This is a genomic window from Vibrio sabulosilitoris, assembly GCF_055391395.1.
Map to the genome: position 1 here is coordinate 226244 of NZ_AP029599.1, position 57671 is coordinate 283914.

Consider the following 57671-nt stretch of genomic DNA (forward strand, 5'->3'; position numbering starts at 1 on the left):
CTCGTGGCTCTGAATGAGCCTTCTTGTGCCATGGCCTCATCAAGAATTAAGGCAAGATAACGCATCACCGGACTAGCAGAAAGATCGTCTGGAGTGCTGATTGTCACCCACTGTAATTGTCCAAAAGGCTCATAAAGCCAATTGGCCATTTGCGTTGGTGTCATGCCACAAAAGTCAGGATGACGTTGATTATTGCGCTCCTGAACTTCGTGTTGTAAAGCTGCGTTCAGTTCATCAAGACTTAAATTTGGGTTCATTACCAGCATGGCTTCGACATCATCGAAGACTTGGGCGTGTTGCTTGGAAGCGTTGCTCATACAACAACGTTTGAATTTTTTACCACTACCACAATGGCAAGGATCGTTTCGACCGAGTTTCATTGCAGCTTCTCCTTATTGTTGTAGAAAAAGCACAGCATTTTTTTGTTTGCGCTAATCCAGTGTTTTAGTTATCGCAGCTACTTTTGTTTTGCTGATCCCTTGTTGCTCTGCGAGATAAGTAAATAGGCTGATTGCTTGTGCTACTTAATCAATAACTAGCCTTGAATCATGCCAAACCCCATATCCAGCACATGCTGCTAGTTTTTGCGTTACCTTACGCGGCGGCGCTTTACCATAACCGCCAATTACGGTACCGTCTTTGTAAATTGGATGCGAATTATAACTGACATCAAAAAAAGGCGTGCACTGCCATTGGCCATCCTCCGCTAGAAAATGCCCTGTTTTTACTGTGATCGTCTTGGTTAGACGACAACAGGTTAAAAATCGCATAGAGAAGTTATAGCTGTCCGGCAGCTGGAGGTTTACTCAGCTGACGGCTAGCTTTGATTAAGTCAATGTAATCTAAACTTGGAGTTCTGAAGTCTGCATCCAGCTGCCCGAAGGTACTGTGCATATGCAAGTTACCTGAACAGGGCTTGTTGCCTAAATTGGTCTATTCAGTGGCATAATCAAAATATCTAATTGCAATCAGGCAGGCGCACCGCGTGTATTCGCTGCTTCAATGAGCTGCCAGATTGGTACTTTGCTCGTTCGGCAATTTGCAATGGCCAAATGGACACAGTTAAGTCTACAATAGCAAAAGAAACATGAGAATGGATTAACCTGATCAGTTAAGTTTCCAGATTGGTATTACCCAAATATGCGCAAGAGAATGGATTGACCTGATCAGCTAATTTTCCAGATTAGTATAATGCTTCCTTTCTCCCTTAAATCGAAAAAGCCCCACTACCTAGCGGGGCTTTTTAATCTCGAATAGTTGTTACTAAACTACTTGTCTAGCGACATTCCAATAGAATCTAAACGGTCTTTAAACTCTTCTAAGCTCTCACCCTTATATGTTGGGTTCCCCATGAAGTAACGTGGTTTTTCCGGCAACATCGCATTTTTAAGCTCTTTCTCCTGCTCCGGACTGTCATGATAAACCGTCACACGATGTGGAATTTCTTGCTTAATCTCAGGCATTTCTGACTCCTTGTTTAACAACGTACTAAATAAACCTAGTAGATAGAAATCAAGTTTCCATTGGTAGACGTTTTTTGGCTTAAAGGACTAGGGAAAGATCACAAAACAATGAAAGCAAAGAGGTGAAAGACAAAAACCGAGAAATGAATCAAAGAAAATGTAGATCATTCAGCTCAACAGGGAGGTGCATTGACCAATCGTATACTTGGTTTGCTCATTGAGAAGCCAAATCATACCAATCTGGAAAATTAACTAATCAGGCTAATCCATTCTCTCTTGCACATATTAGTTACCCTATCTGTACTGTCAAAGAATCGATTCCATGCCTTGCACACTTTCGACACGATATCGTGGTAATCGATGAAGCTCTGGTTGGCAAGGTAATGCTGTCTGAGCCAGCTCCACACTTGTTCTATTGGGTTTAGCTCCGGTGAATAGGGTGGCAGTTTGATGATGCTGATATTATTGAACTCTTGTGCAATATCATTGGTATGCCAACCGGCACCGTCCATGATGACCACCGCGTGACGACCTTTCTCAGTAACCGTTGAGATCTGCTTGAGATGTTCAATCATGATCTCTTTATTGACCCATGGAACAACCATAGCTTCTCCGATCCCTCTAGCGGGGCACACTGAGCCAAACAAATACGCATATTCAAATTGCTGCTGTTTTACCGCTCTCGGTCTCGAACCTCGCCGAGTCCAAAGGCGAGTTGTGGTATTTTGTTGACCAAACCTCGCTTCATCTTGAAACCAGACATCGACGCTATTGAGCCCCATATGGCCTGGGATCTTAAGGATCGTTTCAATTTGGAATTTTTTTAAAATCGTTTTGGACTTGTTGCGATTGACGAGGGTGTTTGGAGCGTGAAGTTATCCAAGAGAAGCCCATATGATTAAGCAAGTAGTAGATAGAATCGGGGTGGTAGTGTTTACCAAACTCTTTCACGATATAGGCATGTATATCAGCCCCTGTTAATCTACCGCCAGATGAGTCTTCTGCTCGAGATTTTATGAACTGACTTAACTGCTCTCGTTGTTGAGCGTTGAGAAAAGCGGGACGACCCGTTCTCGGTTTTTCTTGCAGTCCTTCAAGCCCTTCCTCAAGGAATGTTTGTACCCACTTGTTTACGCTGGTTCTACTGACTTTAAGAAACTTGGCGATTTGGGTACGAGAATGACCGTCTTTGAAATGGGCCAGTGCGAGTAATCGCATCTTCATCTGGATAGATTTTTGTTGGCTAGCGAGCTTTTTAAAATCAATATTATCGAGGCTGTCCATAGCATCCATTTTCACGTAAAAGTAACAGCCTCAATTAGATCATATTTTTACTTAGATTGGTATAAAAGATGAAAAAAGAGAACTGACTCAAAGAAAAAGTAGAGCATTGAGCTTGAGAGGGAGAAATATTGACCAATCGTAAACCTGGTTTGCTTATTGAGGAGCCAGTCAAACGAAAACTACTCGCACCTTGAAGCGCTAGCGTACTCGAACCCCGCCCCCTCGATTCTCGCCTCTCGCAACGCAGTGATCTCGCCTCTGAAATGCAAAAAAGCCTCAGACTTTCGACTGAGGCTTAATATAAATGGCGGAGTGGACGGGACTCGAACCCGCGACCCCCGGCGTGACAGGCCGGTATTCTAACCAACTGAACTACCACTCCGCAGTGGTCCATTTAAAGTCTTATCTCTAGAGCACTTTAAACAGATAATGTTCAAAGCCTGGCGATGTCCTACTCTCACATGGGGAAGCCCCACACTACCATCGGCGCTAATTCGTTTCACTTCTGAGTTCGGCATGGAAATCAGGTGGGTCCAAATCGCTATGGTCGCCAAGCAAATTCTTGCTTTGGTTTTCAGCTTTTTAAAAAAGCTAAAAGCCAAAATATTCGGAAAGCTGTTTGTGCTCTCTACACATTCATGTTCTTGTCTTGAGTCCATCAAAACCCTTTGGGTGTTGTATGGTTAAGCCTCACGGGCAATTAGTACAGGTTAGCTCAACGCCTCACAACGCTTACACACCCTGCCTATCAACGTTCTAGTCTCGAACAACCCTTAAGGATACTTAAAGTATCAGGGAAGACTCATCTCAGGGCTCGCTTCCCGCTTAGATGCTTTCAGCGGTTATCGATTCCGAACTTAGCTACCGGGCAATGCGTCTGGCGACACAACCCGAACACCAGAGGTTCGTCCACTCCGGTCCTCTCGTACTAGGAGCAGCCCCCTTCAATCTTCCAACGCCCACGGCAGATAGGGACCGAACTGTCTCACGACGTTCTAAACCCAGCTCGCGTACCACTTTAAATGGCGAACAGCCATACCCTTGGGACCGACTTCAGCCCCAGGATGTGATGAGCCGACATCGAGGTGCCAAACACCGCCGTCGATATGAACTCTTGGGCGGTATCAGCCTGTTATCCCCGGAGTACCTTTTATCCGTTGAGCGATGGCCCTTCCATACAGAACCACCGGATCACTATGACCTGCTTTCGCACCTGCTCGAATTGTCATTCTCGCAGTCAAGCGGGCTTATGCCATTGCACTAACCTCACGATGTCCAACCGTGATTAGCCCACCTTCGTGCTCCTCCGTTACTCTTTGGGAGGAGACCGCCCCAGTCAAACTACCCACCAGGCACTGTCCTCAACCCCGATTAGGGGTCTAAGTTAGAACATCAAACATACAAGGGTGGTATTTCAAGGATGGCTCCACTAATACTGGCGTACTAGTTTCAAAGCCTCCCACCTATCCTACACATGTAGGCTCAATGTTCAGTGCCAAGCTGTAGTAAAGGTTCACGGGGTCTTTCCGTCTAGCCGCGGGTACACTGCATCTTCACAGCGATTTCAATTTCACTGAGTCTCGGGTGGAGACAGCGTGGCCATCATTACGCCATTCGTGCAGGTCGGAACTTACCCGACAAGGAATTTCGCTACCTTAGGACCGTTATAGTTACGGCCGCCGTTTACCGGGGCTTCGATCAAGAGCTTCGACCTAAGTCTAACCCCATCAATTAACCTTCCGGCACCGGGCAGGCGTCACACCGTATACGTCATCTTACGATTTTGCACAGTGCTGTGTTTTTAATAAACAGTTGCAGCCACCTGGTATCTGCGACTCCCCATAGCTCCATCCGCAAGGGACTTCACCGCGAGGAGCGTACCTTCTCCCGAAGTTACGGTACCATTTTGCCTAGTTCCTTCACCCGAGTTCTCTCAAGCGCCTTGGTATTCTCTACCCGACCACCTGTGTCGGTTTGGGGTACGATTCCTTACAATCTGAAGCTTAGAGGCTTTTCCTGGAAGCATGGCATCAATGACTTCACTACCGTAGTAGCTCGACGTCGTGTCTCAGCCTTAAAAAGAGCCGGATTTACCTAACTCTTAAGCCTACGCACTTGAACCTGGACAACCATCGCCAGGCCCACCTAGCCTTCTCCGTCCCCCCATCGCAATTGTAAGAAGTACGGGAATATTAACCCGTTTCCCATCGACTACGCCTTTCGGCCTCGCCTTAGGGGTCGACTTACCCTGCCCCGATTAACGTTGGACAGGAACCCTTGGTCTTCCGGCGAGGAGGTTTTTCACCCCCTTTATCGTTACTCATGTCAGCATTCGCACTTCTGATACCTCCAGCAAGCCTTACAGCTCACCTTCAACGGCTTACAGAACGCTCCCCTACCCAATAACTAAAAGTTATTGCCGCAGCTTCGGTGTATAGCTTAGCCCCGTTACATCTTCCGCGCAGGCCGACTCGACTAGTGAGCTATTACGCTTTCTTTAAATGATGGCTGCTTCTAAGCCAACATCCTAGCTGTCTAAGCCTTCCCACATCGTTTCCCACTTAGCTATACTTTGGGACCTTAGCTGGCGGTCTGGGTTGTTTCCCTCTCCACGACGGACGTTAGCACCCGCCGTGTGTCTCCCGGATAGTACTTACTGGTATTCGGAGTTTGCAAAGGGTTGGTAAGTCGGGATGACCCCCTAGCCTTAACAGTGCTCTACCCCCAGTAGTATTCGTCCGAGGCTCTACCTAAATAGATTTCGGGGAGAACCAGCTATCTCCAGGTTTGATTGGCCTTTCACCCCTAGCCACAAGTCATCCGCTAATTTTTCAACATTAGTCGGTTCGGTCCTCCAGTTGATGTTACTCAACCTTCAACCTGCCCATGGCTAGATCACCTGGTTTCGGGTCTATATCCAGCAACTCGACGCCCAGTTAAGACTCGATTTCTCTACGGCTCCCCTAGATGGTTAACCTCGCTACTGAATATAAGTCGCTGACCCATTATACAAAAGGTACGCAGTCACACTTTGAGGTGCTCCTACTGCTTGTACGTACACGGTTTCAGGTTCTATTTCACTCCCCTCACAGGGGTTCTTTTCGCCTTTCCCTCACGGTACTGGTTCACTATCGGTCAGTCAGTAGTATTTAGCCTTGGAGGATGGTCCCCCCATATTCAGACAGGATATCACGTGTCCCGCCCTACTCGATTTCACTGATTATGATATGTCGGTTACGGGGCTATCACCCTGTATCGCGGAACTTTCCAGAACCTTCACCTGTATCATTAAAAGCTTAAGGGCTAATCCAATTTCGCTCGCCGCTACTTTCGGAATCTCGGTTGATTTCTTTTCCTCGGGGTACTTAGATGTTTCAGTTCCCCCGGTTCGCCTCACTAACCTATGTATTCAGTTAGTGATACTCTCTTATGAGAGTGGGTTTCCCCATTCAGAAATCCCAGACTCACAGGTTGTTACTACCTAATCTGGGCTTATCGCAAGTTACTACGTCTTTCATCGCCTCTGACTGCCAAGGCATCCACCGTGTACGCTTAGTCACTTAACCATACAACCCCAAAGAGTTTCAGATGAAACCATGAGATTGCTGTTAAACAACCAAAGTTGTCTGCAATTTTTATACATGATGCAGACTCGATTTTGCCGGACTCAAATATTAAGTAGCTTTCGCTACTTCCAAGAACACTTGAATGTGTGTTGGTACCTAAATCCTTTCTCTAACAAAAGAGTAAGACTTAGGGTTTGAGAACTTTTATTTGAATAACAACGCTTATCTAAAAGATAAGGGGATCGTTGTTATTCGTCAGCTTTCCAAATTTTTAAAGAGCATAATTTGCTTTCTACTTAAAGAAACAAACCATTTTTAAGAACACTAAATAAAGGAAATGTACTTAAAGATGGTGGAGCTATGCGGGATCGAACCGCAGACCTCCTCGCTGCCAGCGAGGCGCTCTCCCAGCTGAGCTATAGCCCCATCTGGTTGTAGCAAATTCCTTTTCTTGCTCTAACTAAAACCGTACCAATCTGTGTGAACACTCATCGCGACTTATTTGTCTTCACTTTAAAAAGTGAAAGCAAACTATCCGTTTCGTATAAGGAGGTGATCCAGCCCCAGGTTCCCCTAGGGCTACCTTGTTACGACTTCACCCCAGTCATGAACCACAAAGTGGTGAGCGTCCTCCCGAAGGTTAAACTACCCACTTCTTTTGCAGCCCACTCCCATGGTGTGACGGGCGGTGTGTACAAGGCCCGGGAACGTATTCACCGTAGCATTCTGATCTACGATTACTAGCGATTCCGACTTCATGGAGTCGAGTTGCAGACTCCAATCCGGACTACGACGCACTTTTTGGGATTCGCTCACTCTCGCAAGTTGGCTGCCCTCTGTATGCGCCATTGTAGCACGTGTGTAGCCCTACTCGTAAGGGCCATGATGACTTGACGTCGTCCCCACCTTCCTCCGGTTTATCACCGGCAGTCTCCCTGGAGTTCCCACCCGAAGTGCTGGCAAACAAGGATAAGGGTTGCGCTCGTTGCGGGACTTAACCCAACATTTCACAACACGAGCTGACGACAGCCATGCAGCACCTGTCTCTCAGTTCCCGAAGGCACAAGACTGTCTCCAGTCTCTTCTGAGGATGTCAAGAGTAGGTAAGGTTCTTCGCGTTGCATCGAATTAAACCACATGCTCCACCGCTTGTGCGGGCCCCCGTCAATTCATTTGAGTTTTAATCTTGCGACCGTACTCCCCAGGCGGTCTACTTAACGCGTTAGCTCCGAAAGCCACGGCTCAAGGCCACAACCTCCAAGTAGACATCGTTTACGGCGTGGACTACCAGGGTATCTAATCCTGTTTGCTCCCCACGCTTTCGCATCTGAGTGTCAGTATCTGTCCAGGGGGCCGCCTTCGCCACCGGTATTCCTTCAGATCTCTACGCATTTCACCGCTACACCTGAAATTCTACCCCCCTCTACAGTACTCTAGATGACCAGTTTCAAATGCTGTTCCGAGGTTGAGCCCCGGGCTTTCACATCTGACTTAATCATCCACCTGCATGCGCTTTACGCCCAGTAATTCCGATTAACGCTCGCACCCTCCGTATTACCGCGGCTGCTGGCACGGAGTTAGCCGGTGCTTCTTCTGTCGCTAACGTCAAATAATGCAGCTATTAACTACACTACCTTCCTCACGACTGAAAGTGCTTTACAACCCGAAGGCCTTCTTCACACACGCGGCATGGCTGCATCAGGCTTGCGCCCATTGTGCAATATTCCCCACTGCTGCCTCCCGTAGGAGTCTGGACCGTGTCTCAGTTCCAGTGTGGCTGATCATCCTCTCAGACCAGCTAGGGATCGTTGCCTTGGTGAGCCATTACCTCACCAACTAGCTAATCCCACCTGGGCTAATCTTGACGCGAGAGGCCTAAAAGGTCCCCCTCTTTGGCTCCTGTTCATTATAAACAAGGGCATTATGCGGTATTAGCTATCGTTTCCAATAGTTATCCCCCACATCAAGGCATATTCCCAGGCATTACTCACCCGTCCGCCGCTCGCCGCCCAGAAACGCACCCGAAGGATTGTATCTGTCGCTGCCGCTCGACTTGCATGTGTTAGGCCTGCCGCCAGCGTTCAATCTGAGCCATGATCAAACTCTTCAATTTAAGATTTTGTGACTCAACGAATACTGACTTCAAAACTCATTCCCACTCGAAAGTAAGAAGTAATTTTAAAGCTATTATCGTTCCAACAGAACGATAATGAATTGACTGTGCCAAATAACCGAAGTTATTTGTATTGGTCACTCAGTTCATTGAAATCAAATTTGATACCGAAGTATCTAATTGGATTATCATCAACGAGTGCCCACACAGATTGATAGGTTTATATTGTTAAAGAGCTTTCTCTAAAAAGAGAAGTGCTTTCAAGGCCTTAACCCCGAAGCGGATGCGTATAATACGCTATTGACTCTGTAAGTCAACATAAAACTCTAAGATATTTCTTAAAATTCTATGGTGACTAGTTTCTATACAGAAACTGGTCAAAATCAAGCCTGGCGATGTCCTACTCTCACATGGGGAAGCCCCACACTACCATCGGCGCTATTGTGTTTCACTTCTGAGTTCGGCATGGAATCAGGTGGGTCCACAATGCTATGGTCGCCAAGCAAATTTTTAAATTCGGAAAGCTGTAAGCTTAAAAACTCGTCTCTCGACTCTCGTTTCTCGCTTCTATTCTCTAACACATTCAAAGTTCTTGCTTTGAGTCCATCAAAACCCTTTGGGTGTTGTATGGTTAAGCCTCACGGGCAATTAGTACAGGTTAGCTCAACGCCTCACAACGCTTACACACCCTGCCTATCAACGTTCTAGTCTCGAACAACCCTTAAGGATACTTAAAGTATCAGGGAAGACTCATCTCAGGGCTCGCTTCCCGCTTAGATGCTTTCAGCGGTTATCGATTCCGAACTTAGCTACCGGGCAATGCGATTGGCATCACAACCCGAACACCAGAGGTTCGTCCACTCCGGTCCTCTCGTACTAGGAGCAGCCCCCTTCAATCTTCCAACGCCCACGGCAGATAGGGACCGAACTGTCTCACGACGTTCTAAACCCAGCTCGCGTACCACTTTAAATGGCGAACAGCCATACCCTTGGGACCGACTTCAGCCCCAGGATGTGATGAGCCGACATCGAGGTGCCAAACACCGCCGTCGATATGAACTCTTGGGCGGTATCAGCCTGTTATCCCCGGAGTACCTTTTATCCGTTGAGCGATGGCCCTTCCATACAGAACCACCGGATCACTATGACCTGCTTTCGCACCTGCTCGAATTGTCATTCTCGCAGTCAAGCGGGCTTATGCCATTGCACTAACCTCACGATGTCCAACCGTGATTAGCCCACCTTCGTGCTCCTCCGTTACTCTTTGGGAGGAGACCGCCCCAGTCAAACTACCCACCAGGCACTGTCCTCAACCCCGATAAGGGGTCTAAGTTAGAACATCAAACATACAAGGGTGGTATTTCAAGGATGGCTCCACAAATACTGGCGTACTTGCTTCAAAGCCTCCCACCTATCCTACACATGTAGGCTCAATGTTCAGTGCCAAGCTGTAGTAAAGGTTCACGGGGTCTTTCCGTCTAGCCGCGGGTACACTGCATCTTCACAGCGATTTCAATTTCACTGAGTCTCGGGTGGAGACAGCGTGGCCATCATTACGCCATTCGTGCAGGTCGGAACTTACCCGACAAGGAATTTCGCTACCTTAGGACCGTTATAGTTACGGCCGCCGTTTACCGGGGCTTCGATCAAGAGCTTCGACCTAAGTCTAACCCCATCAATTAACCTTCCGGCACCGGGCAGGCGTCACACCGTATACGTCATCTTACGATTTTGCACAGTGCTGTGTTTTTAATAAACAGTTGCAGCCACCTGGTATCTGCGACTCCCCATAGCTCCATCCGCAAGGGACTTCACCGCGAGGAGCGTACCTTCTCCCGAAGTTACGGTACCATTTTGCCTAGTTCCTTCACCCGAGTTCTCTCAAGCGCCTTGGTATTCTCTACCCGACCACCTGTGTCGGTTTGGGGTACGATTCCTTACAATCTGAAGCTTAGAGGCTTTTCCTGGAAGCATGGCATCAATGACTTCACATCCGTAGATGCTCGACGTCGTGTCTCAGCCTTAAAAAGAGCCGGATTTACCTAACTCTTAAGCCTACGCACTTGAACCTGGACAACCGTCGCCAGGCCCACCTAGCCTTCTCCGTCCCCCCATCGCAATTGTAAGAAGTACGGGAATATTAACCCGTTTCCCATCGACTACGCCTTTCGGCCTCGCCTTAGGGGTCGACTTACCCTGCCCCGATTAACGTTGGACAGGAACCCTTGGTCTTCCGGCGAGGAGGTTTTTCACCCCCTTTATCGTTACTCATGTCAGCATTCGCACTTCTGATACCTCCAGCAAGCCTTACAGCTCACCTTCAACGGCTTACAGAACGCTCCCCTACCCAATAACTAAAAGTTATTGCCGCAGCTTCGGTGTATAGCTTAGCCCCGTTACATCTTCCGCGCAGGCCGACTCGACTAGTGAGCTATTACGCTTTCTTTAAATGATGGCTGCTTCTAAGCCAACATCCTAGCTGTCTAAGCCTTCCCACATCGTTTCCCACTTAGCTATACTTTGGGACCTTAGCTGGCGGTCTGGGTTGTTTCCCTCTCCACGACGGACGTTAGCACCCGCCGTGTGTCTCCCGGATAGTACTTACTGGTATTCGGAGTTTGCAAAGGGTTGGTAAGTCGGGATGACCCCCTAGCCTTAACAGTGCTCTACCCCCAGTAGTATTCGTCCGAGGCTCTACCTAAATAGATTTCGGGGAGAACCAGCTATCTCCAGGTTTGATTGGCCTTTCACCCCTAGCCACAAGTCATCCGCTAATTTTTCAACATTAGTCGGTTCGGTCCTCCAGTTGATGTTACTCAACCTTCAACCTGCCCATGGCTAGATCACCTGGTTTCGGGTCTATATCCAGCAACTCGACGCCCAGTTAAGACTCGATTTCTCTACGGCTCCCCTAGATGGTTAACCTCGCTACTGAATATAAGTCGCTGACCCATTATACAAAAGGTACGCAGTCACACTTTGAGGTGCTCCTACTGCTTGTACGTACACGGTTTCAGGTTCTATTTCACTCCCCTCACAGGGGTTCTTTTCGCCTTTCCCTCACGGTACTGGTTCACTATCGGTCAGTCAGTAGTATTTAGCCTTGGAGGATGGTCCCCCCATATTCAGACAGGATATCACGTGTCCCGCCCTACTCGATTTCACTGATTATGATATGTCGGTTACGGGGCTATCACCCTGTATCGCGCCACTTTCCAGAGGCTTCACCTGTATCATTAAAAGCTTAAGGGCTAGTCCAATTTCGCTCGCCGCTACTTTCGGAATCTCGGTTGATTTCTTTTCCTCGGGGTACTTAGATGTTTCAGTTCCCCCGGTTCGCCTCACTAACCTATGTATTCAGTTAGTGATACTCTCTTATGAGAGTGGGTTTCCCCATTCAGAAATCCCAGACTCACAGGTTGTTACTACCTAATCTGGGCTTATCGCAAGTTACTACGTCTTTCATCGCCTCTGACTGCCAAGGCATCCACCGTGTACGCTTAGTCACTTAACCATACAACCCCAAAGAGTTTCGGAGTTGTCGTTTAAACAACCAAAGTTGTCTGCAATTTTTATACATGATGCAGACTCGATTTTGCCGGACTCAAATATTAAGTAGCTTTCGCTACTTCCAAGAACACTTGAATGTGTGTTGGTACCTAATCTCTTATGTTTCAAAGAATATTAGGATTTGAGAACTTTTATTGAATAACATTTAAATCAAAATGTTATTCGTCAGCTTTCCAAATTGTTAAAGAGCTATGTTTCTACTTAAAGAAGACATTTTCTAAAGACTTTCAGAGTCGAAGAATCCAACCACATACAAGTTACCGAAGTGGTTTGGGAATCCGAATCCAAAAATACTTAGAGAATGGTGGGCGATACCGGGCTCGAACCAGTGACCCCCTGCTTGTAAGGCAGGTGCTCTCCCAACTGAGCTAATCGCCCACGATAGTTTTGATTCCTTCGCGGAGAAAGAATGGTGGGTCGTGCAGGATTCGAACCTGCGACCAATTGATTAAAAGTCAACTGCTCTACCAACTGAGCTAACGACCCATTTCATTTCAAAAGAAATGGTATCCCGTAGGGGAGTCGAACCCCTGTTACCGCCGTGAAAGGGCGGTGTCCTAGGCCTCTAGACGAACGGGACACTGGTGCGAATATCTTGGGGGATATTCAATACTCTAAAACTTTATAAACCATCAATCTGTGTGAACACTCATCGCAATAATCATCGTATAAGGAGGTGATCCAGCCCCAGGTTCCCCTAGGGCTACCTTGTTACGACTTCACCCCAGTCATGAACCACAAAGTGGTGAGCGTCCTCCCGAAGGTTAAACTACCCACTTCTTTTGCAGCCCACTCCCATGGTGTGACGGGCGGTGTGTACAAGGCCCGGGAACGTATTCACCGTAGCATTCTGATCTACGATTACTAGCGATTCCGACTTCATGGAGTCGAGTTGCAGACTCCAATCCGGACTACGACGCACTTTTTGGGATTCGCTCACTCTCGCGAGTTGGCTGCCCTCTGTATGCGCCATTGTAGCACGTGTGTAGCCCTACTCGTAAGGGCCATGATGACTTGACGTCGTCCCCACCTTCCTCCGGTTTATCACCGGCAGTCTCCCTGGAGTTCCCACCCGAAGTGCTGGCAAACAAGGATAAGGGTTGCGCTCGTTGCGGGACTTAACCCAACATTTCACAACACGAGCTGACGACAGCCATGCAGCACCTGTCTCATAGTTCCCGAAGGCACCAAAGCATCTCTGCTAAGTTCTATGGATGTCAAGAGTAGGTAAGGTTCTTCGCGTTGCATCGAATTAAACCACATGCTCCACCGCTTGTGCGGGCCCCCGTCAATTCATTTGAGTTTTAATCTTGCGACCGTACTCCCCAGGCGGTCTACTTAACGCGTTAGCTCCGAAAGCCACGGCTCAAGGCCACAACCTCCAAGTAGACATCGTTTACGGCGTGGACTACCAGGGTATCTAATCCTGTTTGCTCCCCACGCTTTCGCATCTGAGTGTCAGTATCTGTCCAGGGGGCCGCCTTCGCCACCGGTATTCCTTCAGATCTCTACGCATTTCACCGCTACACCTGAAATTCTACCCCCCTCTACAGTACTCTAGATGACCAGTTTCAAATGCTGTTCCGAGGTTGAGCCCCGGGCTTTCACATCTGACTTAATCATCCACCTGCATGCGCTTTACGCCCAGTAATTCCGATTAACGCTCGCACCCTCCGTATTACCGCGGCTGCTGGCACGGAGTTAGCCGGTGCTTCTTCTGCAGCTAACGTCAAATACCGCAGCTATTAACTACGATACCTTCCTCACTGCTGAAAGTGCTTTACAACCCGAAGGCCTTCTTCACACACGCGGCATGGCTGCATCAGGCTTGCGCCCATTGTGCAATATTCCCCACTGCTGCCTCCCGTAGGAGTCTGGACCGTGTCTCAGTTCCAGTGTGGCTGATCATCCTCTCAGACCAGCTAGGGATCGTTGCCTTGGTGAGCCATTACCTCACCAACTAGCTAATCCCACCTGGGCTAATCTTGACGCGAGAGGCCTAAAAGGTCCCCCTCTTTGGCTCCTGTTCATTATAAACAAGGGCATTATGCGGTATTAGCTATCGTTTCCAATAGTTATCCCCCACATCAAGGCATATTCCCAGGCATTACTCACCCGTCCGCCGCTCGCCGCCCAGAAACGCACCCGAAGGATTGTATCTGTCGCTGCCGCTCGACTTGCATGTGTTAGGCCTGCCGCCAGCGTTCAATCTGAGCCATGATCAAACTCTTCAATTTAAGATTTTGTGACTCAACGAATACTGACTTCAAAACTCATTCCCACTCGAAAGTAAGAAGTAATTTTAAAGCTATTATCGTTCCAACAGAACGATAATGAATTGACTGTGCCAAATAACCGAAGTTATTTGTATTGGTCACTCAGTTCATTGAAATCAAATTTGATACCGAAGTATCTAATTGGATTATCATCAACGAGTGCCCACACAGATTGATAGGTTTATATTGTTAAAGAGCTTTCTCTAAAAAGAGAAGTGCTTTCAAGGCCTTAACCCCGAAGCGGATGCGTATAATACGCTATTGACTCTGTAAGTCAACATAAAACTCTAAGATATTTCTTAAAATTCTATGGTGACTAGTTTCTATACAGAAACTGGTCAAAATCAAGCCTGGCGATGTCCTACTCTCACATGGGGAAGCCCCACACTACCATCGGCGCTATTGTGTTTCACTTCTGAGTTCGGCATGGAATCAGGTGGGTCCACAATGCTATGGTCGCCAAGCAAATTTTTAAATTCGGAAAGCTGTAAGCTTAAAAACTCGTCTCTCGACTCTCGTTTCTCGCTTCTATTCTCTAACACATTCAAAGTTCTTGCTTTGAGTCCATCAAAACCCTTTGGGTGTTGTATGGTTAAGCCTCACGGGCAATTAGTACAGGTTAGCTCAACGCCTCACAACGCTTACACACCCTGCCTATCAACGTTCTAGTCTCGAACAACCCTTAAGGATACTTAAAGTATCAGGGAAGACTCATCTCAGGGCTCGCTTCCCGCTTAGATGCTTTCAGCGGTTATCGATTCCGAACTTAGCTACCGGGCAATGCGATTGGCATCACAACCCGAACACCAGAGGTTCGTCCACTCCGGTCCTCTCGTACTAGGAGCAGCCCCCTTCAATCTTCCAACGCCCACGGCAGATAGGGACCGAACTGTCTCACGACGTTCTAAACCCAGCTCGCGTACCACTTTAAATGGCGAACAGCCATACCCTTGGGACCGACTTCAGCCCCAGGATGTGATGAGCCGACATCGAGGTGCCAAACACCGCCGTCGATATGAACTCTTGGGCGGTATCAGCCTGTTATCCCCGGAGTACCTTTTATCCGTTGAGCGATGGCCCTTCCATACAGAACCACCGGATCACTATGACCTGCTTTCGCACCTGCTCGAATTGTCATTCTCGCAGTCAAGCGGGCTTATGCCATTGCACTAACCTCACGATGTCCAACCGTGATTAGCCCACCTTCGTGCTCCTCCGTTACTCTTTGGGAGGAGACCGCCCCAGTCAAACTACCCACCAGGCACTGTCCTCAACCCCGATAAGGGGTCTAAGTTAGAACATCAAACATACAAGGGTGGTATTTCAAGGATGGCTCCACAAATACTGGCGTACTTGCTTCAAAGCCTCCCACCTATCCTACACATGTAGGCTCAATGTTCAGTGCCAAGCTGTAGTAAAGGTTCACGGGGTCTTTCCGTCTAGCCGCGGGTACACTGCATCTTCACAGCGATTTCAATTTCACTGAGTCTCGGGTGGAGACAGCGTGGCCATCATTACGCCATTCGTGCAGGTCGGAACTTACCCGACAAGGAATTTCGCTACCTTAGGACCGTTATAGTTACGGCCGCCGTTTACCGGGGCTTCGATCAAGAGCTTCGACCTAAGTCTAACCCCATCAATTAACCTTCCGGCACCGGGCAGGCGTCACACCGTATACGTCATCTTACGATTTTGCACAGTGCTGTGTTTTTAATAAACAGTTGCAGCCACCTGGTATCTGCGACTCCCCATAGCTCCATCCGCAAGGGACTTCACCGCGAGGAGCGTACCTTCTCCCGAAGTTACGGTACCATTTTGCCTAGTTCCTTCACCCGAGTTCTCTCAAGCGCCTTGGTATTCTCTACCCGACCACCTGTGTCGGTTTGGGGTACGATTCCTTACAATCTGAAGCTTAGAGGCTTTTCCTGGAAGCATGGCATCAATGACTTCACATCCGTAGATGCTCGACGTCGTGTCTCAGCCTTAAAAAGAGCCGGATTTACCTAACTCTTAAGCCTACGCACTTGAACCTGGACAACCGTCGCCAGGCCCACCTAGCCTTCTCCGTCCCCCCATCGCAATTGTAAGAAGTACGGGAATATTAACCCGTTTCCCATCGACTACGCCTTTCGGCCTCGCCTTAGGGGTCGACTTACCCTGCCCCGATTAACGTTGGACAGGAACCCTTGGTCTTCCGGCGAGGAGGTTTTTCACCCCCTTTATCGTTACTCATGTCAGCATTCGCACTTCTGATACCTCCAGCAAGCCTTACAGCTCACCTTCAACGGCTTACAGAACGCTCCCCTACCCAATGACCTAAGTCATTGCCGCAGCTTCGGTGTATAGCTTAGCCCCGTTACATCTTCCGCGCAGGCCGACTCGACTAGTGAGCTATTACGCTTTCTTTAAATGATGGCTGCTTCTAAGCCAACATCCTAGCTGTCTAAGCCTTCCCACATCGTTTCCCACTTAGCTATACTTTGGGACCTTAGCTGGCGGTCTGGGTTGTTTCCCTCTCCACGACGGACGTTAGCACCCGCCGTGTGTCTCCCGGATAGTACTTACTGGTATTCGGAGTTTGCAAAGGGTTGGTAAGTCGGGATGACCCCCTAGCCTTAACAGTGCTCTACCCCCAGTAGTATTCGTCCGAGGCGCTACCTAAATAGCTTTCGGGGAGAACCAGCTATCTCCAGGTTTGATTGGCCTTTCACCCCTAGCCACAAGTCATCCGCTAATTTTTCAACATTAGTCGGTTCGGTCCTCCAGTTGATGTTACTCAACCTTCAACCTGCCCATGGCTAGATCACCTGGTTTCGGGTCTATATCCAGCAACTCGACGCCCAGTTAAGACTCGATTTCTCTACGGCTCCCCTAGATGGTTAACCTCGCTACTGAATATAAGTCGCTGACCCATTATACAAAAGGTACGCAGTCACACTTTGAGGTGCTCCTACTGCTTGTACGTACACGGTTTCAGGTTCTATTTCACTCCCCTCACAGGGGTTCTTTTCGCCTTTCCCTCACGGTACTGGTTCACTATCGGTCAGTCAGTAGTATTTAGCCTTGGAGGATGGTCCCCCCATATTCAGACAGGATATCACGTGTCCCGCCCTACTCGATTTCACTGATTATGATATGTCGGTTACGGGGCTATCACCCTGTATCGCCAAGCTTTCCAGCTTGTTCACCTGTATCATTAAAAGCTTAAGGGCTAATCCAATTTCGCTCGCCGCTACTTTCGGAATCTCGGTTGATTTCTTTTCCTCGGGGTACTTAGATGTTTCAGTTCCCCCGGTTCGCCTCACTAACCTATGTATTCAGTTAGTGATACTCTCTTATGAGAGTGGGTTTCCCCATTCAGAAATCCCAGACTCACAGGTTGTTACTACCTAATCTGGGCTTATCGCAAGTTACTACGTCTTTCATCGCCTCTGACTGCCAAGGCATCCACCGTGTACGCTTAGTCACTTAACCATACAACCCCAAAGAGTTTCGGAGTTGTCGTTTAAACAACCAAAGTTGTCTGCAATTTTTATACATGATGCAGACTCGATTTTGCCGGACTCAAATATTAAGTAGCTTTCGCTACTTCCAAGAACACTTGAATGTGTGTTGGTACCTAAATCTATAAAAGACTTAGGATTTGAGAACTTTTATTGAATATTGTTAATCAAACAATATTCGTCAGCTTTCCAAATTGTTAAAGAGCAGATTTTCTATCGAAAACCATTTTTAAAAGCACTCATCGAATGCGCTTAAAGATGGTGGAGCTAAGCAGGATCGAACTGCTGACCTCCTGCGTGCAAGGCAGGCGCTCTCCCAGCTGAGCTATAGCCCCATCAATAGGTTGATGTCTTTGCCAATTTCTTGGGAGGAAATTGGTGGGTCTGAGTGGACTTGAACCACCGACCTCTCGCTTATCAGGCGAACGCTCTAACCACCTGAGCTACAGACCCGACATCATCTCTTCAATTCTATAAACCATCAATCTGTGTGAACACTCATCGCGACTTATTTGTCTTCACTTTAAAAAAGTGAAAGCAAACTATCCGTTTCGTATAAGGAGGTGATCCAGCCCCAGGTTCCCCTAGGGCTACCTTGTTACGACTTCACCCCAGTCATGAACCACAAAGTGGTGAGCGTCCTCCCGAAGGTTAAACTACCCACTTCTTTTGCAGCCCACTCCCATGGTGTGACGGGCGGTGTGTACAAGGCCCGGGAACGTATTCACCGTAGCATTCTGATCTACGATTACTAGCGATTCCGACTTCATGGAGTCGAGTTGCAGACTCCAATCCGGACTACGACGCACTTTTTGGGATTCGCTCACTCTCGCAAGTTGGCTGCCCTCTGTATGCGCCATTGTAGCACGTGTGTAGCCCTACTCGTAAGGGCCATGATGACTTGACGTCGTCCCCACCTTCCTCCGGTTTATCACCGGCAGTCTCCCTGGAGTTCCCGACATTACTCGCTGGCAAACAAGGATAAGGGTTGCGCTCGTTGCGGGACTTAACCCAACATTTCACAACACGAGCTGACGACAGCCATGCAGCACCTGTCTCTCAGTTCCCGAAGGCACAAGACTGTCTCCAGTCTCTTCTGAGGATGTCAAGAGTAGGTAAGGTTCTTCGCGTTGCATCGAATTAAACCACATGCTCCACCGCTTGTGCGGGCCCCCGTCAATTCATTTGAGTTTTAATCTTGCGACCGTACTCCCCAGGCGGTCTACTTAACGCGTTAGCTCCGAAAGCCACGGCTCAAGGCCACAACCTCCAAGTAGACATCGTTTACGGCGTGGACTACCAGGGTATCTAATCCTGTTTGCTCCCCACGCTTTCGCATCTGAGTGTCAGTATCTGTCCAGGGGGCCGCCTTCGCCACCGGTATTCCTTCAGATCTCTACGCATTTCACCGCTACACCTGAAATTCTACCCCCCTCTACAGTACTCTAGATGACCAGTTTCAAATGCTGTTCCGAGGTTGAGCCCCGGGCTTTCACATCTGACTTAATCATCCACCTGCATGCGCTTTACGCCCAGTAATTCCGATTAACGCTCGCACCCTCCGTATTACCGCGGCTGCTGGCACGGAGTTAGCCGGTGCTTCTTCTGCAGCTAACGTCAAATACCGCAGCTATTAACTACGATACCTTCCTCACTGCTGAAAGTGCTTTACAACCCGAAGGCCTTCTTCACACACGCGGCATGGCTGCATCAGGCTTGCGCCCATTGTGCAATATTCCCCACTGCTGCCTCCCGTAGGAGTCTGGACCGTGTCTCAGTTCCAGTGTGGCTGATCATCCTCTCAGACCAGCTAGGGATCGTTGCCTTGGTGAGCCATTACCTCACCAACTAGCTAATCCCACCTGGGCTAATCTTGACGCGAGAGGCCCGAAGGTCCCCCTCTTTGGCCCGAAGGCATTATGCGGTATTAGCTATCGTTTCCAATAGTTATCCCCCACATCAAGGCATATTCCCAGGCATTACTCACCCGTCCGCCGCTCGCCGCCCAGAAACGCACCCGAAGGATTGTGACTGTCGCTGCCGCTCGACTTGCATGTGTTAGGCCTGCCGCCAGCGTTCAATCTGAGCCATGATCAAACTCTTCAATTTAAGATTTTGTCGGCTCAATGAATACTGAATTCATATCTAACGATATGTGAATTGACTGTGCTCGAATGATTGCTCATTCAAATTGGTCACTCAGTTCATTGAAACCTAATTTGAAACCCCTCTCTATAAAAGAGAAATTTCTAATTGGATTATCATCAACGAGTGCCCACACAGATTGATAGGTTTATATTTTTAAAGAGCTTTCCGACTCACGTTACGCTTAGCGTCACGCTGTCGGGGATGCGTATAATACGCTTTGTTTTTCCTGAGTCAAGAACTTTTTTCAAAGCTTTTACTCAGCCCCTTCATCGCTGTGTGACTTTCGTCTCACTCCGTGTCGGTGAGGCGGCATTATAGAGATCACTCGAAGGTTGGCAACCCCTTTTTTGAAGTTTTTTTGAATTAATCGCTTGAGCGTTCAAAAATGCGTCAAGCTGCACTTTTTTGGATAAAATTTCAACATTTGAGTCAAGTCACATCAATCGATTGGAAAATGGAACCATGAGAACGTAATATCGAAATGTTTCATTAATGTTTTATTTGTTTATTTTATTGACCGAAGTTAATCAATTATGAATTCAAATAAGTTTTATTTTTCTCTGATCGGTATCGCTGTGGTCGGTGGAGTATTGTGTAGTTGGATCTCTGTTACCCCCAGCATTGCATTTTTACTTGGTGTTTTCGTTACTGCCCTGTTGGCTAACTTCTTCTTGTCTTCTAAAGATGGGGAAGATGAAGAAGAGGATATCAACACCACTACCCTTTATGTTGGCAACCTGCCTTATAAAGCCAACGAAGGAAATGTCCGCGACTTGTTTGCAGAACATGGGTATGTAGAGAACGTTCGTTTAATGAAAGACAAGCGCACACGTAAGCGCAGAGGGTTTGGTTTTGTTGTCGTTGAAACCGCTGATGCGGAACATATGATTAGCAAGCTGAACGAGTACGTCTATATGGATCGCACTCTCAAGGTCAGAGTTGCGAATGAGCCTAAATCACAATCTGAGATTTCTGAATAGTTTTAAAGCCCCATCTTGTTAGCGTATTCTCTAGTGCCTCTTGCATCATCGGGGGCGCACTAGAGAATATCTGGCGCTTTCCTAGGTAATCATCTATCCGTTGAGCATTTAATAGCTGCTTTACCCTTCGTGCTATCGCAGCACCAGAATCCACCAGCACCACTTCGTCGCCCAGTACCTGCTGTATTTCATCTTTTAATAGTGGAAAGTGAGTACAACCTAGCACGGCCACATCCACCTCTCCAATAAGAGACTTGAGGATAATGGTTAGTTCACTGGTTTCTATTAACTGATTGCGTAATTTACGCTCTGCCATTTCTACAAGGCGAGTAGAACCAAGTAGCTTTACTGGTATATCTGGTGAGTAATTACGAATAAGATCTTGAGTATAGGAACGCTCGACAGTAGCAGGAGTGGCGATCAAGCCCACTGCCTTATTGGCCAACGCTGAAGCGGGTTTAATTGCCGGCACGACCCCAACAACCGGAACAGATAGCTTTTCTCTTAAGGTCGGGAGTACAACCGTGCTTGCGGTATTACACGCAATGACGACCAAATCAATCTGATGCGTAGCAACAAACTGGGTGATCAATGACGAGACTCTGCGTAATAGAGTGTCATGCTCTAGCTCGCCATAGGGGTAGGCTTCATTATCGAATAGATAATAGTAATTAAGTTGAGGTAATTGCTGCTGGATCTCATCAAACACAGAGAGACCGCCGACACCGGAGTCGAAGATCAAAACTGATGGTTGCGTATACTCTGTCACTGCCAATTACCCTAACTAAAAAACACGCTGATGATACTGGCTGACAAAAATTAAGCAATATACTTGTAGCACAGCGAATAGAAGCGACCATCGTTGACTATGGATTGTCGTTCAATGCGTAGCTTATTGCTAAAGCTCGGCGCATTTGTCACTAGGGTGTGAAACTCGCCATCTTCACCACAAGGGTCAACGCCACTTGGTAAGCTTGCGATCAAACTGTGGTCATAGTTCTTGCCGCAGTACTCTGGTGAGAGTTGTTGGCTGTCTACAGTAATTATCTCTGTCTCTATCCCTCGAGCGATTATCTCCTCTGCCAATATACTACTTGGCTGATTTAACAAAGGAAGGACACACTCCCACCCTGCAGGTTCAATGTAGCTTTTGCGATACTCGGCAATGCCATTGCAGAACATATCACCAAAAGCGACTGCATCGATTGGTAAGCCGCTGGCTCTTAGGGCCTTTAATATTGTAGCTTGATACTGTTCATTGGGCGGGAAGGCTTGTTCCAGCTCTATTAATATAAGAGGAACACCAATTGAGTTAGCCTGTGCTTGAACGACTTCAATTGGAGTCGCTTGAAACGGCACTATACCTTTTACATAAGTTGTGAAAAGCCCAACAACATTATAGTTATGGCTCTCGTTTAGTCGCTCTAATACGAGAGTGGCATCCTTCCCACTTGACCAACTGATAATAACGTTCTTTTTCATTCTGTTTTCCAAAGAGTAAAAAGCCACCCAAGGGTGGCTTTCGGCATTAAAACTGATAGTTCAATGTGGCTAGGATGTTTCGCTCTGCGCCTCGATAATATAGTTTCTCTCCAGTACCAAATACACTTGCTGCGGCCGTTTGATACTCTTCATCAAATAGGTTGTTAACTCTTAACCCCAGAGTTAACTGGTCTGTCGTATAAACGCCGACACCAAGGTCCACAGTTGTGTAAGCAGAGAGATATTCCCCTGTAGATGCAAACCTCTCCCCCACATACAACACTGCAAGTGAGGCATCCACTTTCTCGAAGCTCATCGTTGGCGTCCAACTAAACTTATGTTGAGGTCTACGAATCAGATCTTTATCCGATTTTTTGTCTTTTGCTGTCAACCACTCAGCTCCTATTTTATGGTTTACAACTCCAGTAGAGATCTCCAATCCAGCCTCAATACCCTCTATTTCAGCTTCAGCTATGTTCTGCGGTAGGTACGTTCCAGAATCCGACAACCCCCACTCGATCAAGTTTTTAAACTGTGAGTGATATGCAGCAAGGCTCCAATCAAACCATTGATGATAACCGTAAACGCCAATTTCCGTAGATTGAGACTCTTCTGCCTTGAGGTTTGGGTTTCCTTGCCCCGGCCAATACAGATCGTTGAAGGTAGGTGCATTAAACGCGGTACCTGAAGAGGCTACAAACTGAAACTGATCAGCCAATAAGTAACCTAGAGCAAGATTCCAGGTGTTGTGTCCACCAAAAGCACTATCATAATCGCGACGAATACTTGCCTCAGTGCTGAACCTGCCGAGCTCTCCAAATAGTGTCAAGAACGCAGCTTTGTTATCTCTATTTGTTTCTTCGTAGTCAGAGGTATTTGTTCCACCTCTACTGGCTCGTTCTGTGGCATAGTCAATACCTGTGTTAATGATAACAGGCTCAAAACCAACATAAGTTGTCACCCAACTAACGGAATCACGGTAGCCTGTTAACGTCGATTTAGCCAGCGTACCCGCTTTATCGCCATCTGCATTATGGTCTTTTGTAGAGCTAATCTGCACTTCAGATAAAAGGTCATTGGTACGATAATAAACAGCGCCCGTCAAACTGTAGAAATCACCCTCAGTTGAGTTACTGGGGGCATCAATGACAAATTGATTCGCATAATCAGCTTGAGAACTTTTGGTAAAGCCCGATAAAGAAAGGCCCCAACTATCTGATAAGTTATATTTCAAATTACCAAAAATAGTCTGACTGTCATAACCGTGAGTCTCGTTTTCAGGTGCTCCATCGTATATACGATAACCATCACTTTGTTCTTTATTGAAAACAAAAGCCCCAGTGGTATTGGCAGATATTGGCCCACTTGACTTCCACCCGAGCTGTCTCTGCCCTTGGTCACCAACACCGACCTGCAGTTCATGCGTACTTTCTTGGCCCTTGATAGTAGAAATACTAATCACTCCCCCCATAGCATCGGAGCCATAAACTGCGGCTCGAGGCCCGCGAATGATCTCAATGCTCTCTATCGCAAATGTTGGAATTAACCCAATTGACGCTTCTCCAGCGGTTGGTGAGTTAAGGCGCACACCATCTAGGATGACCAGAGCTTGCTTGGTCGCTGTTCCGCGAATGTATATGCCTGTTGCATTCCCTTTTGTACCTTGGGGATTAACTGTCACACCAGGCAGTGTTTTGATTAAGTCTAGAGCGGTTGTCGCTCGACTGACTTCAATATCGTCACGAGTAATCACGGATATCGAGGAGAGAGCCGACCGTTGAGATTGCTCAAAGCGATTAGCCGTTACCACCATAGTCTCATCAGTTTGATGATCTTGAGCAAAGGAAATCTGGGCGTGAGAAAGCAGCGGTGCTACGGCGACCGCAAGAAGAGATTTTTTCATTGTAAGTTCCTAAAACGCGTAAATCCTACTAGACATATCGTGACGCCTAGCTACTGGCAGGTATTCGGACTTAAGAGCTAAAGCCTACTTTCCCGACTTCCCACACTTATCCTAAAGTGCAGTGTCTTGATGGGATTTCGTTCTCTCATACCGCTGCGCGTCAGTTCTGGATTCTCACCAGATTCCCTTTCAAGGCTTCTATACTAGATACAAGCCACCAGCTCGGGGAGCATAGTATTGTGCAACCTATGGAATGTCCAGAACTTGGGCGTTATTTCATCGCGGGTGGACGATGTTCACTCCTGGCGCGAAAACATACGATTATTTTGCATCGAAACTGGACATCATCATTTGATTGAATAAAATCTGCGCTCTGTTTGAAAAACGCACCCTATAAGGTAACACCATGGCCTCTCTTGAAGTAAACCCACAAACCTACCAGCAGCAGCTAAGTGAAAAAGTAACTTGTCTCACCGAGATGTTTACTGAATTTGGCGCTCCAGAGCTGGAAGTGTTTGAGTCTCCTGAACAGCATTATCGTATGCGTGCAGAATTTCGAGTTTGGCATGAGGGTGAAGATCTTTACTACATCATGTTCAACCAGCAAACGCGTGAGAAATATCGTGTTGATCAGTTCCCAGCCGCGAGCCGACTGATCAATGATTTGATGCCAATGCTGATGGACGCGATGAAAGATAACGACACTCTGCGTCGTAAGCTATTCCAAGTAGACTTCCTTTCAACCCTGAGCGGCGAGGTCCTTGTATCACTTCTATATCATCGCCAGCTGGATGAGGCATGGATTGAGCAAGCCAAGACACTAAAACAGCGTTTGAATGATGAAGGCTTTAACCTCAATCTCATTGGTCGCGCGCGTAAGATGAAGATTGTCTTAGACCAAGACTTTGTGATTGAAAAGCTCAATGTCCACGGTGATAGTTACATCTACCAACAAGTTGAAAACAGCTTTACCCAGCCGAATGGTAAGGTTGCTGAAAAAATGCTTGAGTGGGCCGTTGATTGCACCCGCAATAGCCAAGGTGATCTGCTGGAGCTCTACTGTGGTAACGGCAACTTCTCACTAGCGCTAGCGCAAAACTTCGAGCGCGTATTGGCGACCGAGCTGGCAAAGCCATCGGTAGACTCAGCGCAGTACAACATTGCGGCGAATAACATCGACAACGTACAGATCATCCGTATGTCGGCAGAAGAGTTTACTCAAGCAATGGAAGGACAACGCGAGTTCCGCCGCTTAAAAGACGCCGGTGTTGATCTTAAGAGCTACAACTGCAATACCATCTTTGTTGACCCACCGCGTGCTGGTATGGATGAGGACACCTGTAAGATGGTACAAGGCTATGAGCGCATCCTGTATATCTCTTGTAACCCAGAGACCCTTAAGCAGAACCTTGAGATCTTAGGCGAGACCCATAAGATCACTCGCTTTGCGCTATTTGACCAATTCCCATATACCCACCACATGGAAGCGGGTGTGATGCTAGAGCGCAAGTAATTCCCTGAAAAATGAAAAAACCGCCACTAGGCGGTTTTTTTATATCCAAAGCTCAGTCAACTCTAGTGAGTACAGACATTATGCCAATGGTATAGGCTAAGCGCTTTCTTCTTCACTACTTTTCGTTGCGCCAATATAACCAAGCTTGCGCCCGAGCCAGAACAGCAGAGCCATTAGGATAATGATGGAAAAGAAGTTTGAGCCCGCCTCTGGGTATTGAGCCTTGATAAATGCGGAGTGACCAAAGCCTCCCACCAAGAAACACGCCAATCCAACAAGGGGTAGATCCTCGGAGATCGGTTTGTCTAAATAGTCTTGATACAGTGCTTGCACAGCCAGCACCATCGCAATCCATGGAAAGATTGAGAATGAGACTGCACTTATCGTCATCCAAGACAAAATCGCGTCACCACACAAACCTGCAATGAGGGCCAGGATCAGTGGTTTCTTTTCACAAGGCTGTGGGGATGGTGTTGTATTGTCCATTATTTATAATCACCTCTGTCTTTGTTTCGTTCACGCTCTTTGCGGTACCAGTGTGCTCCCTTGGCGACCATTCTGAGCTGAATGATCAGGCGCTCTGCTAACTCATCGCGCTCATCTTTGGTCTTATCCAGTGCCTCGGCACCGGAACTAAAGACTAGGATCACCGATGCTTCCGCTTGGGCAAATGCCTCTTCACGGGTCATCCCTGAGCCTATTAAGTACTCGGTTAACTCTGCCACAAAATGCTGGATCTCGCGCGCGACCGCCGCACGAAATTCACAAGAGGTGCCTGAGCGCTCGCGCAGAAGCAGGCGAAAAACGTTTGGGCTCGACTCGATAAACTCCATAAAGGTCTCGACCGAGGTGCGGATCACACTGCCCTCTTTGACGATTCGCTGGCGCGCTTGGCGCATTAATTGACGAAGAAGTAAACCTCCCTCATCAACCATCGTTAAACCCAGTTCATCCATATCCTTGAAGTGGCGGTAAAACGAGGTAGGAGCGATGCTGGCTTCCCGAGCGACCTCACGTAGACTCAAGTTGGAAAAACTTCGATCAGTACTCAACTGGCGGAACGCAGCATCAATCAATGAGCGGCGGGTTTTCTCTTTCTGCTGGGCACGGATCCCGTTAGGTTTCATATCTCTACATACCTTGTTTTCACTCTCGTCAACACTATACATGGATCTCAAGCTGAGCTTAAGTGCTCGACTTCGACTTTATGCGTGATCCTATCCAACCTGTCCAAGCCAATAACTGCAGTGAGTCGTAATCTGAGTTAATATTGCGCTATCAGAACGTTAACCGTACAAACAAGGATAGAGTATGGCACACAGCAACCATTTTGATGTAATTGTGATCGGTAGTGGCCCCGGCGGAGAGGGGGCAGCGATGGGCCTGACCAAGGCGGGGCTCAAGGTTGGGGTGATTGAGAAAGAAAGCAGTGTCGGTGGGGGCTGTACTCACTGGGGCACGATTCCCTCCAAGGCGCTGCGCCACGCAGTGAGCCGAATTATTGAGTTCAACAGCAACCCTCTGTTTTGTCACAACAATACTAGCCTGCACAGTACCTTTTCCAACATCCTCAACCATGCAAAGACCGTGGTCGACAAACAGACCCGCTTGCGCCAAGGTTTTTATGACCGCAACCAGTGTACGCTGATCTTTGGTACCGCCCGCTTCAATAGCAGTCATACCGTTGAAGTCGTCAAGCAAGATGGTAGCGTCGAGGAGTACAGTGCGGACCGATTTGTGATTGCGACAGGCTCACGCCCCTACCAACCAAATGGCGTTGACTTTAACCACCCACGTATTTATGACAGCGACTCGATCTTACGCCTAGAACATGACCCGCGGCATATTATTATCTATGGAGCTGGCGTTATCGGCTGTGAGTACGCTTCTATTTTCCGCGGACTGGGCGTAAAAACGGATCTCATCAATACCCGCGACCGATTGCTGGCATTTCTGGATAACGAAACCTCTGATGCGCTGTCTTACCACTTCTGGAATAGCGGCGTAGTGATCCGCAATGACGAGACATTCGACAAAATCGAGGGGACAGAAGACGGTGTCATCGTCCATCTCAAATCAGGAAAAAAAATGAAAGCAGACTGTATCCTCTACGCCAATGGGCGAACGGGCAATACGGACAAGCTTAACCTCGATCTGGTTGGGTTAACTCCAGACTCACGAGGACAACTGGCGGTAAATGGCAACTACCAAACCGAAGTCGGCCATGTTTATGCTGTCGGTGATGTGATTGGTTACCCTAGCCTTGCCAGTGCGGCTTATGACCAAGGGCGCTTTGTGGCTCAGGCGATCACAAAGGGACAGGCCGAGGGCAATCTGATAGAGGATATTCCAACCGGCATCTATACCATCCCGGAGATCAGTTCGGTCGGTAAAACCGAGCAAGAACTAACAGCGGCTAAAGTCCCGTATGAGGTGGGTCGCTCCTCATTCAAGCACCTCGCTCGGGCACAGATTGCCGGAAAGGACATTGGTAGCCTTAAGATCCTATTTCATCGCGAAACCAAGGAGATCTTGGGGATCCACTGCTTTGGCGAGCGTGCGGCAGAGATCATTCATATCGGCCAAGCGATCATGGAGCAAAAAGGCGAGGCCAATACGATCGAGTACTTTGTTAACACCACCTTCAACTACCCCACAATGGCAGAGGCTTATCGTGTCGCAGCACTCAACGGCTTAAATCGCTTGTTCTAACAAGGTTATTCTAGGCGGTTTTTTCTGGGTAAGTTATTATCGGCAAATGACAGGGAGCCGCTAGCCTCCCTGTTGCAAAGCTAAACTAAAAAGACCTTCCTACGCCATTGGTAGACGAATAGCCCGGCGAGCCCCAGTCCTCGCACAGCCATAAAGACCATCATAGATAGCCAAAGGGCATGGTTTTCTAAATGGCTTAGCGCAGCAAAGACCGCAAAGAAGCTCAATGTGGCTAGAAACATGCCGTTACGCATCTCACGCCCCTTAGTTGCACCAATAAATAGCCCATCGAACAGGTATGCCCATAAAGAAACCAGCGGCATAGCTACAAGCCACGGTAAATAGTGAGCGGCTTGTTGCTGCACTGCTTCAATATCCGTAATCAAAGCAATCAATTCCGCACCAAACAAAGCAAACACAAGACTAAGCAACGAGCAGATCACTAAGCCCCAAAAGAAGGTCACACCTATGGTTTGCTTTAAATTGGCCCGATCACGCGCGCCTACCGCTTTACCGACCATGGCTTCCATTGCATAGGCAAAACCATCCATACCATAGGAGATCAACATAACAAAGCTCATCAAAACTGCGTTGGCTGCTACGATATTGTCGCCATAGCTGGCGGCTTGAAAGGTCATAAAGCTCAGCGTGACTTGCAAGCACAGAGAGCGCAGAAAAATATCACGATTCAGACGCACAAAGCGCCCTAGGTTACTCGTCACTTCCGACAGCAACACTAACGGGCTAGGTAGCCCTTGTCTTCGCCAGCGTCGAGTCACGCACCATAAACCGAAGGCCATACCTGAATAGTCTGCTATCACTGAGGCCAGCGCTGCCCCCTCGACTTTCCAGCCAAGGCCAAGGACGAACAGAACATCCAACGCAATATTGACTAGGTTAGTAATGATCACCATCCACATTGGTGAGCGTGCATCTTGACTGCCGAGCAGCCAACCTAACAGGACATAGTTGACCAAGGCCGCCGGGGCACTCCAGGCACGGATGGTGAAGTACTGGGCTCCGTAATGCTTAATCGCATCGCTGGCGTCTGTAACAGCAAAAATCCACTCAGCTACCCAGCCATGAAGAATGAGAAAAAGCGTTGCAAATAGCATTGCCGTCGCGATCCCTTGGACAAAGGTCAGCGCCAATGCCCTTTTGTCTCCGGCACCAGCCGCTTGAGCGGTCAAGCCAGTTGTCGACATACGCAAAAAACCCAGCAACCAGAATGTCACGCTGATCATGGTACTGCCCAGCGCAACCCCACCAAGATACCAAGCATGCTCAAGGTGACCTATGACAGCGGCATCGATCAGGCCCAGCAGAGGTACGGTGATGTTAGAGATCACCATCGGCAGGGCAAGAGCAAGTACACGAGAATGAAGAGGGGCAGAAAAGAAAGAAGAGAGAGTCACGGTTACACCCAGCTGAGAAAACACTGAGTGTAACCAGTCAGTCTAGAAAACCAACTGTTTATTGAGGTAAGAGTTACATCCAGTCCGTGTTGCGGATAATCCCAACGGCAAGACCTTCAATTTCTAGACTTTGATAGGTTGGGTCAACGACGATTGGCTCAAACTCTTGGTTCTCCGCGTGCAAAAGAACGCGATCACCTTGGTGCTCTAGGCGCTTCACCGTCACGTCTTCATCGACGCGAGCGACAACGATCTGGCCATTGCGCACGTCTTGAGTCTTATGCACAGCAAGCAGGTCACCGTCCATAATACCGATGTCTTTCATACTTTCACCTTGCACTCGCAGCAAGAAGTCCGCTTGTGGCTTAAACATACCAGGGTCCACTTGGTAGTGGGTCTCGACATGCTCTTGAGCCAAAATAGGCTCACCGGCGGCGACTTGACCGATAAGAGGCAACCCCTCTTCTTCTGTTTCTAGCAGAATACGAATTCCGCGCGAGGCGCCGGGAATAATCTCAATCGCTTCTTTGCGAGCAAGGGCTTTAAGGTGCTCCTCTGCCGCATTGGCAGAGCGGAAGCCTAACTCACGAGCAATCTCTGCACGAGTTGGTGGCATCCCTGTCTCATCGATCTTACTTTTAATAAGATCGAATACTTGTTGTTGGCGTGGCGTCAAAGGCTTCATGATAGCTACCTGTCTTTTTATACAGTTAACTGTCAGTATATCCAGTAAAAAATAAAATGGAAAGGTGTGTTTACAAATTGTTCAGCAGATAAATTGGCTTCGCCTCAAAATATTGCCAACAAATTGCAACAATTTGGTTAATTTACCGTCAACATCGCCGTTTACCATTCAAAGGTTTGACCAGTTTCTGATATTCTTGCTGACCATTAATCTGGCTAACGTATTTCAAAAACTTGTCCATACTTAGTGGCAGTCAGTCCAAAGTGGCCCTAGGTGACTCTCTCCTCGACGAACTTATGGCCAATGCCCTGTGACAAGCACCTTGCCGTTAAGACAAGGTTGAGAGAACTGCCGCGATTGAGATCGCGATGAAGTACGTCGATTACACTAATTTGAGGCGATTGCACGATATGTCTTCAGGACAATCCTTATTCCAGGCAGCACTGAAGCTGCCACTCTCGGTTTTGGTCAAAGGAACCACTATTCCATCCAATCCCATTGAAGATCTTGACATAGACCTGTCTAAGCCGGTCATGTACGCATTGCCATTTCGCTCTGATGTCGACCTTCTGACATTACGCAGTCAAGCGCTTCAGTGGGGATTACCCGACCCGTTCTCACCAATTGAGATCAATGGCCAACAGTTCCCACGCTATGTCTTCACCTCAACCCGACCGACGGTGATGAAAAATGACTACGACGCGCCCGCGGAGTCGATTCAACTGTTCTCACAGTTGCTTAACCTGCATGAGGCCGATAGCGAGCTCGATATTCAACTGATCCCCGTCTCCGTGATGTGGGGCCGTAAGCCGGGTAAAGAAGAGAGAGTAAAACCACACCTTGAAGCACTCAATGGGCCACAAAAAGCGCTCGCGGTGCTAACATCGGGTCGCGACTGCATGGTACGAGTCAGCCCCGTTGTATCGCTGCGTTATATGGCCGATAAACACGGCACCGAGCCTGCAATTGCACAAAAACTCTCTCGCGTTGCTCGCATCCACTTCTCACGTCAAAAGCTTGCAGCTTCTGGCCCGAAACTGCCAAGCCGTCAAGTACTGGTTGATCGTCTAGTCCAGTCTCCAACGATCCAGAAGGCGATTGAAGAGGAGATGAGCAGCAAAGGGATCACCAAAGAGAAAGCGCAAAAAGAAGCAGAGAACATCATTGATGAGATCGCTGCTGACTTTTCTTATGGTCTGATCCGCAATGGGGATCGTGTTCTAGGCTGGCTATGGAACCGCCTCTATCAAGGGCTTAACATCAACAACGCCTCGACCGTTCGTCGCCTTGCGCAAGATGGTCACGAGATTGTTTATGTACCTTGTCACCGTAGCCACATGGACTATCTGTTGCTGTCATACGTTCTCTTTCATGAGGGTATGGTACCGCCACATATCGCAGCAGGCATTAACCTCAACTTCTTCCCTGCCGGACAAATCTTCCGCCGTGGCGGGGCTTTCTTTATCCGCCGTAGCTTTAAAGGCAATAAACTCTACTCGACTATCTTCCGTGAATACCTTGCTGAACTTTTTGCCAAGGGCTATTCGGTAGAGTACTTCAGTGAGGGGGGACGCTCACGTACCGGTCGCTTACTTCAAGCGAAAACTGGTATGCTTGCTATGACCGTTCAGGCCATGCTGAGGGGTCTGAATCGCCCGGTCACTCTAGTGCCGGTGTACATTGGCTACGAGCACGTCATGGAAGTGGGCACTTACGCCAAAGAGCTGCGCGGTAAACGCAAAGAAAAAGAGAACGCAGGTCTTGTGCTGAAAACCATTCGCAAGCTTCGCAACTTTGGTAAAGGCTATGTTAACTTTGGTGAGCCTATCCCACTCAATGGCTTTTTGAACGAGCATGCGCCAGAGTGGCATCAAGATATCGATCCTATGGGTGCGTCCAAGCCACAATGGATGACTCCTGTCGTGAATAAGCTTGCCAATAAGATGATGACCAACATCAATGACGCTGCAGCGACAAACGCCTTAACCCTGTGTGCAACGGCGCTACTTGCCTCGCGCCAGCGTGCATTGTCACGTGATAATCTCGTGCGTCAAATCGACTGTTACCTACAGTTGCTGCGTAATGTGAGTTACTCTTCAACCTACACGGTCCCTGCCGACAGCGCTGAAGAGCTCGTTGCTCATGCTGAGTCACTAGATAAGTTTGTCGTTGAAGAGGATTCGATGGGCAGCATCGTGTCGCTTGACCGTGAGCAGTCGATATTGATGACTTACTATCGCAACAACATCATTCACCTGTTTGCTCTGCCATCGCTGATTGCTCAGACACTTATCCGTCACAAAACTCGCAGCAAGCAGCAGATCATTGAGACCGTCAGTGCCATTTACCCGTTCCTCAAGCAAGAGCTGTTCTTGAGTGCTGAGATTGACGCAATACCTGAGCTAGTGACTCAGTATCTAGATGAGCTGGCTCGCCAAGAAGTGATCAATATTGATGGTCAGCATATCACCATCAATCAAGCTAATACTCAAATCTTGCTACTGCTTAGCGCGACTATCTCAGAAACGCTGCAGCGTTATGCTATTGCAATGAACCTTCTGGTTAATGACCCTGAGCTAGGTAAATCAGATCTTGAAAAGCGCAGCCAAGATATCGCCCAACGCTTGGGTCGACTCAACGGTATAAACGCACCAGAGTTCTTTGATAAAGGCGTCTTCAGCTCACTGTTTACCACTCTTAAGCAAGAGCAGTACCTTAACAATGATGGCGATTGCGATATTGAGAAGACCGAGCAACTGATGTTGATACTCAATGACTTGGTTCACCCTGAGGTGAAACTCACCATTGAAGAGAGCATCGCTCGCTCAGACCAAGAAGCGGAATAACAAAAAAGCCTCCCGAGCAAGGGAGGCTTTTTTATTGCTGTGTCCCGTCCTAAATAAGAGCGAAGAGTAGTCCCGTCGTTACCGCCATGCCCACATAGTTGTTATTAAGGAACGCTTGAAAACACGCATCTCTATCGCGTCCACGGATCAGCCATTGTTGATACACAAATAGCGCACCGACCACCAGTAAACACCAAAAGTAGCCACTGCCTAACTGATTCACGTTACCAAGCAACATCAGCAGCAGTAGAGTGATGAACTGCAGCAAGCCGACAATCATTTTATCACGACGGCCAAACAAGATAGCCGTAGACTTAATCCCAACCTTAAGGTCATCATCACGATCAACCATCGCATATTGAGTATCATAAGCGATGGTCCATAATCCATTAATCACAAACACCAGCCAAACCATACTCGGCAAAGAGTCGGCTTGTGCAGCCCAAGCCATTGGGATGGACCAGCTAAAAGCCAGAGCCAAGAAAAGCTGAGGAAGGTGCGTATAGCGCTTCATAAAAGGATAAATAAACGCTAGAGCAATACCGACAAATGACAACTTAATCGTTAGCGTATTCATGGTCAGAACCAACGCCAAGGCGATAGCGCTGAGAACAACAAACAGTGTTAGCGCCTGCTTGGCAGAAACACGCCCCGAAGGGATCGGACGCATCTCGGTGCGTTTGACATGCCCATCAACCTTACGATCAGCAAAGTCATTGATCACGCATCCGGCTGAGCGCATCACGATAACGCCAAGAACAAACACCACCAATACCTTCAAATCTGGAAAACCATCGGCAGCCAACAACAGCGCCCAAAGCGTTGGCCACAACAGCAACAATGAGCCAATTGGGCGATCCATACGCATCAGTTGCCAGTAATCCTCAAATTTCGCCTGTGTCATTAAGACTTCCTTGTGCATAAATGGGTGCCAATGGCAAAAACAGCTCTGCGACTAAAATAGGTTTATCCTCAACCCATAATCGGGAGCGACGAGCAAACAATCGCTGATCAGCAAGGTCAATTTGAGCCAATTGGAGTTTATCTCGACGCACGGTATTGTGACGAAAAACGGTAAATCCCAGCGGCGTGTTACCCTGGTTAGCTAAATCATAGGAGCCACTGCTCTGCGAAGATTGAGGAATCAGAGTTCGTCCCAGCACCCACGGCTGACCGTCACCTTTTAGTATCACCTTACGCAACCAATAATCTTCCCTTGGTAAGTATTCTTGTTCGCTTGGTAGTAAGTGCTCCAGGCTTTTTAGCTCATTTTGGAGTAATTTCAGACTCAGATCTCGACAATGGCGTTCAAGGCGTGCCGAAAGCGAGCCCTGCTCTGTTAACCAAGCGCGCGATATTGACGTCGGAAAAGGAAACACCTCCGGAGACTGCCAGACAGCCTCTCGAAGTGCAGTGAGGTATTCGGTTACAGATCGTTCCATACTTATATTTAACAAAGGCTACGAACATCGTACAATAAATCTTTGCCAATCAGCCGCTTTGAAGCTGTGGCCCACGGTTCGTATGTTGCGAATAGACAACGCATTGTAACAAGCTTAGCCTTACGAGGTCACCCGGCCTATCAGAAATAACCGAGATAATTATGTATAAACGTTACGTGACCCCAATACTGACAAGCCTGGCTGCACTGCTCTTGAGCGTACCAATGACGGCGGCCGCAAATCAAACCGAATTTGCTTATTTCACCCTCACACCAGATGTCACCACCAACTTCCACACTTCAGGGCGCCAACTTGGGTATGTGCAAATTCGGATTGATGTGATGGTGGCTAGTCAATCGGATCTTAAAATTGTTGAGACGCACCAACCCTTGATCCGCGATACCGTTCTCGAAACGCTCGGCAGACAGACCGACGCCACAATCAAGTCTTTACCTGGTCGGGAAGAGTTGCGTCAGACACTCACCACTCAAATCAACGACACTCTGCTGCCTGAGGTGGGCCGTCCCATTGTGGCTGATCTGTTGTTTACTAAATACCTCTATCAATAACGCTGTCACCAAATTAATGGATTCATTGTGGGTTAACAGGACAAATCGATAAACGGGCGAGGAGTGAGCACGCCCGCAGTAGTGTATGCGCTCACTGAGTGAAGTTGATCTCGCTTTCCACCCTGCCCGAAAAAGCGACTAGGCCCGTTTTTGATAGCGACTTTGCTCAACAAACCCCATCGCTAATCCACAGATTAGGCCCGCTAGATGTGCCGCATTGGCAATCGCCATATAAGGCTGAACAAACCCGAGCATCAACCAGACAATCATAAAGACAAACACGGGTTTTGGCATATGGACGCCAAGTTGAGGCGCCTTGCTCGACAGCACCCAAACATAGCCAACCAAGGCATAGACCACCCCAGACAAACCGCCAAAATTGGCGCCCTCTGCCCAGTACTGAGCAGCTCCCGATACCGCGGCACTGACGAAAAAGAGCTTGAGTAGCGGCCGAGAGCCAAGTTGCAGCTCGACATCCCCGCCAAACTGCCACCACCACAGGGCATTGAACGCCACGTGCATTACCGAGAAATGCAACAAAGCGTGAGTAAACCAGCGCCATAGCTGAAGCTGTTGCCCCTCAAAAGCGGGGAAATGAAGCAAGCCAAAAATAGTGCGCCCAAGCCCCATCTGCTGGGCGAAAAACACTACCCCACAGATCAGCATAATGATTAGGGTAACTGGCCCAGCTTTAGCCTTGAGCATATTCATCATGCTCGGAGTCGCGTAGCGAAATGATGAGCGGCGAGTTTCCGCAACCTCCCATGAAGCCGCCTGGTAGCGCTGATGATAAGGATCAGACATAAACTGCTGCAGCTCTTCCTCTACCCACATCAATTGAGAATCATCACTGAGCCAGAGGGCGAACATCCCCTCGCCCTCTGGCATCATGTTGACTTCTACCTTGCGTGTTGCCATGTAGTCGATAAAAGCTTGAGCTTGCCTAGGGTTGGACAGAACAATCAATCGACGCATATCAACACATACTCTCTGTCGGTAGGTTGGCTCGATGCCATGCCTCAAAACCACCATCAATACTATAGACCTCATCAAACCCCTGGTTAACCAAGTACTGTGAGGCGCCCTGACTACTAATACCGTGGTAACACATGACCAAGATTGGGGTATCAAACTCCACCTGTTCCATAAACCTGGTCATGCTGTCATTGGTAAGATGAAATGCATTTACTGGGTGTGACACAGAAAATGATTGTGGGTCACGGATATCCACAAGAAACGCATTTCGATCTTCTATCAAACGCTGCGCCGAGGCGACATCAATATGTAAAAATTGGTCCATGTGTGCTCTTTCACGTCAAACAGTTAACGCTCGTCAGTTTAACACTATCCAAAGGCAAGGACAGTGTTTGCGCAACTAATCTTATCCACTACTGCTGAAAACACCACCTACTGTGGATAAATCTGTGGATTGCGTTGATAAGGTATGATCAATAAAAATGATCCACAATATATAGTAATGATCATGACTAAACTGTGCTTAAGCAAAAATTTATCCCCAGTGCCCAAAACCCTTTGAGGCTAGATATGACCGAGTTTTTTACAATGATCAAATAATTAACTCACAAAGTTATTCACAGCTAAATATACTCACCACAACAACTTTTCGATCATCTCTTATCGATATCCTAGATCGACAACAGAAGACGCTCTCTTCATGTGATCAAAACTACGACAAAACACACTCATGGAGTGAGCGCTGATAAAGCTCTACAAGAGACAAGGATTTCGGTGTGTTGACAGAATTTAGAAGCCCATGGTGGACGTGCTGCTGGGCTGGGCGGGCATAAAAAAACGGCAAGGTTTAAACCTTGCCGCTCTTCTCAAATTTGATTTGGGCTGGGACTAGAACTCACCAACAGCCAACTTCAGCTTCTTCATTGCATTCTTCTCTAGCTGGCGAATACGCTCAGCCGAAACGCCATAGGCATCAGCAAGATCCTGAAGAGTGGCTTTCTGATCATCTAACCAACGTGAGCGAACAATGTGCTGACTGCGCTCATCTAGGCTCGCCAGTGCCACAGAAAGGCGATTGTTGGTGTGCGATTCCCAGTTCTCAGCTTCTACGTTATCGGCCAGATCAGAGGACTTATCCTCAAGATAAAGTACTGGTGCAGTAGAAACCGATGATGAATCATCATCATCCACAGTGAGCTCAAAGGCAGCATCTTGCGCAGCTAGACGAGATTCCATCTCACGGACTTCAGAAGGCTCTACACCGAGCTCTTTAGCAACCGTCTCAACTTCGCCATTATTAAACCACCCCAAACGCTTTTTAGACTTGCGTAAGTTGAAGAACAGCTTACGCTGCGCCTTGGTGGTCGCGATCTTGACGATGCGCCAGTTGCGCAACACATACTCATGGATCTCTGCTTTGATCCAGTGCACTGCAAATGATACCAGTCTTACACCCACTTCTGGGTTAAAGCGTTTCACCGCCTTCATCAGACCAATGTTGCCTTCTTGAACTAAGTCTGCCATTGGCAGGCCATAGCCAGAATAACCACGAGCTACGTGAACGACGAATCGCAGATGCGACAGGATCAAACCTTTTGCCGCGTCGATCTCGCCCTTGTAGTGCAATCGCTCAGCGAGCTCACGCTCCTCGTCTGCGGTCAGCATTGGATAGCTGTTCACTGACTGGATATAGCTGTCTAAGCTATCTTGCGTTACTGCCGCCATTGGATATGCTGTTGTTGCCATTCATTTCCTCATCAAGGTTGACTATGAATAACTCCTGACTTGCACACGTTTCCACCAGTGCAATTGAGGAGCGATTGATCATTATGCACAATATATCGGCGAAAACAAGCCGAGCAAAATGATCTGTTAATTAAGACCGAGAAAGATTACACAGGTTCAATGTCTTTTAGATGACGCTGAGCGGATAATTTTGCTGCGATACAACCAATAAATATCCCTAACATCAGTAGCAGCAAGGATTCATCCCAGCTAAGCCCCAAAATGCGATATTGACTGTCATACAAACTAGCAAGACTCTCAACCGCAGTATCCAGCGAAAAGCTGATGACTAAAGTGACTAACCATGCTGCCAGCGCTCCAAGAAAACCATACCACAGACCAGAATATAGATAGGGGCGCAAGATAAAGCTGTCGGTCGCACCGATCAGTTTCATGGTCTGGATCTCTTCTTTGTTGGCCAACACGTTAAAACGCAATGTATTGCCAATAATCAAGAAGACCGAACTGAGCATCAATACCGATAGCACCGTGATCACGCCATTGGCAAGGTGACGAATCGCCTCAAGCCGACTTAACCAATCTTCATCGACCCGAATTTCAGCAATTTCTTGCTGCTGACGAAGTCGCGCGACAATGGCATCGACAGTGGCGCTATCCTCTAGCGTAGGCGAAACAACAAACACTCCAGGTAGAGAAAAGCCATCAAGCAGCTCAATCGCATGGTCAAAGCCACTATAATTACTCAAGTCAGCCAGTCCTTGCTGAGAGGAGATGTACTCAACCCCCTCAACCATCGACCAACTTTCGATCTCATCTTTAATCACCATCGCGCGAGCATCGGGCAACTGTTCTTGCAAAAACGCACTGACTTGCGAACTAGTCACAACCTGATTGGATGCCAGCGCAATGTTCTTCCCGAGTAGATAGAGGCACGCTGGTAGCGCTAGAGCCAAAGAGATCACCGCTAAGGTGAGTAGGTTTCCAAGCGGTCGGCGCCAGAGACCCAGCCACGCCTGCTTTGCCTGCTTGTAGTGGGTTTTAAAAAAACCATCCGTCTGAGTGCGTGCGCTTGGGGTCCGCTTTGAGCGGCTGTTGACCGAGCTCTTATTGCGCAGATTAGCCGCCATGATCATGTACCTCACTTAAAAAGCCTTGGTTTAACTCTAAGCGCCGATACTGCGGTCGAGAGCTGACGATGTTTACGTCATGCGTAGCAACCAAGATGGTCACCCCCGCACGGTTAAACTCCTCAAATAGAGCAAGAATGCGCTGTGATAACTCAGAGTCAAGGTTCCCCGTAGGCTCATCGGCCAATAAGACGGTTGGTCTGTTTACCACAGCACGGGCAATTCCCACTCGCTGCTGCTCGCCACCAGATAGCTGTGTTGGTAAGCAGCGGGCTTTATCCAGCAAACCCACTTTATCCAGCGCAGCACTCACTCTGCGTTTGATCTCTTCCTCATTATAGGACTCGATACGCATCGGCAGCGCGACATTGTCATAAACACTGCGATCCATCAACAAGCGATGGTCTTGAAAAACAATGCCTATATGGCGGCGCAAAAACGGTATATCGCGATTGGAAATTCGCGAGATATCGTGGCCGTTAAACCACACCTTGCCATCCGATGGACGCTCAAGCGCACAAATGAGCTTGAGCAGTGTGCTTTTACCTGCTCCTGAATGTCCACCAAGAAAGGCCATTTCACCGGGCTGCAAGTGAAAGTCGACCTTTTGCAGCGCCTGACGCCCGCCACGATATGCCTTGCTGACCTGCTGGAATTTAATCACTGGCTATCCTTATTTATTGCGCAAAGCCGTTATTGCACGAAAACGGCTGCTACTCGTCGCGACTGAACAGAGCATCAATAAACTCTTGCGTCTCAAATGGGCGCAGGTCATCGATACCCTCACCCACACCGATATAACGAATAGGGATCTGGAACTGATCAGCCAACGCAAAGATAACCCCACCCTTGGCCGTTCCATCTAGCTTGGTTAGCGTAATACCCGTCAATGGCGCAACGTCCGAAAACAGCTTAGCTTGGCTAATCGCGTTTTGTCCGGTGCCCGCATCCAGCGTCAACATGATCTCATGCGGCGCACTGCCATCGATTTTCTGCATTACACGCACAATCTTACGCAGCTCTTCCATCAGATTGCTCTTGTTTTGTAGACGACCGGCAGTATCGGCAATCACGACATCAACGCCTCGCGCTTTCGCCGCTTCAATTGCATCGTAAATCACAGAGGCACTATCTGCGCCCGTGTGCTGAGCAATCACAGGGACATCATTTCGCTGTCCCCAAACCTGAAGCTGCTCAACGGCCGCCGCGCGGAAGGTATCACCCGCCGCGAGCATGACTTTCTTGCCTTGCGCTTGGAACTGCTTAGCCAACTTACCAATGGTGGTGGTTTTACCAACGCCATTCACACCGACCATCAAAATCACGTAAGGACTCTTGCTGGTATCCACCTCAAGCGGCTTTTCAACCGTGGTCAAGATATCAGCCATCTCCTGCTTAAGCAGGCCATACAGCGCTTCACCATCTTTTAAGTCTTGGCGAGATGCCTTTTCTGTCAGGCTATCGATAATCTTAAGGGTGGTATCCATCCCCACGTCAGCCATCAGTAGCTGCTCTTCAAGCTCTTCGAACAAGTCATCATCGATCTCTTTACCTTTGAATAGGCCGAAGAAGCCTGCACCGATATTCGCTTTCGTGCGCGCTAGGCTGCGTTTTAGACGAGCAAAAAAGCTTTCCGTCGGCTTCTCTTGTACCTCTTCTTGGATCGCAACGGATTGAGGTTCGATTTCTGCTTCTGCTTCTGCTTCTGCTTCTGCTTCTGCTTCTGCTTCTGCTTCTGCTTCTGCTTCTGCTTTTTCAGTGTCTAGATCTTGGCTTGGTTCAGCAACACTCTCTTCTACAGGCTCATCACTCTGCGCAGTGGCCTCTTCAACTGCTGACTCAGGCTGTGTCTGCTCTTCATCGCCAAAGCCTAACCAAGAAAGTAATCCGCGCTTTTTCTTCTCTGCCATTTTGGGGAATATCCTAGATCTATCTCTAAATGTTGTGTAATCAATGGGTCGTCACACGTGGTTCGTCCTGTAAAAGGTCGTCACACGTGGTCGGTCTCTCGTGATGCGGTCTACCGCCACTTGCCTGCGATTTTAGACCATCACGGTTAAATCTGTTTGAATGTTGAGTGCTTACGGGCCTTTGATAGTCAGTGCCCCTGCCGGAAATCCTTGCCCAGTCATACTCTTTGCTAGGATTTACAGGTACACTTTACCCGATAACAGCACTTTAGCGCTCAAGATGAACAAAGCTTGAGCGACTGGTTATAGTAACACTTAATTAGCGGTCAAAAAATCTATGGTAAGACGACGCCAGCAAAATTCATCACAAAAACAAGCTTCTTTGGGCTCTATTCGCATTATCAGCGGCCTGTGGCGTGGGCGAAAGCTTCCGGTGCATGATGCCGAGGGGTTACGCCCCACCACGGACCGGGTCAAAGAGACCGTGTTTAACTGGCTGGCACAAGATATCCCACACGCAAAATGCCTCGATGTTTTTGCTGGCTCAGGCGGGCTTGGGTTCGAAGCGGCATCAAGGCAGGCCGAACGTGTGACAATGCTCGAGCTCAACAGCAAAGCCTTTCAGCAGCTCAAAACCAACGTGGCGACTCTAAAAGCTGATAACATTGACGTTATTCAAGGTGACGCACTTGCATACCTCAAACAGCCTGGCACACCGCACGATGTGGTTTTTATTGACCCTCCGTTCCACCAAGGCTTGGTTGATGAGTGTTTGTCCCTACTCGAGAGTAATGGCTGGCTGAGTAACGATGCCATGATCTACCTCGAGACAGAGAAGTCACTCAACATCGCCAATACACCAGCCTCTTGGTCACTGCATCGAGAGAAGCAAGCAGGCCAAGTGGCATTCAAACTTTATCAGCGGGAAGTCGTGTCATGAAATGGTTAATCTTAGCAGCGAAGGGGTTGTTCCTGGCGGTATGGGGCGTTTTACTTAGCAACTTTGTTTATCCCTACCCAGAAAAACTGGCGCTGATGCTGTATGTCATATTAGGGTTTATGGTGTTGATGCATGCGATGCAATCGGCGATTTTCATCACAGCGCTATCAAAACGCGTCAGCCTGACTCTTGCTGACAAGTTAGCGATCTTTATCTTTGGCGTGTTTGGCCTTCTTGGCATTAAGTACAAGTATGCCGCTGTGTTGAGCATGCCCTCAGCCTCAAAGTAGTTATATTGAAAATGAGCGAGCCCTCAAGACTCGCTCACTCTATCCCAATGCGTACAGCACAAGCTTTAGCCGTCAGATATTCTGTAAAAAGATCTCAATCCCGTTCATAAACATCTGTACAGCGATCATCAGCAGTAGCATCCCCATCAAGCGCTCGATAGCCTTAAGGAACTTCTCACCCACCAATTTTTCGATGTACTCTCCCCCAGCTAAGATCAGAGCGGAGATAAACCAAGCAATAAATACCGACAGTGACCACTCAAACATTCGTTCCGTGTCTTGCTGAGCGAGCAGGATCAAGGTAGCCAGTAGGCTTGAGCCTGCCAACATTGGCGTGGCAAGAGGCACAATAAACGGCTCTTCACCCGCGGCCACGATCGGTGAACTCGGAGAAGGAAAAATCATCTTAAGACTCACAATCAGCAGGATAAGCGCACCACTGATCGACACCGCTTGTGGACTCAGGCTTAAGAAGTTCAGGATCGATTCGCCCGACCAAAGGAAGGTCATCATAATGATCAGGGCGATAACAAGCTCTCGCCATAGTACGACCACCCGTCTTGATTTGGGTAGGTGACGTAGCACCGAAGTCCATACCGGCAGATTGCCAAATGGGTCGATGATTAAAAATAACATGGTGGTGGCGGCGATAAGATCCATGGTTGTTCTCGGGTCTAAATTAAAGAAAAGGGATTAATGGTGGCGACACACATTGGCTTCATTGATGTGCAACCGCCCATCAATCTCAATCACTTTGCTGCGCTGATAGAAAAAGGCTAATAGCTCATCCAAACTAAAGCCATTTAGCTTACAGGTACGGAATTGAACTTGATTGCCGAAGCTGTGTTCAACCCACTGCTGTAGGGCCTCACGTGACATCGGCTGTTCGCGTAATTGATTCAGGATCTTATGAGCATGAACTTCTTTAGACATTTTTTTTTGACACACGATTTCTTGGGACATAGTTTCTCGAGACATAGCTTCCTCCACTAATTTCGCGCACATCTTACCTTAAAGGTAATAATGAACCTACCGTGAAGCGAGTAACCGATCAGAAATTCATTTGTGATGCCCTTACAAGAGAGAAGCGATAATCAAACCATTGGCAAGCAAATAGATAGCCGCGCTCACGCGGGGCTCACGCCAAAGGACATTTTTCGTATGTTGTAAGCCAAGCAAAATAGCGACGATTGGGATGAGAAAGACCCCGATAACCCCTAACACTGTTGCAATTTGAGAGCTCATCATCCACCACTCAATAGCGGCCCATGCAAGCTGTATCGATGTCAGAGTAATCGCGGCGGCAGGTATCCAGGATCGGCCTAAGTGAGGCAGGAAGAGTAAAAACAATACGATCGCCAGCGCAAACAACAAAGCAGGTAGCCATGACAAACTCGGCGTCCCCACTCGCAGCCAAAGCGCCCAACCGTAGAGTAGAAGGGCTCCGGTGATCAACACAAAACTAAGGCGAAAACGCTGCTGGACAAACAGCAATATATCAGCGACCAAACTGGTTAAGACACCGACTATCGCCACTAGCCCAATAAAGCTCTCCCCAACACTGGCTTGCAACAAAGCATAGACTAGGCAGGTATAAGCAAATGCCTTGAAGGCAATTGCTCGGGTGACCTTGCGTTCCAGCGCTGCATCATTGCCAACCAAGCCCGATAGCGCAAATGTAAACCAGAACCACATAGCAACCACCTAATATTCAATCAGACCGCTAGTGTAGAAAGAGTAGACCTTAAGTCCAGCGATGGCATTGAAAACTTCGACCTTTATAGTTCAAATTGACTTAATCTTGACGGATAGCTGAGCAGTTCGGATACCGTGAACAGTGAAAAGTTGGTTGGTTGACTTGATAGGGTGAGGACTGAGTTATAACAAGCGCTCAAAAACATCCCAGTGCAGATAGTTAAACACCAACGCCAGCAAAGTGAACAGCGCCATCAGCCAAAGAGCAGCACGCCAAATAAAACGCTCACTGCGCGGGGTCAACTCTTGCTCGCAGCTATCACAAGTTTTGAAGAAGTCATCAATCTCATCAAAGGCGAAGTCCTCTTCATGAACAACCTTATTGCGAATCGTGGCGATAAAACGCAACTTGCCAATCACATCGTGTGGCAGGCGCTCCTCACAACTCGTGATCAGTTGATGCAAACCTCGGCCTTCAGCGTGGTATTGCACACGTAGCAGTTTTTCCAGTCGTCGAGTGCGGATAACCACATTCTCAATATCAGACATAGCAACCTCCCTCACCCATGTTGTCCATTCCTTAATTTTTCACCAGCTATCTGAAGAATTCGAGTATTTTTGTTGATAACTGTGTGCTTCACCCAGTATCCATGGGTAACATTTCAACAATATTTGTTTATTGTCAGATAGATATATAACACGAAATGTCTCCTAAGCGCTTCTATTGATCAACCTGGTGAGTAATATTCTCTATACCCAAGTAACCTCAAGATGCCGTTGCTGTGATTTGCTAGGGCAGGAGCCAACGAGTCCATCTAGATCGCGCCATGCACCAACTGACAACCAGTGCCCCGGCGCCACTGAGCACTACCCATACCGGTATCACCCACAGAGGATGACCTTGATACCAACCATACTCTTTCATTGGCCAGAGGAAGATAGGATGAAGAATATAGATCCCCAGGCTATAGCGACTAATAAGGCTAACCGCTCTCTGCACGCGCGGGGACAAACCCTCGCCGAAATATCGGCAGACCACAAAGACCATACTTGCCGCTAACACAACATTAAGGGTTTTGTAGGATAGCCATCGCTCAAACGCGTACTCGCCATACGTCAAGCTGAGAGAAACCACCATCGCGACGGTCAGAAGCAACGATACTGTGCCCAATGCACTCAAAACCACAACATTCCTTGCACTAAGTTTAAGTTGGCTAAACAGCAGATACCCCAGAGGTAAATAGCCACTAAATAACCACAGCTCGTTGCTCCATGGACCTTCTATACGCAGTAAAAACAGTAAACTGGTCAGCCCCCACAGAGCAACATAAGACACCAGAAAGGACTCGCCATACTGGCGCAGCCCCCACTGGAACAGTGGGATAACAAAATAGAGTGGAATGAAGTAGTAGAAAAAGCCCAAATGATAATAAGTAGCGTGAGTCAAACTACTAACAAGCACCCCAGTAGTGACTTGTGAGTCGTAACCTTGGGCACTCCACCCGGCCAGCATGGCGTAAAACAGCGACCATACCACAAAGGGGATGAATACCTTACCGAGGCGCCGCTTGACGTAATAACCCAGATCAAATGGCCGCGTGTCACTGAGCATTAACGCACCAGAAATCAAGATAAACACGGGAACTGCCCAGCGACTTAGGCCATTAACCGTAATCGCGGTGAACCACTGGTCGAAAGGGATAGCATGCAACTCGTGGCGATAGGGAGCGAGCACGTGGATCGCAATCACCGCAATCGCGGCGACGCAGCGCATTAAATCAAAACACAGAACTCGTTGTCGCATGGGTAAACCTAAGCCGTTGAATTATTTATTTGCAGTGACTATAGCAACAAAAAAAAAGCTGACCAAGCTAGGCTTGTGTCAGCTTTATTTATCTTTAATCGATCGACGCTATGCGGTCGCGACTGGTCGTACTCGCGGCAGCTTAATCGAGATTAACGCAGTTAAGATCAAGAAGGCGAAAGAAACCCACAAACAGGCGGCCAAACCCGCCATCTGGAATACCCATCCAGACAGTACGGTACCAATCAAACGCCCCATGGCATTCGCCATGTAATAGAAGCCGACATCCAGTGATACACCATCACCCTTGGCATAACTCACGATCAAGTAAGAATGCAGAGATGAGTTAACGGCGAAGATAGCACCAAAGATCAGCAGGCCCACAACGATAACAAACTGAGGGTGCCACTCGTATTGAACCCCTAGTGCGATCAAGCCGGTCACCACCGCAAGCAGCACCGCCCAAAACAGCGCTGCGCCACCGTTAGGCACTCGGCCATCGGCCTTGCCCGTGATGCGCGGTGCAACCCCTTGGACAAAACCGTAAGCAATGACCCACAAGGCCAAGAAGCCACCGACCCAGAGGTGATCCCAGCCAAACACACTGCCAAGGTAGATAGGTAGCGCCACCACAAACCACACATCACGCGCGCCAAACAAGAACATACGCGCCGCTGACAGGATGTTGATTGACTCTGACTTAGAAAAAATCTGGCTAAACTTCGGCTTGGTTTTCGCCTTGCCAAGGTCACTCTCAAGGAAGATCAAGCTCCCCACCAGCACAACCGCCAGTACCGCGGCCATCATTGCCACAGCCGTTTGGAAACCAAACGCCATCAAAAGCGCACCGCCCAGGAAGAAGCCTGCGCCTTTCAGTGCATTTTTCGAACCTGTTAAGATCGCAATCCACTTGTACAAAGAGCCTTGCTGCTCATCCGGTACTAGGGATTTAATCGAACTCTTAGCGCTCATTTTGTTGAGATCTTTAGCAATACCAGACAGAGCCTGCGCTGCCATGACCCAAGGGATGGTCAACCACGCACTCGGCACGGCAAGCATGGCGAGGGCGAATATCTGCATGCCAAGACCAATGTTCATGGTCTTATTCAGACCCAGACGCGCGCCAAGCCAACCGCCAATTAGGTTAGTGACGACACCAAAAAATTCGTAGAAAAGGAACAGCGAGGCGATCGCCAATGAGCTGTAGCCAAGATCATGGAAGTACAGCACCACCAGCATACGCAGCGCGCCGTCGGTAAGGGTGAAGTTCCAATAATTAAAGGTAACCAGGATGTATTGGCGAATACTTTTATCGAGTTGAGCAATCATAATCAACGACCGAATAGGAGCGAAGAGAGCTTTTGGATCATAGCAACCCAAAAGCTCTTAAAGGTAAGATTAGTTAGCTACAGATTGAATGTAGTCAACTTGAACTGGCTTAGAAAATGCACCTGGGCGCAGTGCCTTAACCTGTTCGATGATAGTGTCTAGTGACCAGTTTTTCTCAAGCAGTAGGTACGCAGCCAGAAGGCCAGTGCGACCCGAGCCGCCCATGCAGTGCATCGCCACTTTGCCACCGTTATCAACAACTGAATGCAGAGCAGGGCTTGCCGCTTGCCATTTTGCAGTGAAGTCTGCTCCTGGAGCGCAGTCATCTTCAATCTCGATTTGGAACCACTGCATGCCTAGTGCCTGCGCTTTTTCACCAAGAGCGGCAACGTCTTTGCTTGCCAGCTCGGCGTCATCAAGTGCGGTCACAATCGCCTCAACACCTTGCTCCTTCAGCTGTGCTAGCGAGCTGTCTAGATCTGCCTCTTTAGTTCCTGGACAAGGAGTCAGAATCAGTGCGCCTGTGTCGAGATCAAGTTGCCATGTTGGATGTGTCATTGTTGCGTTCCTTATGCTAGACCAACTTTACGTACCAGCTCTGCTGTACGTGTTGCGTAACCCATTTCGTTATCGTACCAAGCGTAGACTTTCACCATGCGGCCGCCAACGACCATGGTCGAAAGTGCATCAACGATCGTTGAGCGTTGGTCACCTTTGTAATCGATAGAAACCAGTGGACGCTCTTCAAAGCCAAGAATGCCTTTTAGCTCACCTTCAGAGGCTTCTTTAAGTAGTGCGTTTACCTCTTCTGCTGTCGTATCGCGGCTCACATCAAAGATGATGTCGGTTAGCGATGCATTGGCTAGGGGTACGCGCACCGCGTGACCGTTGATCTTGCCTTCAAGCTCAGGGAAGATCTCAACAATCGCTTTCGCTGAACCGGTCGTAGTCGGGATCAGGCTCATACCACAAGCACGAGCACGACGTAGATCCTTATGCGGTGCATCTAGGATGGTTTGCGTGTTGGTCAAATCGTGAATCGTAGTGAAAGACGACTGCTCGATGCCCAGTTTCTCGTGGATAACCTTCACAACTGGTGCGATACAGTTGGTTGTACAAGACGCAGCAGTGACAATTTTGTGCACAGCTGGGTCAAAGATTTCATCGTTAACACCGACAACAATGTTCGCAATACCGTCTTCTTTAACTGGCGCCGATACCACAACGCGCTTTACGCCCTGCTCTAGGTATTTGTTCAAGAATTCTGTTTTGCGATGAACGCCGGTTGACTCAATCACAACATCACAACCAGACCAGTCAATCGCCTCAATGTTGCGCTCTTGTGTGGTTTTCACGCGCTGGCCATTGATGATCATCTCATCGCCGTCAGTGGTCACTTCATGGTGCCAGCGGCCCTGTACTGAATCGAACTCCAGTAGGTGCGCCAGTGTATTGGTGTCACCAGCAACATCATTGATCAGAACAAACTCAAGCTCTTCCCAATCAAAAGCAGCACGCAGTGCCAGACGACCGATGCGGCCAAAACCATTAATTCCGACTTTAATTGTCATCACTCATTCTCTCTTTCGAGTTAAAAATCAATCACAGCAAGTGGCACGATTCATGCCCTGCAAGCGAGTTAAATCTTGTTGATACTCCGCCTTCAAGCAGTTTGAAGCCGCAATATCGTTAATTACTTTTTTTGCCCAACCCGGCAGATTTTCTGCCAAGTGGTAATACACCCATTGACCACGGCGCTCATCACGAACCAGTCCCTGCGCACGCAGCTGCGCTAGGTGTCGTGACACTTTCGGCTGGCTCTCTTGAATTGCTTCAGTGAGTTCACCAACACAGATGCCGTTTTCCTCACGCGCAATCAGCAATAAGCAGCGCACGCGGGTTTCATCTGAGAGTAGTTTGAAAAACTGATGTGGTAGCATAATTCAAATTCATATATACGGATAGGCATATATAAGCACTTTTATTTGGCTGGTACAAGACCATTGTCGATTTCGTCATAAAACTTTCATCAAACTGCTCAGCAGGGAATCAATCTCTTCTGTTTGTCGTTGTTCGACACAAAAATTGACTTGAACATGCCAAGGCCTCAAGCGATATACTACAGTCTGTAGAATCAAAGCGAATAAACTCAAGTATATGTGCGTATCCCATCCCCAGCCCCTCAGCCAAGAATCCCATTTTGACACTAATATTGAGGGCGCCATTAGCGAGCTGTGGCAACAGCGCAATCAGGGACAGTTCATCACCAAAGATGGTGTGAAGTTAGCTTGGTGCAGCGTAACTCGCCCTGAGCACGATAAAGCGATTGTGCTGGTTAATGGCCGCGTTGAGAGCTTTTGGAAGTATCAGGAGCTGATTTATGATCTCGTTAACCAAGGCTATGACGTTTACTCTCACGATCATCGCGGTCAGGGCATCTCACAGCGCCTGACCCAGAATTTTGATATCGGCTTTGTTGAAAAGTTTGATGACTATATTGATGACCTAGCAGCACTGATAGAACTGTTTGACCTTAAAGGCTACCAACATCGCTACCTGCTCGGTCATTCGATGGGCGGCGCGATTGTCACCCGCTACCTGCAAACCCATCTAGCTTCCTCGTTCTGCGCAGCCGCATTAACCGCACCAATGATGGGGATCGAAATGCCCAAGTATCTCGCTCCCATCGCACTGCCGCTGACCCGTTTGATGAGCTGGCTGGTCAAAACCCCGCACTATGCACCTGGGCACCAACCTTATTACCCGAAGCCCTTTGCTGGCAATCGCTTGACGCAAAGTAAGGTGCGCTATCACTGGTTTCGTCAGCTTTATGACACCATGCCCCAGCTTAGACTGGGGGGACCAAGCACACACTGGGTTTGGCAAAGCCTCAAGGCCACCAAGGCCATTCATGCGCAAACCGACAAGATTGCTGTTCCACTGCTTGTGCTCCAAGCCAGCGAGGAGCAAATCGTCGCTAATACAGCGCAAGATGAGTTTATGCACAAGCTCGCCGCAACTCGTAAAGACTGTGCATTTGAGGTCATTAACGGGGCGCGTCATGAGCTGCTGTTCGAGCAGGACCAATATCGTCAGCCAACTTTAAATCGCATACTGGCCTTTTTTGCCAGTGCCAGAAGCTCAGGAAAAGAGGAACTGATTGATTAAATATTTACCCTCTTTCTGAGGTGAGTTTTCGCTTATGATAATCATCAACGGCTCGGGTAAGTGAAGACTTACCCGTCTATCTGGATGGGGCAACTCATCCACTGTGATGATGAGAGAACCATGAAAGCAAATTCACCTTTTTCGATTGTTGCCTCAGACTTGGATGGTACCTTACTTGCCCCTGACCACCAGCTGAGTGGCTACACCATAGAGACACTCAAGCAATTGGCACAAAAAGGTTATACCTTTATCTTTGCTACCGGTCGTCACCATGTCGATGTCGCTGGAATTCGCGCTAATGCTGGCATACCTGGGTATATGATCACCGCCAACGGCGCCCGCGTTCACGACCAAGACGACAACTTGATGTACAGTAAGAATGTCCCTCAGTCTCTGGTTCAGTCCGTGGTGGACTTAGCCAAGGATGACCCGAACCTTTACATCCACCTTTATCAAAATGAAGAGTGGCTGTTGAATAAAGAGGATGGGTTGCTAAAGAACTTCCATGAGGAGACTGGCTTTACCTATCAACTTTTTGATGCCAACCATGCTCCAGATGAGGGCATTGCCAAGATCTTCTTCACTCACCCTGATAAAGACCATGACTATCTGGTTAAACTGGAAGATAAGCTGATCGCTAACTTTGGCCATCAAATTAATATCGCCTTCTCGACTCCATGGTGTCTTGAGGTCATGGCGGCAGACGTATCGAAAGGTGAGGCGCTAAACGTCATCGTAACCTCACTGGGTAAAAACTTAGACAATTGCCTTGCCTTTGGTGATGGCATGAACGACGTTGAGATGCTGACCATGGCAGGTAAAGGACTGGTGATGGGCGATGCTCACCACAAGGTCAAAACCGCCCTGCCAAATAATACCGTGATTGGCAGTAACGCGGATGACGCGGTTGCCGTGTACTTGCATGAGCAGCTCCTGAGCTAAGTCCCCCCAAGCTATGATGCGCTTAGCATGCTCTGCACCAAAGGCGATCTTCGATCGCCTTTTCTTTTCCTAGCAAACTAACGATGCTCTTGCGCCAAGATAGCATGCCATTCATGCTCGGCAACGGGCATCACCGACAGGCGATTACCACGTCGAACCAGAGGTAACTCGCTCAGTTCCGGGAGAGCCTTAAGCTCAGACAGGGGGATCAAGCGCTGGGTTTTGCGCACAAATTCAATATCCACCATCATCCAGCGTGGATTGTCTGGATGAGACTTGGGGTCAAAAACCTCACTGGTTGGATCAAAAGCAAAATGATCCGGATAAGACTCCTTTACCACTCTGGCAATCCCGGCAACACCCACCTGTTTGCAGGATGAGTGATAGATAAGCACCTCATCGCCGAGTTTTACCCGATCGCGCAGCATATTACGTGCTTGATAGTTACGCACGCCCTCCCAACATGAAACCTTTTGCTGCTGTAGGCTGTCTATAGAGAAGCTATCTGGTTCGGTTTTAAACAACCAATGTGCCATAATCGTTTCCATCTAATATAACTTCAGGAAGATATATCATGAAGGCGCTAAGAAGCCCACTGGCATTGTCGAGCCTCGTCCTTATTCAGGCCTGCTCCACCATGCCATCAAGCGACACCCAAGAGGTCAACGTCGCTCCAATCATGGCCAGTCTCGACGCCCCTGAAACCATCGCACCGCAACCCTTTATCATTCGTGGAGAAGTCGTTCTGGGCCATGAGACTCGTGCGATCAAGCCCTGTGGCAGTTCGCAGCAGTACTGGGTTAATATGCCTATTGAGCAACGTGAGCAAGCGATGTCTCTGACCGCTCGCCCCTATCAGCCCTTGTACGGCGAGCTCATCGGCTATCTAACTCCGCCGAGCCATCATGGCTTTGATTCGGATTACGATGGCGTGCTTAATGTCACCGCCGTCAATATTCTCAGCGCGGAGAACCCGAATCGCTGTAATCAAGATCTCAGATCCACACGAGCATTTGGCACCGAACCTTTTTGGTCAGCAAGCTTTGAGCCTCAGGGACTAAGCTTTGCTCAAATGGGACAAGAGCCGAGCGTAATCGCAATCAAAGCGCAGCAAAGCGCTCAACAGCAGCGTTCGTACACCCTTGATAAGGGCCAGTCTCTTACCCTAACCCAACAAGCTTGTAGCGATGGCATGAGTGATTCACTCTATGGCTGGCAGTCTAGTCTGTCATTATCCGACAGGGACTACCAAGGCTGCGCCACCTTGTCGAGTCAAGATCACAGCTTGGAGTGGGTCGGCGCATATCAAGCCGCTGCCACCGACAATCCACAGTTCAACATCCACCTTGAGCTCAATGCCGATCACAGTGCTCGCACCACCTATGAGTACCTCGATGGCCAGCCCTCAACCGTCGAGCAAGGCTATTGGCAACAGCTCAACGATCATCAAGTAATGGTAACCATGACGCGCCACCAGCGACAGCACTTGGTCTCACAGCGTATCTTTACCCGTGAGGGTGAATTGCTTAAGGCGGATAAGGAGCAAGTCAGCGATATAGTGTATCCGATAGCCAACGGGGGCCTGACCCTGTTCAAAGCCGCCAAGCAAACGACCTCGAGCCCTCAACAGTGACTCCAGTGGTGAATAGGTGCAGCAGTTGCGGCTTGATCCACCAATGTATTTGCGCCAAGGTGCCCAAGCTTGATAACCATGTTCATATTGCGCTGCTTACGCATGAGAATGAGCTGAGTCGTGAGACCAATACCGGACGCTGGGCGCATAAAATGCTGCCACACTGCGAGGTTCATGTTTGGCAACGTAAGGTGTTGCCCGAGCGGTTAATCGAGCAAATAGAGAGTGGTGATTATCGGCCCTTAGTGGTCTTTCCGGGTGAGGATAGTCAGCTTTTGGAGCAAAAAGATCATCATGTTCTAAATACTCTAAAGGCTGTACCGCCGCTGTATATTGTTATCGATGCCACCTGGCAAGAAGCCAAAAAGATGCTCAATAAGAGCGCTTGGCTACAAGCACTACCCAAGGTGGAACTCGCAACCAATCAAGCCTCTGGCTACCACTTAAGACGCAACCAATCCGCTGGTAATCTGTGTACTTTGGAGGTGGTCGCTGAGCTTTTAAGAGTGGAAGGAGATGGAAACAGCGCCGAACAGATTGCGCCGTTTCTTGATTTTTATATGGCGAGCTACCAAGCCGACAAGAGCGGTCACGCGCTAAAAGCTGAGTAGCGATTTCAAGTGGCGGATCTCAACATCGGGCAGCACACGAGCGTGCTTGGCTGAGCGCAGATTTGCGCCTTGGTCGTTAATCCAGCACGTTCTCATGCCCGCATGCTGAGCACCAAGCACATCGGAACGCAGATGATCCCCCACGTGCAACACCTCGCCAGCCGGTAGGCCTAGGTGCGCGATCGCTTTATCAAACATCTCTGGATAAGGTTTGCTCAGACCATCAGGCCCGGCTTGATAGACCTGCTGGAAATACTCACCTAATCCAATCCTCTCAACGTCAACGTTACCATTAGTGATGGCAATCAACGGGTAGCGACTAGCAAGCTCACGCATCACACGATAACTTTGCTCGGGCACAGTAAAGTCACTGCGCAAACGCAATACCTCGGCAATGGCGGCATTTGCCGCTAGCCTTGCTTGCTCGGCGTCATAGCCAAGCTCAGACAAGCCAGACTCAATCTGGCGATGACGCCAGCGAGTAACATCGTGGATAAGCTCCGGGGCTTGCTCGAGTACCTGGCGTTTATGTTGTTGCCACCACGCCAGTGGACGGCTCTGAGCGATTGGGTGCTGCTGCAATAACCAAGCCGTTGCCTGCTGCTCCACCCGCATAATGATTGGGCGGTTGTCATACAGGGTATCATCTAGGTCAAACGTCATTGCCTTGATGGGAGCAAAAGAGCGGTAAAACAGCATCAATCGGTTTCCTTTTTCTTGGCTCGAGGATGAGCCTGATCATACGCTTGAGCGAGGTGTTGGAAGTCCAAGTGGGTGTAGATTTGGGTGGTTGAGATATTCTCGTGTCCCAAAAGCTCTTGCACCGCGCGCAGGTTGTTGCTCGACTCTAATACGTGAGTGGCAAACGAATGGCGCAGTTTGTGCGGGCTAATGTGGCTGGCGACAGCCTGCTTTTGCCCCCATTCCGCCATACGCTTTTGCACATTACGATGGGAGATCCGCTGGCCAAGCTTAGAGATAAACAGCGCCTTTTCATTACCCTTCAGTAGGCTCGAGCGCACCTTAAGCCAGCGCGCCACCCACTCTTGAGCTTGCCCTGAGAAAGGGACTTTGCGTTCCTTATCTCCCTTACCGACCACTCGGATCTCGCCGGCGCGCATGGAGATATCACGCACATCAATACTCACAAGTTCAGCCAAACGTAAGCCAGCACCGTACATCAACTCCATCATGGCTCGGTCGCGGATTGACAAGGGATCATCCTCATCCACCTCAAGAAGCTGGCCCACCTCATCAACATCAAGGTTCTTTGGCAGAGGGCGCTGTTTACGTGGTGCTGAGACACCTTTGGCAGGGTTAGCGGTAAGCTCGCCACGTAAGACCAAGAAATCAAAAAAGCTGCGCAATGATGAAAGCCGAGTCGCAAGACTGCTTGGTTTCATCCCCTCACGCATCCCTTTACTGGCCAATTGACGCACCCACCCTGCATCCACTTGAGACCAATCTTTGAGTCCCATCTGCACAAGATGATGCGCCATTGTTTCTAGCTGCTGTTTGTAGTTACGCTGAGTGTGAAGGCTGAGGGATTTTTCACTGCGTAAATACTCGTAGAAACGCAGCAACGACCTCTCAAGGGCTCTTGGCAGCTCTGCGGGCAGTTCGCTAGGCGGTGGTGTGACAGATTCGCTCATCCGAAACCACCGCTTGCCAAGGTTGGGTGTTGATCACATGGGTAAACACCAGGGCTAAATGACGCAGGAATAAGGTATCCATCTGGGGCTGAAAATGGCCACCATCGTCACTCGAAAAAGCCAGTAGTCCGTATGGTTTGCCAAACCCGAGAGGCAGCACCACGTAAGAGCCTAGTTCCGGTGCGCGTTCATCCTGACTAAACAGCGCATGGCGGTCACTCTGGCGCAAACGACCAAGATAAGCGGGCTTGCCATTGATGTGATTGGTTACAAAACGTTGAAAAACATCCGCGGCCAATTGCATCGACGAGTTCTCGCTTTCCACCAGCTTGATATAGGCCTTTAACCCAAGGTCGCGAGCCAGGCTCTCGATGGCCTTGATCGCCTCATCGATAGAGCGGCTTTTAAGTACCTGCTCTTGAAGACTCATAAAGTCATGAAAGGTTTGATCGTTCTGGCGAGCCAGTGACATCAGTGCCGTGATCTCTTCCTCAAGCTCTTCAATTCGCTGACGCTGACGCTGCAACTGAACGTGCACTAAGGAAACCGCACCTTGGTCTTGATGTGGAAGCGCAAGGCGCTCGACCAAATCTGGACGTGATAAAAAGAAATCTGGGTGATCGCGAAGATACTCGGCGACCACCTCAGCGGTTAAAGCATTGGCTTCCACTTGAGACAAAATCAATCCCTGCGCTAAATATGAAACTGAGGCTATTGTAGCGCACTATGGTGCCTAAGACACTTTAGCAATTGATTAAGAAAGAGCAATTTAGCAAGAAAGCTGCCCATCGAAGACGTGCGTTGCTGGTCCAGTCATATACAGTGGCTTATTACCACCCTGCCATTGGATGCGCAGCTCACCACCGGGTAAGATCACGCGCACGCTTTCATCCAGTAAGCCCTGCAAAATACCCACAGCAACCGCCCCACAGGCACCGCTGCCACACGCCTGGGTTTCACCAGCGCCGCGCTCATACACACGCAGTTTCACCGTGTTGCGGTTAATGACCTGCATAAAGCCCGCGTTCACGCGCTCAGGGAAACGCTCATGGGATTCGAGTAATGGCCCAAGACGCTCAACATCGGCAGAGTCAACATCATCGACCACAGTCACAACATGCGGATTACCCATGCTAACCGCGCCACAAAACAGGGTTTTGTCGTCCGCTCGTAAGATATAGGTCTTCTCTTGCTGTTTGGCCTTAAAAGGGATCTTATTCGGCTCAAACTCTGGCACACCCATATTCACCGTGACCTGGTCATCCTCTTCAATATTAAGGATCATCTTGCCTTTTTTGGTGCTGACACTGATGCTGAACTTATTGGTCAACCCCTTCATGCGCACAAAGCGTGCGAAGCATCGCGCCCCATTACCACACTGCTCAACCTCACTCCCATCGGCATTAAAAATTCGATAGTGGAAGTCGGTTTCTGGATCGTAAGGCGCCTCAACCACCAAAAGCTGGTCAAAGCCGACCCCAGTATGACGATCCGCCAAACGGCGGATCAGCTCAGGTGAAAAGAAGATATTTTGGGTAATGCAGTCAACGACCATAAAGTCATTACCCAAACCATGCATTTTAGAAAAGTGAAAGTGCATTAGTAACTCATTACTCCGGTAATACTTGCTCTAGCGCCCACAGACTCGAAAGCTCTTCGCGCTGGCGTACTAGGTGCACCTGATTGCCATCAACCATCACCTCAGCAACGCGTGCACGTGTGTTGTAATTGGATGACATGACAAAGCCATAAGCCCCTGCCGAGCGCACGGCCAAGAGATCGCCCTGCTCAAGCGATAAGTCACGGTCTTTACCGATAAAGTCACCCGTTTCACAGATTGGCCCGACAAGGTCGTAAGAGGTTTTCTCACCTTGGCGCGGGACAACCGGCACGATGTCTTGCCAAGCTTGATACAGCGCTGGACGCATCAGATCGTTCATTGCCGCATCTACAATCGCGAAATTCTTATGCTCGGTGTGCTTGAGGAACTCAACTTTAGTTACAAGTACCCCAGCGTTAGCCGCGATGGCACGACCCGGCTCAAAGATAAGCTCAAGGTCGGCGTGGTTCACCAGGCGCTCCATTAGGGCACGCGCATAGTCCGATGGCTGAGGAGGCATTTCGTCACGATAAACCACACCAAGGCCACCACCAACATCGAGGTGCTTAATGGTGATCCCTTGCTGCTTAAGCTCATCAATTAGGGCAAGCAAACGGTCAGTCGCATCAATAAATGGCTCGATATCGGTGAGCTGTGAGCCAATATGGCAATCGATGCCGTGAATCGCGAGATTTTCTAGCCCTTGGGCAAACTTGTACACCGCTGGTGCGCGGTCAAAAGCTATACCAAATTTGTTCTCGCGCAGACCCGTTGAGATG

44 protein-coding genes, 7 tRNA genes, 9 rRNA genes and 1 riboswitch (2 of these 61 running past the window's edge) are annotated in these 57671 nt (G+C 48.7%); of the genes, 11 read left to right on the forward strand and 49 right to left on the reverse strand.

Features of this window, described 5'->3' with window-relative positions:
- The 19 genes from ACZ5R2_RS01190 to ACZ5R2_RS01280 all read right to left on the reverse strand — a co-directional run.
- Positions 1-380, reverse strand: the 5' end (the start) of a protein-coding gene (locus tag ACZ5R2_RS01190) for a YecA family protein (RefSeq protein WP_464900437.1). 625 nt of this gene lie to the left of the window's left edge; the window shows 380 of its 1005 coding nt (coding positions 1-380); its start codon is at positions 378-380; its stop codon lies beyond the left edge, outside the window.
- 888 nt (positions 381-1268) lie between these two features.
- Positions 1269-1463 (reverse strand): hypothetical protein, encoded by a 195-nt coding sequence (locus ACZ5R2_RS01195; RefSeq protein WP_464900439.1) that lies wholly within the window; start codon positions 1461-1463, stop codon positions 1269-1271.
- 248 nt (positions 1464-1711) lie between these two features.
- A protein-coding gene (locus tag ACZ5R2_RS01200) for an IS630 family transposase (protein ID WP_464900440.1) occupies positions 1712-2747 on the reverse strand; the annotation gives its coding sequence in 2 pieces (ribosomal slippage) (positions 1712-2287 and positions 2289-2747; 1035 coding nt in all).
- 305 nt (positions 2748-3052) lie between these two features.
- Positions 3053-3129, reverse strand: a tRNA-Asp gene (locus ACZ5R2_RS01205).
- A gap of 56 nt (positions 3130-3185) precedes the next feature.
- Positions 3186-3302: ribosomal RNA gene (rrf, locus tag ACZ5R2_RS01210) — 5S ribosomal RNA — on the reverse strand.
- A gap of 124 nt (positions 3303-3426) precedes the next feature.
- Positions 3427-6313 (reverse strand): 23S ribosomal RNA (locus tag ACZ5R2_RS01215).
- A gap of 350 nt (positions 6314-6663) precedes the next feature.
- A tRNA-Ala gene (locus tag ACZ5R2_RS01220) sits at positions 6664-6739 on the reverse strand.
- Between the two features lie 119 nt (positions 6740-6858).
- A 16S ribosomal RNA gene (locus ACZ5R2_RS01225) occupies positions 6859-8426 on the reverse strand.
- Between the two features lie 387 nt (positions 8427-8813).
- Positions 8814-8929: ribosomal RNA gene (rrf, locus tag ACZ5R2_RS01230) — 5S ribosomal RNA — on the reverse strand.
- 124 nt (positions 8930-9053) lie between these two features.
- Positions 9054-11940 (reverse strand): 23S ribosomal RNA (locus ACZ5R2_RS01235).
- A 358-nt stretch (positions 11941-12298) separates the two neighbouring features.
- A tRNA-Val gene (locus ACZ5R2_RS01240) sits at positions 12299-12374 on the reverse strand.
- Positions 12375-12406: 32 nt separating this feature from the next.
- Positions 12407-12482: transfer RNA gene (locus tag ACZ5R2_RS01245), tRNA-Lys, on the reverse strand.
- Positions 12483-12500: 18 nt separating this feature from the next.
- Positions 12501-12576 (reverse strand) — tRNA-Glu (locus tag ACZ5R2_RS01250).
- 89 nt (positions 12577-12665) lie between these two features.
- Positions 12666-14233, reverse strand: a 16S ribosomal RNA gene (locus ACZ5R2_RS01255).
- A 387-nt stretch (positions 14234-14620) separates the two neighbouring features.
- A 5S ribosomal RNA gene (gene rrf, locus ACZ5R2_RS01260) occupies positions 14621-14736 on the reverse strand.
- 124 nt (positions 14737-14860) lie between these two features.
- A 23S ribosomal RNA gene (locus ACZ5R2_RS01265) occupies positions 14861-17746 on the reverse strand.
- A 288-nt stretch (positions 17747-18034) separates the two neighbouring features.
- A tRNA-Ala gene (locus ACZ5R2_RS01270) sits at positions 18035-18110 on the reverse strand.
- A gap of 41 nt (positions 18111-18151) precedes the next feature.
- A tRNA-Ile gene (locus ACZ5R2_RS01275) sits at positions 18152-18228 on the reverse strand.
- Positions 18229-18331: 103 nt separating this feature from the next.
- Positions 18332-19884: ribosomal RNA gene (locus ACZ5R2_RS01280) — 16S ribosomal RNA — on the reverse strand.
- The 16S, 23S and 5S rRNA genes sit together here with 7 tRNA genes alongside, the layout of an rRNA operon.
- A 572-nt stretch (positions 19885-20456) precedes the next feature.
- Here ACZ5R2_RS01280 and ACZ5R2_RS01285 point away from each other — a divergent pair.
- The gene (locus ACZ5R2_RS01285) at positions 20457-20903 is read left to right on the forward strand and encodes an RNA recognition motif domain-containing protein (RefSeq protein ID WP_464900441.1); all 447 of its coding nucleotides are present in this window, start codon (positions 20457-20459) and stop codon (positions 20901-20903) included.
- Here the strand turns inward: ACZ5R2_RS01285 and murI are convergent.
- The 3 genes from murI to ACZ5R2_RS01300 are packed head-to-tail and all read right to left on the reverse strand — an operon-like array spanning position 20875 to position 24288.
- The gene (gene murI / locus ACZ5R2_RS01290; RefSeq protein ID WP_464900442.1) at positions 20875-21672 is read right to left on the reverse strand and encodes a glutamate racemase; all 798 of its coding nucleotides are present in this window, start codon (positions 21670-21672) and stop codon (positions 20875-20877) included. The two genes, ACZ5R2_RS01285 and murI, sit on opposite strands and share 29 nt — an antisense overlap.
- A 50-nt stretch (positions 21673-21722) precedes the next feature.
- The gene (locus ACZ5R2_RS01295; protein WP_464900443.1) at positions 21723-22385 is read right to left on the reverse strand and encodes a Dph6-related ATP pyrophosphatase; all 663 of its coding nucleotides are present in this window, start codon (positions 22383-22385) and stop codon (positions 21723-21725) included.
- A gap of 46 nt (positions 22386-22431) precedes the next feature.
- Complete coding sequence (locus ACZ5R2_RS01300) at positions 22432-24288, reverse strand: TonB-dependent receptor domain-containing protein (protein WP_464900444.1); 1857 nt, start codon at positions 24286-24288, stop codon at positions 22432-22434.
- A 38-nt stretch (positions 24289-24326) separates the two neighbouring features.
- A riboswitch (cobalamin riboswitch) is annotated at positions 24327-24525 on the reverse strand.
- A 169-nt stretch (positions 24526-24694) separates the two neighbouring features.
- On the opposite strand from ACZ5R2_RS01300, the gene trmA reads away from it, so the two are divergent.
- Positions 24695-25801 carry a tRNA (uridine(54)-C5)-methyltransferase TrmA gene (gene trmA, locus ACZ5R2_RS01305; protein ID WP_464900445.1) on the forward strand — a complete coding sequence of 369 codons (1107 nt, stop codon included), beginning with the start codon at positions 24695-24697 and terminating at the stop codon, positions 25799-25801.
- 96 nt (positions 25802-25897) lie between these two features.
- On the opposite strand, the gene ACZ5R2_RS01310 is transcribed toward trmA, so the two are convergent.
- Both ACZ5R2_RS01310 and fabR read right to left on the reverse strand, forming a co-directional pair.
- Positions 25898-26287: a YijD family membrane protein gene (locus ACZ5R2_RS01310; RefSeq protein ID WP_464900446.1), complete on the reverse strand. Its 390-nt coding sequence runs from the start codon at positions 26285-26287 to the stop codon at positions 25898-25900.
- The gene (gene fabR, locus ACZ5R2_RS01315; RefSeq protein WP_464900447.1) at positions 26287-26928 is read right to left on the reverse strand and encodes an HTH-type transcriptional repressor FabR; all 642 of its coding nucleotides are present in this window, start codon (positions 26926-26928) and stop codon (positions 26287-26289) included. The genes ACZ5R2_RS01310 and fabR overlap by 1 nt, the downstream gene beginning before the upstream one ends.
- Before the next feature lie 184 nt (positions 26929-27112).
- Here fabR and sthA point away from each other — a divergent pair, with 184 nt between their 5' ends.
- A complete protein-coding gene (gene sthA, locus ACZ5R2_RS01320; RefSeq protein ID WP_464900448.1) occupies positions 27113-28513 on the forward strand; it encodes a Si-specific NAD(P)(+) transhydrogenase in 1401 nt (466 codons plus the stop codon).
- 80 nt (positions 28514-28593) lie between these two features.
- Here sthA and dinF read toward each other — a convergent pair whose 3' ends face one another.
- Positions 28594-29952 (reverse strand): MATE family efflux transporter DinF, encoded by a 1359-nt coding sequence (gene dinF, locus ACZ5R2_RS01325; RefSeq protein ID WP_464900449.1) that lies wholly within the window; start codon positions 29950-29952, stop codon positions 28594-28596.
- 49 nt (positions 29953-30001) lie between these two features.
- Entirely contained in the window at positions 30002-30613 is a 612-nt protein-coding gene (gene lexA, locus ACZ5R2_RS01330; RefSeq protein ID WP_438461134.1) for a transcriptional repressor LexA, read from the reverse strand.
- 410 nt (positions 30614-31023) lie between these two features.
- On the opposite strand from lexA, the gene plsB reads away from it, so the two are divergent.
- Positions 31024-33459: a glycerol-3-phosphate 1-O-acyltransferase PlsB gene (gene plsB, locus ACZ5R2_RS01335; RefSeq protein ID WP_464900450.1), complete on the forward strand. Its 2436-nt coding sequence runs from the start codon at positions 31024-31026 to the stop codon at positions 33457-33459.
- 49 nt (positions 33460-33508) lie between these two features.
- Here the strand turns inward: plsB and ubiA are convergent, their stop codons facing one another.
- Together ubiA and ACZ5R2_RS01345 are read right to left on the reverse strand one after the other, a co-directional pair.
- The gene (gene ubiA, locus ACZ5R2_RS01340) at positions 33509-34363 is read right to left on the reverse strand and encodes a 4-hydroxybenzoate octaprenyltransferase (protein ID WP_464900451.1); all 855 of its coding nucleotides are present in this window, start codon (positions 34361-34363) and stop codon (positions 33509-33511) included.
- Positions 34344-34901 (reverse strand): chorismate--pyruvate lyase family protein, encoded by a 558-nt coding sequence (locus ACZ5R2_RS01345; RefSeq protein ID WP_464900452.1) that lies wholly within the window; start codon positions 34899-34901, stop codon positions 34344-34346. The genes ubiA and ACZ5R2_RS01345 overlap by 20 nt, the downstream gene beginning before the upstream one ends.
- Before the next feature lie 161 nt (positions 34902-35062).
- Here ACZ5R2_RS01345 and ACZ5R2_RS01350 point away from each other — a divergent pair, with 161 nt between their 5' ends.
- Positions 35063-35470: a flagellar basal body-associated protein FliL gene (locus ACZ5R2_RS01350; RefSeq protein WP_464900453.1), complete on the forward strand. Its 408-nt coding sequence runs from the start codon at positions 35063-35065 to the stop codon at positions 35468-35470.
- Between the two features lie 138 nt (positions 35471-35608).
- Here ACZ5R2_RS01350 and glpG read toward each other — a convergent pair whose 3' ends face one another.
- From glpG to ftsY, 6 genes are all read right to left on the reverse strand, one after another.
- Entirely contained in the window at positions 35609-36445 is an 837-nt protein-coding gene (glpG, locus tag ACZ5R2_RS01355; protein ID WP_464900454.1) for a rhomboid family intramembrane serine protease GlpG, read from the reverse strand.
- A 1-nt stretch (position 36446) separates the two neighbouring features.
- Positions 36447-36770 (reverse strand): thiosulfate sulfurtransferase GlpE, encoded by a 324-nt coding sequence (gene glpE, locus ACZ5R2_RS01360; protein WP_464900455.1) that lies wholly within the window; start codon positions 36768-36770, stop codon positions 36447-36449.
- 563 nt (positions 36771-37333) lie between these two features.
- A complete protein-coding gene (gene rpoH / locus ACZ5R2_RS01365; RefSeq protein WP_464900456.1) occupies positions 37334-38191 on the reverse strand; it encodes an RNA polymerase sigma factor RpoH in 858 nt (285 codons plus the stop codon).
- 146 nt (positions 38192-38337) lie between these two features.
- Positions 38338-39318: a permease-like cell division protein FtsX gene (gene ftsX / locus ACZ5R2_RS01370; RefSeq protein ID WP_464900457.1), complete on the reverse strand. Its 981-nt coding sequence runs from the start codon at positions 39316-39318 to the stop codon at positions 38338-38340.
- Complete coding sequence (gene ftsE, locus ACZ5R2_RS01375) at positions 39308-39982, reverse strand: cell division ATP-binding protein FtsE (RefSeq protein ID WP_438461143.1); 675 nt, start codon at positions 39980-39982, stop codon at positions 39308-39310. Before ftsE ends, ftsX begins: the two co-directional genes overlap by 11 nt.
- 49 nt (positions 39983-40031) lie before the next feature.
- Positions 40032-41228 (reverse strand): signal recognition particle-docking protein FtsY, encoded by a 1197-nt coding sequence (ftsY, locus tag ACZ5R2_RS01380; RefSeq protein ID WP_464900458.1) that lies wholly within the window; start codon positions 41226-41228, stop codon positions 40032-40034.
- 337 nt (positions 41229-41565) lie between these two features.
- On the opposite strand from ftsY, the gene rsmD reads away from it, so the two are divergent.
- Both rsmD and ACZ5R2_RS01390 read left to right on the forward strand, forming a co-directional pair.
- The gene (rsmD, locus tag ACZ5R2_RS01385) at positions 41566-42168 is read left to right on the forward strand and encodes a 16S rRNA (guanine(966)-N(2))-methyltransferase RsmD (protein ID WP_464900459.1); all 603 of its coding nucleotides are present in this window, start codon (positions 41566-41568) and stop codon (positions 42166-42168) included.
- Positions 42165-42458 (forward strand): DUF1145 domain-containing protein, encoded by a 294-nt coding sequence (locus tag ACZ5R2_RS01390; protein ID WP_464900460.1) that lies wholly within the window; start codon positions 42165-42167, stop codon positions 42456-42458. Before rsmD ends, ACZ5R2_RS01390 begins: the two co-directional genes overlap by 4 nt.
- Positions 42459-42530: 72 nt before the next feature.
- Here the strand turns inward: ACZ5R2_RS01390 and ACZ5R2_RS01395 are convergent, their stop codons facing one another.
- The 9 genes from ACZ5R2_RS01395 to ACZ5R2_RS01435 all read right to left on the reverse strand — a co-directional run bounded on the left by ACZ5R2_RS01395 (position 42531) and on the right by ACZ5R2_RS01435 (position 49226).
- A complete protein-coding gene (locus ACZ5R2_RS01395) occupies positions 42531-43118 on the reverse strand; it encodes a MarC family protein (RefSeq protein ID WP_438461147.1) in 588 nt (195 codons plus the stop codon).
- Between the two features lie 33 nt (positions 43119-43151).
- Positions 43152-43436 (reverse strand): YecH family metal-binding protein, encoded by a 285-nt coding sequence (locus ACZ5R2_RS01400; RefSeq protein ID WP_464919421.1) that lies wholly within the window; start codon positions 43434-43436, stop codon positions 43152-43154.
- A gap of 96 nt (positions 43437-43532) precedes the next feature.
- Positions 43533-44153: a lysoplasmalogenase family protein gene (locus ACZ5R2_RS01405; RefSeq protein WP_464900462.1), complete on the reverse strand. Its 621-nt coding sequence runs from the start codon at positions 44151-44153 to the stop codon at positions 43533-43535.
- Between the two features lie 183 nt (positions 44154-44336).
- Positions 44337-44702 (reverse strand): DUF4145 domain-containing protein, encoded by a 366-nt coding sequence (locus ACZ5R2_RS01410; protein ID WP_464900463.1) that lies wholly within the window; start codon positions 44700-44702, stop codon positions 44337-44339.
- A gap of 241 nt (positions 44703-44943) precedes the next feature.
- The gene (locus ACZ5R2_RS01415; RefSeq protein WP_464900464.1) at positions 44944-45957 is read right to left on the reverse strand and encodes an acyltransferase; all 1014 of its coding nucleotides are present in this window, start codon (positions 45955-45957) and stop codon (positions 44944-44946) included.
- A gap of 108 nt (positions 45958-46065) precedes the next feature.
- Positions 46066-47286: an organoarsenical effux MFS transporter ArsJ gene (arsJ, locus tag ACZ5R2_RS01420; RefSeq protein WP_464900465.1), complete on the reverse strand. Its 1221-nt coding sequence runs from the start codon at positions 47284-47286 to the stop codon at positions 46066-46068.
- 69 nt (positions 47287-47355) lie between these two features.
- Positions 47356-47844: a cyclin-dependent kinase inhibitor 3 family protein gene (locus tag ACZ5R2_RS01425; protein WP_464900466.1), complete on the reverse strand. Its 489-nt coding sequence runs from the start codon at positions 47842-47844 to the stop codon at positions 47356-47358.
- Between the two features lie 11 nt (positions 47845-47855).
- Positions 47856-48857 carry an ArsJ-associated glyceraldehyde-3-phosphate dehydrogenase gene (locus ACZ5R2_RS01430; RefSeq protein WP_464900467.1) on the reverse strand — a complete coding sequence of 334 codons (1002 nt, stop codon included), beginning with the start codon at positions 48855-48857 and terminating at the stop codon, positions 47856-47858.
- A gap of 27 nt (positions 48858-48884) precedes the next feature.
- Entirely contained in the window at positions 48885-49226 is a 342-nt protein-coding gene (locus ACZ5R2_RS01435) for a metalloregulator ArsR/SmtB family transcription factor (RefSeq protein WP_464900468.1), read from the reverse strand.
- Positions 49227-49443: 217 nt separating this feature from the next.
- Here ACZ5R2_RS01435 and ACZ5R2_RS01440 point away from each other — a divergent pair, with 217 nt between their 5' ends.
- Positions 49444-50454, forward strand: coding sequence for an alpha/beta fold hydrolase (locus tag ACZ5R2_RS01440; RefSeq protein WP_464900469.1), 1011 nt, complete (start codon positions 49444-49446; stop codon positions 50452-50454).
- A gap of 120 nt (positions 50455-50574) precedes the next feature.
- Positions 50575-51396 (forward strand): Cof-type HAD-IIB family hydrolase, encoded by an 822-nt coding sequence (locus ACZ5R2_RS01445; RefSeq protein WP_464900470.1) that lies wholly within the window; start codon positions 50575-50577, stop codon positions 51394-51396.
- A 77-nt stretch (positions 51397-51473) separates the two neighbouring features.
- Here the strand turns inward: ACZ5R2_RS01445 and ACZ5R2_RS01450 are convergent, their stop codons facing one another.
- Positions 51474-51932 (reverse strand): EVE domain-containing protein, encoded by a 459-nt coding sequence (locus ACZ5R2_RS01450; protein ID WP_464900471.1) that lies wholly within the window; start codon positions 51930-51932, stop codon positions 51474-51476.
- A 38-nt stretch (positions 51933-51970) separates the two neighbouring features.
- On the opposite strand from ACZ5R2_RS01450, the gene ACZ5R2_RS01455 reads away from it, so the two are divergent.
- Both ACZ5R2_RS01455 and ACZ5R2_RS01460 read left to right on the forward strand, forming a co-directional pair.
- Positions 51971-53029 (forward strand): COG3650 family protein, encoded by a 1059-nt coding sequence (locus ACZ5R2_RS01455; protein WP_464900472.1) that lies wholly within the window; start codon positions 51971-51973, stop codon positions 53027-53029.
- Between the two features lie 8 nt (positions 53030-53037).
- Positions 53038-53640, forward strand: coding sequence for a tRNA-uridine aminocarboxypropyltransferase (locus tag ACZ5R2_RS01460; RefSeq protein WP_464900473.1), 603 nt, complete (start codon positions 53038-53040; stop codon positions 53638-53640).
- Here the strand turns inward: ACZ5R2_RS01460 and yigB are convergent.
- The 5 genes from yigB to lysA all read right to left on the reverse strand — a co-directional run.
- Positions 53626-54339, reverse strand: a complete 714-nt coding sequence (yigB, locus tag ACZ5R2_RS01465; RefSeq protein WP_464902402.1) for a 5-amino-6-(5-phospho-D-ribitylamino)uracil phosphatase YigB — start codon at positions 54337-54339, stop codon at positions 53626-53628. The two genes, ACZ5R2_RS01460 and yigB, sit on opposite strands and share 15 nt — an antisense overlap.
- Positions 54339-55292, reverse strand: coding sequence for a tyrosine recombinase XerC (xerC, locus tag ACZ5R2_RS01470; RefSeq protein WP_464900474.1), 954 nt, complete (start codon positions 55290-55292; stop codon positions 54339-54341). Before xerC ends, yigB begins: the two co-directional genes overlap by 1 nt.
- Positions 55264-55971 carry a DUF484 family protein gene (locus tag ACZ5R2_RS01475; protein WP_464900475.1) on the reverse strand — a complete coding sequence of 236 codons (708 nt, stop codon included), beginning with the start codon at positions 55969-55971 and terminating at the stop codon, positions 55264-55266. Before ACZ5R2_RS01475 ends, xerC begins: the two co-directional genes overlap by 29 nt.
- A 90-nt stretch (positions 55972-56061) precedes the next feature.
- Positions 56062-56892, reverse strand: a complete 831-nt coding sequence (dapF, locus tag ACZ5R2_RS01480; RefSeq protein WP_464900476.1) for a diaminopimelate epimerase — start codon at positions 56890-56892, stop codon at positions 56062-56064.
- A gap of 10 nt (positions 56893-56902) precedes the next feature.
- A protein-coding gene (gene lysA / locus ACZ5R2_RS01485) for a diaminopimelate decarboxylase (protein ID WP_464900477.1) crosses the window boundary here: on the reverse strand, positions 56903-57671 show its 3' portion. The gene runs 485 nt beyond the window's last position; the window shows 769 of its 1254 coding nt (coding positions 486-1254); its start codon lies off the right edge, out of view; its stop codon occupies positions 56903-56905.

Excerpts from the sequence above, each read along its gene's own strand:
- glpG (WP_464900454.1), bottom strand. The coding sequence starts at position 36,445 with ATGCGTCGATTGATTGTTCTGTCCAACCCTAGGCAAGCTCAAGCTTTT.
- ftsY (WP_464900458.1), bottom strand. The coding sequence starts at position 41,228 with ATGGCAGAGAAGAAAAAGCGCGGATTACTTTCTTGGTTAGGCTTTGGC.
- rsmD (WP_464900459.1), top strand. The coding sequence starts at position 41,566 with ATGGTAAGACGACGCCAGCAAAATTCATCACAAAAACAAGCTTCTTTG.
- ACZ5R2_RS01300 (WP_464900444.1), bottom strand. The coding sequence starts at position 24,288 with ATGAAAAAATCTCTTCTTGCGGTCGCCGTAGCACCGCTGCTTTCTCAC.
- ACZ5R2_RS01285 (WP_464900441.1), top strand. The coding sequence starts at position 20,457 with ATGAATTCAAATAAGTTTTATTTTTCTCTGATCGGTATCGCTGTGGTC.
- lexA (WP_438461134.1), bottom strand. The coding sequence starts at position 30,613 with ATGAAGCCTTTGACGCCACGCCAACAACAAGTATTCGATCTTATTAAA.
- ACZ5R2_RS01450 (WP_464900471.1), bottom strand. The coding sequence starts at position 51,932 with ATGGCACATTGGTTGTTTAAAACCGAACCAGATAGCTTCTCTATAGAC.
- arsJ (WP_464900465.1), bottom strand. The coding sequence starts at position 47,286 with ATGATTGCTCAACTCGATAAAAGTATTCGCCAATACATCCTGGTTACC.
- ACZ5R2_RS01425 (WP_464900466.1), bottom strand. The coding sequence starts at position 47,844 with ATGACACATCCAACATGGCAACTTGATCTCGACACAGGCGCACTGATT.
- sthA (WP_464900448.1), top strand. The coding sequence starts at position 27,113 with ATGGCACACAGCAACCATTTTGATGTAATTGTGATCGGTAGTGGCCCC.
- glpE (WP_464900455.1), bottom strand. The coding sequence starts at position 36,770 with ATGGACCAATTTTTACATATTGATGTCGCCTCGGCGCAGCGTTTGATA.
- ACZ5R2_RS01395 (WP_438461147.1), bottom strand. The coding sequence starts at position 43,118 with ATGGATCTTATCGCCGCCACCACCATGTTATTTTTAATCATCGACCCA.
- ACZ5R2_RS01310 (WP_464900446.1), bottom strand. The coding sequence starts at position 26,287 with ATGGACAATACAACACCATCCCCACAGCCTTGTGAAAAGAAACCACTG.
- fabR (WP_464900447.1), bottom strand. The coding sequence starts at position 26,928 with ATGAAACCTAACGGGATCCGTGCCCAGCAGAAAGAGAAAACCCGCCGC.
- dapF (WP_464900476.1), bottom strand. The coding sequence starts at position 56,892 with ATGCACTTTCACTTTTCTAAAATGCATGGTTTGGGTAATGACTTTATG.
- ACZ5R2_RS01195 (WP_464900439.1), bottom strand. The coding sequence starts at position 1,463 with ATGCCTGAGATTAAGCAAGAAATTCCACATCGTGTGACGGTTTATCAT.
- ubiA (WP_464900451.1), bottom strand. The coding sequence starts at position 34,363 with ATGACACAGGCGAAATTTGAGGATTACTGGCAACTGATGCGTATGGAT.
- ACZ5R2_RS01415 (WP_464900464.1), bottom strand. The coding sequence starts at position 45,957 with ATGCGACAACGAGTTCTGTGTTTTGATTTAATGCGCTGCGTCGCCGCG.
- ACZ5R2_RS01295 (WP_464900443.1), bottom strand. The coding sequence starts at position 22,385 with ATGAAAAAGAACGTTATTATCAGTTGGTCAAGTGGGAAGGATGCCACT.
- yigB (WP_464902402.1), bottom strand. The coding sequence starts at position 54,339 with ATGCTGTTTTACCGCTCTTTTGCTCCCATCAAGGCAATGACGTTTGAC.
- xerC (WP_464900474.1), bottom strand. The coding sequence starts at position 55,292 with ATGAGCGAATCTGTCACACCACCGCCTAGCGAACTGCCCGCAGAGCTG.
- ACZ5R2_RS01350 (WP_464900453.1), top strand. The coding sequence starts at position 35,063 with ATGTATAAACGTTACGTGACCCCAATACTGACAAGCCTGGCTGCACTG.
- plsB (WP_464900450.1), top strand. The coding sequence starts at position 31,024 with ATGTCTTCAGGACAATCCTTATTCCAGGCAGCACTGAAGCTGCCACTC.
- ACZ5R2_RS01345 (WP_464900452.1), bottom strand. The coding sequence starts at position 34,901 with ATGGAACGATCTGTAACCGAATACCTCACTGCACTTCGAGAGGCTGTC.
- ACZ5R2_RS01445 (WP_464900470.1), top strand. The coding sequence starts at position 50,575 with ATGAAAGCAAATTCACCTTTTTCGATTGTTGCCTCAGACTTGGATGGT.
- ftsX (WP_464900457.1), bottom strand. The coding sequence starts at position 39,318 with ATGGCGGCTAATCTGCGCAATAAGAGCTCGGTCAACAGCCGCTCAAAG.
- ACZ5R2_RS01390 (WP_464900460.1), top strand. The coding sequence starts at position 42,165 with ATGAAATGGTTAATCTTAGCAGCGAAGGGGTTGTTCCTGGCGGTATGG.
- ACZ5R2_RS01430 (WP_464900467.1), bottom strand. The coding sequence starts at position 48,857 with ATGACAATTAAAGTCGGAATTAATGGTTTTGGCCGCATCGGTCGTCTG.
- ACZ5R2_RS01405 (WP_464900462.1), bottom strand. The coding sequence starts at position 44,153 with ATGTGGTTCTGGTTTACATTTGCGCTATCGGGCTTGGTTGGCAATGAT.
- ACZ5R2_RS01455 (WP_464900472.1), top strand. The coding sequence starts at position 51,971 with ATGAAGGCGCTAAGAAGCCCACTGGCATTGTCGAGCCTCGTCCTTATT.
- ACZ5R2_RS01435 (WP_464900468.1), bottom strand. The coding sequence starts at position 49,226 with ATGCTACCACATCAGTTTTTCAAACTACTCTCAGATGAAACCCGCGTG.
- ACZ5R2_RS01440 (WP_464900469.1), top strand. The coding sequence starts at position 49,444 with ATGTGCGTATCCCATCCCCAGCCCCTCAGCCAAGAATCCCATTTTGAC.
- ACZ5R2_RS01400 (WP_464919421.1), bottom strand. The coding sequence starts at position 43,436 with ATGTCTCGAGAAACTATGTCCCAAGAAATCGTGTGTCAAAAAAAAATG.
- trmA (WP_464900445.1), top strand. The coding sequence starts at position 24,695 with ATGGCCTCTCTTGAAGTAAACCCACAAACCTACCAGCAGCAGCTAAGT.
- ACZ5R2_RS01410 (WP_464900463.1), bottom strand. The coding sequence starts at position 44,702 with ATGTCTGATATTGAGAATGTGGTTATCCGCACTCGACGACTGGAAAAA.
- rpoH (WP_464900456.1), bottom strand. The coding sequence starts at position 38,191 with ATGGCAACAACAGCATATCCAATGGCGGCAGTAACGCAAGATAGCTTA.